Here is a 56,399-nt window from a genome sequence, read left to right as displayed (position 1 = left end):
CGATGAACGCGTAAGCCGGAAGGGTGCCGTTCTTCGCATCTTGATAGAAGTCCGACATGTGTGCGAAGTGCTCGGTGCGCCAGTGCGTCTCGAGCACCGGTGCGTGCATCACGCCCGTGAGCGAGACGAGTTGCATCTCGTCGAAGTAGATCTTCCAGCTGATGCCCGCGCGATCGAGGTGGTTGAAGATCGTGTCACGCGGCGCCGCGTCCAACCACTTCTCGTAGCCGCCCCCGCCGCGGTTCGTGACGAACCCGTGCGACGTGGATGCGTGAAAGAACGAACGGTTGCAGTACGTCTGGCTGGGCACGGCCGCGAACCAGTGGTCGAACACGGCGAACTCGCGCGCGAGTGTCGAGAGGACGGGCAGCATCTCGGGCGAGAAACCGCCCATGATCTGGTTCGCCTCGTCCGCCGTCGGCTTCTTGCCCTTGTGAAGCTCTTCGTAGTTGACGTGGTAGTCCTTCAAGAAGCCCTCCATGGTGGGCTTCGTGCCGTCTTTCGGCGCATTGAAGGGAAAACTCATCTGGTTCCGCCAGAGCTCGGCGTTGCTCGCGGGATCGACGGTACCGAACAGCTGCGTGTTGACGTGCGGGTAGGCCTCGCCCGGATCGGGGTTCGGCTGGCCCATGATCACGTCCGTCGGGCCGGAGTAGATGTGCGCCGCGACGCGATTCCCCTCGGGATCGGGGTTCGAGTAGTTTCCGAACGCCAGACCCTCGAAGGTCTCGCCCGGCGGCAGATTGTCGGGCGTGTACAGCCACCCCAGAAGATTGTCGAACGAGCGGTTCTCGCCCATCAAGACGACCACATGGTCGAAGCCCGGGACCTCGCGCGGCGCCAATGCGCCGAACTCGTCCTGGTTCGCCATCGCACCGCCGATCGCGGCGCCGGCGGCGCCTCCGACCGCGCCGCCCGCGAGGAAGCCGGCAGCGGCGATGCCGCCGGCACGCAGAAACTCGCGGCGGCTGCGGCCGCGCCCCGCCGACGCATCACGAGCGGGTGCGGGCTCGTCGGCGCCCACGCGTGGGTCAACAGAATCGTTCACGGAATCCTCCGCGTTCAGGCTAGCCGCGGTCGCGGTATTCCAGCCTCAGACGCGGGTCGTCGTGGGGAAACCGTCGCGTGAGGCGCCGTCGTCGCCCGTCGCGAGGCGGATGCCCCTGCCGTCGGGGGTGCCATCGCGGTCGAGCTGGAATCGGAACGGGTAACCGTTCGCGATGCGTTCGCCCGGTCGCGGGAGCGCGCCGTCGCTTGCCACGCGCACGACCTCGGCGATGAGGGCGCCATGCGCGACCGCGATGATGGATGCCCCGGACATCGCGCGTTCGACATCCGTTGCGATCTCATCCAGGGCCCGCAGCGCGCGCGCCCGCAGATCGGCCGAGGATTCCGCGCCCGGAATCAGATCGCGCTCGGCAGAGCCGAAGAGTGTCGGGACCTCGGCGACAAGAGCACCCTCGGCCTCACCGTAGCCCCGCTCACGCAGGCCCGGATACTTCCGCGGACCGGGCACCCCGAGGGCGTCGGCGATGATCTGGGCCGTCTCGACCGCCCGGGACAGGTCGCTCGAGACCATCACCACCGGGCAGGCGTCCGCGAGTTCGATGCGGAGCAACTCTCCCGCGGCGCGTGCCTGCACGCGGCCGGTCTCGTTCAGGGGAATATCGCTCAGACCCTGGATACGGCGCTCGCGGTTCCAGTCCGTCTCACCATGGCGGAGGAGGATCAGATCGGTCACGACTCCGAGCCTACGGCCAGGAGTCAGCGGGTAGCCGCGAGTCCAGCCGCGAGTGCGCCGAGTACTTCGCTAGTCCCGGCGTCGATCTTGATGGTCGCGCGGTTGTCGGCGCGGGTGACTCCGCGGTTCACGATGATCACCGGGAGTCTCCGCCTGCGCGCTCGTTCCACGAGGCGGATGCCCGAGTTCACCACGAGCGATGAACCCGCGATCAGCAGGGCCTGGCTGGTCTTCAGCAGTTGTTCGGCCTCGCGGAACTTCTCTGCGGGGATGAACTCGCCGAAGAAGACCACGTCGGGTTTGAGGAGCCCGCCGCACACCGAGCAGTCCGGCACGACGAATCCATCGGTCGACGAGGGCAGGACGTCGCCGTCCGGGCCGAGCGGGATGTTCTCGGGCATCGCGACCCAGGGGTTGTCGATCTCGATGCGTTCGGAGATGTCCCGCCGGTCGAAGACCTGGCCGCAGTGGGTGCAGAACACGCGGCGCATCGTGCCGTGCAACTCGACCACCCGACCGCTGCCCGCGCGCACGTGCAGACCATCGACGTTCTGCGTCACCACGCCCGTGGCGAACTCGTCCGCCTCGAGCCGGGCGATCGCTTCGTGACCCGCGTTCGGCTGAGCGCTCGAGAATGCGTGCCAGCCGAGGTGACCGCCGAGCCAATACCGCCGCCGTGCGGACTCGTCGGCCATGAATTGCTGGGCCGTCATGGGTGAGCGGACGGGTGCGCCGTTGCCGCGATAGTCCGGGATTCCGGAGTCCGTTGAGACTCCGGCGCCGGTGAGTACGGCGACCCGGCGCCCGCTCAACGTGGCGACCGCGCGGTCTACCAGTGCGGTCGTCGCGGAATCCAACTCCGAGACAGACGTCATCGTGCCTCCTCGCCGTAAGTGTAAGCGTCGAGGTTTACCGGGATGTTACGCGAGCGGCCCCGGGCGAACGGGCGCTCGCCCTTCGGGGCGGTGGGAGGATGGGACGTGTGAGCGTAACTCCCGCAGATGTCACCCCCGTCGTCCTCCACGCATCCCCCGCCGCCGCCGGTGGCCCGGAACACGTCGAAGTTCCCGTCGCCTACGACGCGCTCCTGCTGGCGAGCTTCGGAGGACCCGAGGGTCAGGACGACGTCATCCCGTTCCTCCGGAATGTGACACGCGGTCGGGGCATCCCCGACGAGCGACTTGAAGAGGTCGCCCACCACTACCGGCACTTCGGCGGGATCAGCCCGATCAACGCGCAGAACCGCGAGTTGAAGGTGAAGCTCGAGGCCGAACTCGCCCGGCGCGGCATCGATCTGCCCGTCTACTGGGGCAACCGCAACTGGGCGCCGTACCTCGATGAGGCCGTCACGGCCGCGGATGCCGCGGGGCACCGCACGCTGCTCGCCCTCGCCACGAGCGCCTACAGCTCGTTCTCGAGCTGTCGTCAGTACCGCGAGGACTTCGCGCGCGTGCTCGACGAGACGGGCCTCGGGGGAACGGTGACGATCGACAAGATCCGCCAGTTCTTCGACCACCCCGGTTTTGTCGCCCCGTTCGTCGCCGGAGTGCGCGATGCCGTCGCCGAGTTCCTCGCGGATGGCATCGCGCCAGGCGAGATCCGGGTGCTCTTCTCCACGCACAGCGTGCCGATGGACGACGCGCGGCGATCCGGCCCGCGCGATCGGGAGTGGGGTGAGGGCGGCGCCTACGAGACCCAGCACCTCGCGGTCGCCGCGTACGTGATGGCGCGGATCGCGGAAGAGATCCCGGATGCTGCGGATGTTCCGTGGCAGCTGGTGTACCAGTCCCGTTCGGGCCCGCCGTCGCAGCCCTGGCTCGAGCCCGATGTGTGCGACGTGATCGAGGGACTGCCCGCAGAGGGCGCGCGCGCCGTCGCGATCGTCCCGCTCGGCTTCGTGAGCGACCACATGGAGGTGCTCTGGGATCTCGATACCGAGGCGATGGATGCCGCGGCGGAGGCGGGACTCGCCGCCGTCCGGACCCCGACTCCCGGCGTCGACCCGGCTTACGTCGCGGGCCTGGTCGACCTCATCGAGGAGCGCCTGAAGGGCACCCCGGCGGCCGAACGCCCGCACGTCACGAAACTCGGGCCCTGGTTCGACGTGTGTCGGCCCGGGTGCTGCGAGAACGTCCGCGCGGGATTCAAACCCGCAGCATCCGGAATCGCGCCCTGACCCATTGGCCACTCGGCCCGTCCCTAGGATTGAGCCCATGCGCATCCACATCGCCACTGATCACGCCGGGCTGGAGTTCTCCACCCGCCTGCAGCACCACCTGAGCGACCAAGGCCACGACGTCGTGGACCACGGCCCGCTCGAGTACGACGCTTTGGACGACTACCCGGCTTTCTGCATCCGGGCCGCGCAGGCGGTCGTTCGCGACCAGGCCGCCGGAGTCGAGACGCTCGGCATCGTCTTCGGCGGGTCCGGCAACGGCGAGCAGATCGCGGCGAACAAGGTGCAGGGCATCCGTGCAGCGCTGGTGTGGAACGCCGCCACAGCGGAGCTCGCCCGCGAGCACAACGACGCGAACGTCATCGCCATCGGCGCGCGTCAGCACACGTTCGAAGAGGCGGCCAGGTTCATCGACATCTTCATCGCCACGCCCTTCACGTTCGAGGAGCGGCATGTTCGTCGTATCGGCCAGATCGCCGCGTACGAGACGGACGGCTCGCTCCTTCCCGACCCGCGCGCGGGCTCGCTCGAGAACGGCCATGCGGGAGCGAACCGCGGGGGAGAAGACATCGACGCCTTCGATCCCGAGGCTGGCTGATGCCCGAAGGGCACTCCGTCCACCGCATCGCGCGTCAGTTCGAGCGGAACTTCGTCGGCCAGCGCGTCTTCGCGTCGAGCCCGCAGGGGCGTTTCGTCGAGGGAGCCGCACTGCTCGATGGCCGTACGGCGACGGATGTGCGTGCTGTCGGCAAACAGATGTTCCTCGAGTTCGAAGAAGACCTGTGGCTGCGCGTGCACCTCGGGATGTACGGCGCGTGGGACTTCGCGGGCGAGATCGTCGTCGACCCGACGATCGCCGCGGCGAACGGACGCATGGGCCAGACGAATCAGCGGGGTACGGAGCTCGACGCCGCGGTCTTCGATGCCCCCGTGTTCGACGCCGCGGGCGAGAACTCGTTGACCTCGATCGGCGCGCCGCGTCGGGCCCGGGTGCACGTTCGCATGTCCGAGCAGACCACGGGGCTCGCTGACGAGGGCTCGGAGTGGCCACCGCCGGTGGTGGGACAGGTGCGCCTTCGCCTCATGACCGAGGTGACGTGCGCGGATCTGCGCGGCCCGACCGCCTGCGCCCTGCAGTCGCCCGACGAGGTGGCGGCGACGATCGCCAAGCTCGGCCCCGACCCGCTCGTGGATGACCTCGCCGAGGGTGAAGAGCGCTTCGTCGCCGCGGTCCGCAAGAAGCCGACCCCGATCGGCCTGCTGCTGATGGATCAGTCGATTGTCAGCGGCATCGGCAATGTGTACCGCGCCGAGATGCTGTTCCGCGCGCGCCTGAATCCGCACACGCCGGGACGTGACGTGCCGGAAGAAGTCGTGCGGGAATTGTGGCGCGACTGGGCGCATCTGCTCGCGATCGGCGTCGAGACCGGCCAGATGATGACGATGGACGACCTCGATCCCGACTCGTACCGCCGCGCCATGGCGCATCGGGACGACCGGCACTGGGTGTACCACCGCGCCGGCCTGCCGTGTCGGATCTGCGGCACCGAGATCGTGCTCGAAGAGGTCGGCGGGCGCAAGCTCTACTGGTGCCCGAACGACCAGCGCTGACCGCGCACTCTCCGCGAACGGCATGGCGCGCCGGGAGGACGGGGCCGATCTAGGCTGGGCGGGTGCGCCAGAATCCTTCCTTCGCGATGACCGATGTCGGTGAGCTGCGCCGACTCGTCGAACGCAATCCCTGGGTCACTCTGGTCAGCCAGACCGACGAGGGGCTCGTCGCATCCCACTACGCCGTCATGCTCGATCCGACGCGTGACGATCTGACGATCGTCGGGCACGTCGGCAAGCCCGACGACCTCATCCACGGTCTGGGCGAGCGGGAGCTGCTGGTCATCGTGCAGGGACCGCACGGGTACATCTCGCCGTCCTGGTACGGCAGCGCTTCCTCAGGACCTGTCGCGAGCGTCCCGACGTGGAACTTCGTCTCGGCGCACCTCAGCGGCACCCCCGAACTGCTGACCACGGACGAGAACCTGCGCGTCCTCGAGGCCCTTGTCGATCGCTTCGAGTCACGGATGCCCGAGCCCCGCGGAATGTGGGCGGCCCCGAACGATCCGGCCTTCGTCGAGCGCCTGGAGAGGGGGACGGTCGGCTTCCGTCTGACCCCGACGCGGGTCGTGGCCAAGCGCAAGCTGAGCCAGAACCGCTCGGGCGAGGTGGTGGAGACGATCATCGCCGAGCTGTCGGCCGACGGCGCCCACCCGAATCCCACGCTCGCCGCCGAGATGCGTCGTGCACGCGACGCACAGGTCGCCGCCGCCGCGGAAGGGGCGCACCCGTGAACGTCGGCGAGAAGGTCGGAGTCGTCGCGAACGCTCGCATCGTGGGCGCCGCGATGCCGTTGCCGGTGGGCGACGAGCCCCACGACGTCGTCGTCCAGGGCGGACGCGTGGTCGACATCGCGCCCGCCGGAGCCCTCCGGTATCCCGCGTCGACCCCGGTGCTCGACGCCGACGGCGGATGGCTCATGCCCGGCCTGTGGGATCACCACGTGCACCTCACACAGTGGGCCCTGCGCGCCGCCCGCGAGCCGCTCGATCACGCGGGCTCGGCGGCGGAGGCGGCTCGGATCATGGCGGCGGCGTCGGTGCTCGCCGATGGGCGCCGCGTCGGCACGGGATACCGCGACGCGCTCTGGGCGGACGAGCCCGAACGACTCCTGCTCGATGCCGCGACAGGCGACGTCCCGACGTACCTCATCAACGCCGACGTTCACTCGGTGTGGCTCAACACGGCTGCGCTCCGTCGTGAGGGCCACGATCCCCTCGGTTCGGGGATTCTGCGGGAACTCCCCGCGTTCGAGATATCGCGGCGCCTCAACCTGGTCGATCCCGATCGTGGCGACGTCCTCGTAGCCGCCGCGGCACGCGGGGCCGCGGCGCGCGGCATCGTCGGCCTGGTCGACCTCGACATGGCGTGGAACGAGGATGCCTGGGCGCGGCGGCTGGCGGCCGGTTTCGATGCGCTCCGCATCCGGTTCGGCATCTACCCGGCTGACCTGCCGCGCGCTGTGGCCGAGGGACTGCGTACCGGCGATGCCGTTCGCGGTGCGGCATCCGATCTGGTGCGTGTCGGACCCTTCAAGGTCATCACCGACGGGTCTCTCGGCACGCGGACGGCGGCCTGCTCGCACCCGTATCCCGGCACGCGCGGCGACCACGGCGTGATGACCGTCCCGCCTGAGGAACTGCTGGAACTGATGACCGTCGCGACGGCCGGCGGACTGGAGTCCGCGGTGCATGCGATCGGCGATGTCGCCAACTCGCACGCCCTGGATGCCTTTGCCCGGACGGGCGCGGTCGGTACGATCGAGCACGCGCAGCTCGTGGCCCACGCCGACCTGCACCGCTTCGCACGACTCGGGGTCGCCGCGAGTGTGCAGCCCGCGCACGCGGTCGACGACCGCGACATCGCCGAACACGAATGGGGCGCGCAGACCGCGCTGGCGTACCCGCTGCGTGCGTTGGCGGACGCCGGCGCCGAATTGCGGTTCGGATCGGATGCTCCGGTCTCGGCGCTCGACCCCTGGACCGCGATCGCGGCGGCCGTCTACCGGACGAACGACGACCGGCCCGCGTGGCACCCCGAACAGTCCGTACCATTCGAGCTGGCGCGCGCGGCGTCGACCGAGCGCGGATCGGGACCGGATGCCGTGGGCATCGAACCCGGCGCGGTCGCCGACCTCGCTCTGTGCGAGACCGACCCCCGTATCGCGGACGCCGCGGGGCTCCGCGGAATGCGGGTCGCCGCGACGTTGATCGCGGGCCGGCTCACACACCGGGCCTGAGGCATCCGCTCGCCGGCCCGCGCGCCGCGCCTCTCTCGTCCGCTTCACCCACCGAGAGGACGCAACATGCCGTGCGTGAGCGCGGGGGCACGGCATGTTGCGTCTTCTCGGCGCCGGTCCTGAGGGTTCGATCCGCGCAGGGCGCACGAAGAAGGGCCCCCGGTTTTGCCGGGGGCCCTTGCATCTGCGCCTGGGGCGCGGGGTTTTACTCGCTGACGTGAGCGAACAGGAACCAGCGGTCCTTCTCGAGGCCGCGCTTGATCTCGATCGCGACGTCCTGGCTGGTCAGGTCGACCTCGTCGAGGCCTTCGATCGCCGCCTGCACGTCGAGCAGGATGGCGTCCATGTCGGCGATGATCGCGGGGATCACGACATCCGACTTGGCAAATCCGGCGGGAACGCCGGTTGCTCCGGCCTTCGTGGCGACGGCGGCGACGCGGGCATCGATCGGCAGGCCGAGCGCGACGATCCGCTCGGCGGCGAGGTCGGCCCATCCGCCGGCGTTGGACACGACGGTGTCGAGCAGTTCGTGGACACCGATGAAGTTGCTGCCACGCACGTGCCAGTGCGCCTGCTTGCCGTTGATCGTCAGGGCCTGGAGGCCGAGGACGACGGGGGAGAGGAACTGGGCGGCGGCAGCCGACACATCGGGGTCGCTGACGGTTGTGGAAACGGTCTGAATCTTCGTCATTTTGGTCCCTCCGGCCGCGATGTTCGCGGCGACTCTGGGGTAAACGCTACTCAGCCTCAGACATTCCGCAAGCAAGCTGAGGCTCGGCTTAGTGGCGGAATCACGCGGCAATGCGGGCATCCCGCAAACGAGCAGGTAGCGTCGTCTGGTGCCCTCCGCAGACCATGAACTCGGCCCGCAGAATCTGGGCGCTCCGTCGCAGATGCTCCGACGCGAACGGCGGGATCGTTCGCCGGAGCACGCAGAGCCCTCGCGCTTCATCCCCCACGTACAGGGGCTGCGTGCGATCGCCGTCCTGTTCGTGGTGCTCTACCACTTCTGGCCGGGCCGTCTCTCGGGCGGGTACGTCGGTGTCGACGTGTTCTTCGTCATCTCCGGGTTCCTGATCACCGGTCACCTCATGCGCGAGCTCGAGGCGACGGGCGGTGTGCGACTCGCGCAGTTCTGGGCGCGGCGTGCGCGGCGGCTCCTGCCGGCCTCACTGTTGGTCCTGTTGTTCTGCGCCATCGTCGTCGCATCGCCGTACCTGTTTCCCCTCTCGGCGCTCCCCAACGAGATTCGCGAGATCATCGCGTCGACGTTCTACGTCGAGAACTGGTATCTGGCCATCTCGTCCACCGACTACCTCGCGCTCTCGGGAGAGCCGACCACCGTCCAGCACTACTGGTCGCTGTCGCTCGAAGAGCAGTTCTACGTCCTGTGGCCGTTGATCATGCTGCTCGCGGCATGGATCGGCGTGAAGTTCTTCCGCGGCGCCCGACGCCGCGCGATCATCACGACTCTCGGAGTCGTGACCCTCGCATCCTTCATTTTCTGCGTGATCTTCACCATCACGAACCCGGCTCCCGCCTACTTCATCACCTTCACCCGCATGTGGCAGTTCGGCGTCGGAGCGCTCATCGCCCTGGTTCCGATGTTGCGGATCCGTAATGCGCTCGGCAGCTTCGTCCTCGGGTGGGCGGGCATCGTCGCGCTGCTGTACGCCGCATTCCAGTTCGACGGGCAGACGCCGTACCCCGGGTACATGGCCCTCGTGCCGACGCTCGGAGCCGCTGCCGTGATCGCCGCGTCGAACACGGCGCGGTGGTGGTACCCGACCCGCGTTCTGTCGATCCGCCCGGCGCAGTTCGTCGGCGACATCTCGTACAGCCTCTACCTGTGGCATTGGCCGCTGATCGTGATCGCGCCGTCCGTCCCGTTCTGGGGTTTGACGATCTACCACCGGGTGGCGCTGCTCGCCCTGTGCTTCGTTCTCGCCTGGCTCACCAAGAAGTTCGTGGAGGATCCGGCGCGCGCGTGGAAGGTGCTGACGAAGCGCCCGCCCCGTGTGACGCTGTGGGCGTCGCTCGTCGCGATGATCCTGGTGGGGGCGACCGCGGCCGGCGCCTGGGCGATCAACGCACCCGCGTATCGCGAGGGTGTCGCGGCGATCGAGCAACTCCGTTCCGACCCGCCCGAGTGCTTCGGGGCGGCGAGCGTGCTCGATCCGGCCTGCGCCGACGTCGACTTCGGCGACCAGGTCCTGCCCGCGCCCGGTTTCGCCGCAGCGGACATGCCCGCCGACGAACAGTGCTTCGTGCAGCTCAACGACTCGCGCGCCGTGACGTGCGAGTTCGGATCGGACGCGGCGGATGCACCCCGTGTCGCGCTCATCGGCGACAGCCACGCGTTCCAGCTGCTGTCGACGTTCGAGCGCATCGCCGACGAGAACGGATGGCACCTCACGACGCTCTTCAAGGGCGCTTGCCCCTGGAGCACAACGCCCCTGTCGACTCCGGGGGCGTTCGGCGAGGCCTGCGCGCAGTGGCGCGAGAATGCGGTCGAGGTGCTCGACGAAGGCGACTTCGATGTCATCTTCACCTCGGGGCTCTCGACGACGCCATACTCGTCCGCGGGCTACGACAGCGTGCACGACGCCGCGGTGGCCGGCTATCGCGAGGCTTGGAGCGGGATGCTCGATCGAGGCATCCCGGTCGTCACGGTCGTCGACAACCCGGTGTGGGAGAACGACCCGAACAAGTGTCTGCGTACGCGGGGCGTCGGCAATTGCGATGGCGCCCGTGACGACCTGCTGACCGACCAGGACCCGCTGAAGGATGCCGCGGAAGGCACCGCGGGAGTCACGCTGCTCGACTTCACCGACGTGTTCTGCGATGACACGACGTGCTTCCCGGTCGTCGGCGGCGCCAACGTCTACCGCGACGAGGATCACCTGACCGTGTCGTTCCTGGACTCGCTCGCGCCGCAGTACGCGGCAGCGCTGCGGGACGCGATCTCGATGGGTGTGCCGGCGGCGTAGGCGGGCGCGTGCTCGAGCGTGGGCTCGGGGGTCGTAGGGTCGGAATATGACTGTTTCGACCGAGGCATCCATCCTGTCCGTCGCCGGCCGCACCCCTTCGCTCGATGAGTCCGCGTTCGTCGCGGCCGGAGCGCGTGTCGTGGGCGCCGTGCGACTCGAGGAGGGCGCGAGCGTCTGGTACAACGCGATCCTGCGCGCGGATCGCGACACGATCACGATCGGCGTGGGCAGCAACATCCAGGACAATGTCTCGGTGCATGTCGACAGCGGCCATCCGGTGACGATCGGCCGCGACGTGTCGGTCGGTCACAACGCCGTCGTGCACGGGTGCACGATCGGCGACGGGTCGCTCATCGGCATGGGCAGCGTCGTGCTGTCGGGCGCCGTGATCGGGGCCGGATGCCTCGTGGCGGGCGGCGCGGTCGTGCTCGAGGGCACGGTGGTTCCGGATGGCTCGCTCGTCGCGGGCGTGCCTGCCAAGGTGCGGCGGGCGCTGACGGACGAGGAGCGTGCCGGTCTGCTGCGAAACGCCGAGGTGTACGTGATGCTGTCCGCCGAACACGCGGACGCTGCGCCGGCCTGAACTGGCTCATTCGCCGCCCGAGGTTCCCGTGCTCCCTTCGACAGGCTCAGGGAGCGTGCCTGCCACTGTCGCTGCTCGCGCGCAGGCGCGGCCGGAAAGTCACGGTCGCTGAGCCTGTCGAAGCGACCAGCTGGGCGATGCGAGGTTCGACGCGCAGCGGTGGGACACGCGCAGATGAGGTAAATGGAGGGGCTGACGAGAATCGAACTCGCATCATCTGTTTGGAAGACAGAGGCTTTACCACTAAGCTACAGCCCCGAAATTCAGCGGAATTATGCCGAAAAAGGTGGATTCAGTTGTTGGTCGATCTACACACGCCGAGGCGCGGCATCCGAAAGTCTACCGGAACGCGGAGGCGGTGCCGTCAGGGTCGTCGGGTTCGGCGGATCACTTCGACAGGCTCAGCGACCGGGGGGCTGCTCAGTGAACGCGCGCAAGCGGCGTAATCCTGGCCGCGACGGCGCGGTGAGGGACTCGGCTAGACTCTTGGGGGTCGTTTCGTACCCGCGTTGACGCGCGGGGCCACCCCGGGGCGTAGCTCAGCTTGGTAGAGCGCCCGCTTTGGGAGCGGGAGGCCGCAGGTTCAAATCCTGTCGCCCCGACGGACGATCCACACAGACCCTGACCCGCAGCGTATTCGCGCGTGCGATCAATCACGAGGAGAACAACCAGCATGGTGAATAGCACCGTCGAGCAGCTCAGCCCCACGCGCGTGAAGCTGCACATCACGGTCACGCCCGAGGAGCTGAAGCCCAGCATCTCGCACGCCTACGAGCACATCGCCGAGGACATCCAGGTGCCCGGCTTCCGCAAGGGCAAGGTGCCCGCCCCGATCATCGACCAGCGCGTCGGCCGCGGTGCGGTCATCGAGCATGCCGTCAACGAGGCGCTCGACCGCTTCTTCCGCGAGGCCGTGAACGAGAACAACGTCCGCGTCGTGGGTCGCCCCTCCGCTGACATCGTCGAATGGCCGAGCGACAAGGACTTCTCGGGCGACCTCAAGGTCGAGGTCGAGGTTGACGTCCGCCCCGAGGTCACGCTGCCCCGGCTCGAGGACATCACGCTGACGGTCGACGCCGTCGAGGTCGACGAGTCGGCTATCGACGAAGAGCTCGACCGCCTGCGCGGCCGCTTCGGCACGCTGATCACCGTCGACCGTCCCGCCAAGACCGGTGACTTCGTCGAGCTCGACATGGTCGCCACGATCGACGGTGCCGAGATCGACCGCGCCGGTGGCGTGTCGTACGAGGTCGGTTCGGGCGAACTGCTCGAGGGCATCGACGAGGCGATCGACTCGCTCACCGCCGGCGAAGAGACCACGTTCCGCTCCAAGCTCGTCGGCGGCGACCACGCCGGTGAAGAGGCCGAGGTCGTCGTGTCCGTCACCGCCGTCAAGGAGCGCGAGCTGCCAGAGGCCGATGACGACTTCGCGCAGATCGCCAGCGAGTTCGACACGATCGCCGAGCTGCGCGAAAGCCTGAGCGAGCGTGTCGGCCAGCAGTCGGCCTTCTCACAGGGCTCGGCTGCGCGCGACAAGCTGATCGAGACGCTCCTGGAGCAGCTCGACATCCCGGTTCCCGCACAGCTCGTCGAGGACGAGGTGCACACGCACCTCGAGGGCGAAGGCCGCCTTGAGGACGACGTGCACCGCGCCGAGGTCACCGAAGCGAGCGAGAAGCAGTTCCGCACCCAGGTCGTGCTCGACAAGCTCGCGGAGGATGCCGATGTGCAGGTCTCGCAGGAAGAGCTGAGCCAGTACATCATCCAGTCCGCCGCGCAGTACGGCATGGCGCCCCAGGAGTTCATGCAGGCGCTGCAGCAGGGCAACCAGCTGCCCGCGCTCGTCGGTGAGGTCGCCCGCAACAAGGCCCTCGCGGTTGCGCTCGGCAAGGTCACCGTCGTCGACACCAACGGCAAGCACGTCGACCTGTCCGGCTTCATCGCCGTGGACGACGACGAGCTCGACGAGGACGAGCTCGAGGCCGAAGAAGAGGTCGTCGAAGAAGCCGAAGAGATCGCGGATGCCGCTGCCGAGGCGGACGCCGTGATCGAGGCCGAAGAGGCCGAGAAGAAGCCCGCCAAGAAGGCACCCGCCAAGAAGGCGCCGGCCAAGAAGGCACCGGCCAAGAAGGCCGCGGCCGACAAGGAGTAATCGCCCAGGCGATGACGAAGAGGACGGATGCCGTGGTGCATCCGTCCTCTTCTGTTTCGGCCGGGTGTGCGCCCCTCTGTTGCCGAAACACCCAACCTGCGACGAAACACCCTGTGTCGTGGGGTGTCTCGCCGCACCCGGGGTGTTTCGGCGCCGGCTGGCGTCGGCCGGGCCCCCCGGTCGACCCAAACGGGCGACCGCGGGGGAGCGCGCCGCGACACCCTCTCTGCCCAGGGCGAACACGGGCGAAGCCGCTGATCCGCGCCGGTAGATTCGTCGCAGACGTACAACGAATGGGAGCAACGATGGCCGAACCATTGATGGCAACGAGTGTCTTCGACAGGCTGCTGAAGGACCGCATCATCTGGCTGGGATCCGAGGTGCGCGACGAGAACGCCAACGAGATCTGCGCCAAGATCCTGCTGCTCGCCGCGGAAGACCCCGAGAAGGACATCTTCCTCTACGTGAATTCGCCCGGTGGATCGATCACCGCCGGTATGGCGATCTACGACACGATGCAGTTCGTGCCGAACGACATCGTCACGGTCGGCATCGGCATGGCCGCCTCGATGGGCCAGCTCCTGCTCACGAGCGGATCCAAGGGCAAGCGCTACATCACGCCCAACGCGCGCGTGCTGCTGCACCAGCCCCACGGCGGCTTCGGTGGTACCTCGAGCGACATCCAGACGCAGGCTCAGCTCATCGTCTCGATGAAGAACCGCCTGGCCGAGATCACGGCGGCGCAGACCGGCAAGTCCGTGGAGCAGATCAACGAGGACGGGGACCGCGACCGCTGGTTCACCGCACAGGAAGCCCTCGAGTACGGCTTCGTCGACCACATCCGCGCGCACCTTTCCGACGTCACCGGCGGCGGCGGAACGGCCAACTGAAGGCTCGAAGGACAGACAAGGAAGCATGAATATGGACATCCCCACCTTCGGCTCGGCCGCGGCACAGGGTCTCGCGCACCGCGGACACCAGGCCCCCGGATCGCGCTACATCCTGCCCCAGTTCGAGGAGCGCACGGCCTACGGCTACAAGCGCCAGGACCCGTACAACAAGCTGTTCGAGGACCGCGTGATCTTCCTGGGCGTCCAGGTCGACGACGCCTCGGCGGATGACGTCATGGCCCAGCTTCTGGTTCTCGAGAGCCAGGATCCCGACCGCGACATCATCATGTACATCAACTCGCCCGGTGGCTCGTTCACCGCGATGACGGCGATCTACGACACCATGCAGTACGTGTCACCGCAGATCCAGACCGTCGTGCTCGGTCAGGCGGCCTCGGCCGCGGCCGTGCTGCTCGCGGCCGGTGCCCCCGGCAAGCGCCTCGCGCTGCCGAACGCCCGCATCCTGATCCACCAGCCCGCCATGGGCGAGGCCGGTCACGGGCAGGCGTCCGACATCGAGATCCAGGCTGCCGAGATCCTGCGCATGCGCACCTGGCTCGAGGACACGCTGGCCAAGCACAGCAACAAGTCGCGCGAAGAGGTCAACCGCGACATCGATCGCGACAAGATCCTGAGCGGTGTCGACGCTGTCGCGTACGGCCTCGTCGACCAGGTTCTGACGACACGCAAGCGCGTTCCCGCGGCACTCACCAAGTAGTCCGCGACCAGCTCGCCCCGGCATCGGGTCAATACGACCGATGTCGGGGCGAGTTGTTAGGCTCGCACTATTGTCCCGCCCGGTTGTCCGGGCACGCATGAGGAGGAGCCCGATGGCCCGCATCGGCGAAAGCGCAGACCTGTTCAAGTGCTCCTTCTGTGGCAAGAGCCAGAAGCAGGTCGTGCAGTTGATCGCCGGACCCGGCGTCTACATCTGCGACGAGTGCGTCGAGCTCTGCAACGAGATCATCGAAGAGCGGATGGCCGAGGCCGGTACCGGCGTCGTCTCGGACTTCGATCTGCCCAAGCCGCGCGAGATCTTCTCGTTCCTCGAGGAGTACGTCGTCGGGCAGCAGGATGCCAAGCGCGCCCTGTCCGTCGCCGTCTACAACCACTACAAGCGCGTGCGTGCCCACGGCACGATCCAGTCGGCCGAGCAGCGTGCCGAAGAGGTCGAGATCGCGAAGAGCAACATCCTGCTCCTCGGCCCGACGGGTTGTGGCAAGACGTACCTCGCACAGACGCTCGCGAAGCGCCTCAACGTTCCGTTCGCAGTTGCGGACGCGACGGCTCTGACGGAGGCCGGATACGTCGGCGAAGACGTCGAGAACATCCTGCTCAAGCTCCTCCAGGCCGCCGACTTCGACACCAAGCGTGCCGAGACGGGCATCATCTACATCGACGAGGTCGACAAGATCGCCCGCAAGGCCGAGAACCCCTCGATCACTCGGGATGTCTCGGGCGAGGGTGTGCAGCAGGCGCTGCTGAAGATCCTCGAGGGCACGGTCGCGTCGGTTCCGCCGCAGGGCGGCCGCAAGCACCCGCACCAGGAGTTCATCCAGATCGACACGACGAACGTGCTGTTCATCGTCGCCGGTGCGTTCGCGGGGCTCGAAGAGATCATCTCGTCGCGCGTCGGTCGTCACGGCGTCGGCTTCGGTGCCCGTCTGCACGAGAAGGATGACGACCAGAACCTCTTCAGCGAGGTCCTGCCCGAAGACCTGCACAAGTTCGGCCTCATCCCCGAGTTCATCGGGCGTCTGCCCGTCGTGGCATCCGTGTCCCAGCTCGACCGTGAGGCGCTCATCGAGATCCTCACGGGCCCGCGCAACGCGCTCGTCAAGCAGTATCAGCGCATGTTCGAGCTCGACGGCGTTGAGCTCGACTTCGAGCGCGACGCGCTCGACGCGATCGCCGAGCTCGCGGTCGGTCGGAAGACCGGTGCCCGCGGCCTCCGCGCGATCCTCGAGGATGTGCTCGGACCGATCATGTTCGACATCCCCTCCACCGAGAACGTCGCGAAGGTCATCGTCACCCGCGCCGCGGTCGATGACGGTGCCGCGCCGACGCTCGTGATGAACCGAGCGAAGAAGAGCGCCTGACCGCTTTCGCGTCATGATGACCCCTCCGGAGAGTCGTCGGCGGCGCAGGCGACGCGCGGCCGGTGCCGTCGGTATCGCCGGCCTCGTCGCGGGTCTCGCCGGCTGCTCGCTCGATGCCGTCATCTGGGGGGCAGACGGCGCCCGCGTCATCGACACCTCCGAGCGCCTCATCGACGCCGCGGGCGCCGCCGATGCGGACGGTCTCTTGTGCTCCGGTGCGGAGGTTGATCTCGGAGAGGCGGCGGACTGGCGCGAGCTGTCGGCTGGCGAGCCCGAGCGATTCTCTGACGGATATTGGCCGCAGCAGGCCGGTCTCGACCCGGCCTGGAACATCAATCTCGAGAATCTCGTGCCAGGGGGTCCAGGCCTCGGCGCCACGTACCCGGGGGATGTGTTCTACCGCGAGACCGACGACGGACTCTGCGTCATCGATATCGCGTGGTCGACCGTCGTCGGATAGCGAAGCGCTAGGCGTCGAGTCCCCGGCGCGACAGCAGCGGCTGGATGTCGGCGTCGCGGCCGCGGAAGTCGCGGTAGGCCTCGAGCGGATCCTTCGATCCGCCCACGCCGAGCAGGCGCTGGCGGAAGCGGTCGCCGTTGTCGCGGCGCAGCCCGCCGTGCGTGCGGAACCACTGCACCGTGTCGGCGTCGAGCACCTCGCTCCAGATGTAGGAGTAGTAGCCGGCGCTGTAGCCGCCCGAGAAGACGTGGGCGAAGTATGTGGACGCGTAGCGCGGGGGCACGGCGGGCAGGTCGAGCCCGATGTTGGCCAGCGCCTCGCGCTCGAAGTCGGCCACGGAGGTCACGGATTCCGCCGCGCTCTCGGACAGCGAGTGCCAGGCCTGATCGAGCCAGGTCGCGGCGAGGTATTCGCTCGTCGCGAAGCCTTGGTTGAACGTCTCGGTCGAGCGGAGCCGGTCGACGATGTCTTCCGGAAGCGGTTCGCCCGTTTCGACGTGCCGGGCGTAGTTCCGAAGTACTTCGGGCCACAGGATCCACATCTCGTTGACCTGGCTCGGGAACTCCACGAAGTCGCGGTGCACGTTGGTGCCCGCGAAGTGGGGGTACGTCACGGTCGCGAACAATCCGTGCAGCGCGTGCCCGAACTCGTGGAAGAGCGTCGTGACCTCGTCGAGTGTGAGGAGCGTTGGGAGGTCCGCACCGGGCTTCGATACGTTGAGGTTGTTGACGACGACCGCTCGCGTGCCGCGCAGGGCGGACTGCGACACGATCGAGTTCATCCAGGCCCCGCCGCGCTTGGAATCGCGCGTGTACAGGTCGAGGACGAACAGCCCGACGGGGGAGCCGTCCTCGTTGAGGACCTCGAATACCCGGACTTCGGGGTGGTACGCGCGCAGGTCGGGTCGCTCGATAAACCGCACGCCGTAGAGCTGTTCAGCGGCGTAGAAGACACCGTCCTGCAGGACGCGCTCAGCCTCGAACCAGGGCCGGAGCGCCGCGGTGTCGATGTCGAAGTTCGCCGTGCGGACCTTCTCGGTGTAGAACGCCCAGTCGTGGGCTTCGATCGCGAAAGGTTTCGCTTCGGCATCCGCGAGAACCTGCAGCGCGGCTCGCTCGCGTTCGGTGTTGCGCGCGGCGGGCACCGCGAGGCGGCGGAGCAGCTCGTGCACGGCCTCGGGCGATCCGGCGGTCTCGTCGGCGGTGATGTAGGCGGCGTGGGATTCATAACCGAGCAGCGCGGCGCGCTCGGCGCGCAGACGCACGATCTCGGTCAGGACGGCGCCGTTGTCGTTCGCGTTCCCGCGGTTGCCACGCGCTCGCGATGCCTCCATGATCCGGCGGCGGCTCTCGCGGTTCGTCAGAACCGAGAGGTACGGATGCCCCGTGAACAACGTGAGAGTGATGGCGTACGAGCCCTCCCGCCCGCGGTCGGCTGCCGCCTGTGCCGCGGCCGAGATCTCGCCCTCGGTGAGGCCGTCGAGCTCGGCCGGATCGTCGAAGATCACGGCGAGGTCGTTCGTGTCGGCGAGCAGATTCTTCTCGAACGTGGTGGTGAGCACCGAGAGCCGCTGGTTGAGCTCCGTGAGCCGGGCCTTCGCCGCGGCGTCCAGCCCTGCCCCAGCGTGGTTCATCTCGCGATGGTGGCGCTCGACGAGGAAGCGCTGCTCGGGGTTCAGGTCGAGGTCATCGATCTGCTCGAGCACCGTCGAGATGCGATCGAAGAGTGCGCCGTCGAGCTGGATCGCATCCTGGTGCGCCGCCATGAGGGGCGCGAGGGCCTCTTCGATCTCTTGGATCTCGGGCGTGGCGTCGGCGGAGGACACCGTGTAGAAGGTGTGTGCGACGCGGCCGAGGAGGTCACCGCTCTGCTCCAGCGCGATGAGCGTGTTCTCGAACGTCGGGTGCTCGTCATCCGCCGTGATCGCGTCGATCTCGGCCCGCTGGGCGGCGAAACCCTGCTCGAACGCGGGCAGGTAATGCTCGGGACGGATGGCCGCGTAGTCGGGCAGTTCGTAGGGGAGAGCGCTGCGCGTGAGGAGGGGATTCGAGACGTCGGAGACCATTCAGCCAGCGTATCCCGGGCTCGGGCTGCTCCCTTCGACGGGCTCAGGGAGCGTGGCGGTTCCGCCGGTCGCTGAGCCTGTCGAAGTAAGCCGTCATGCCGGTGCGGACTCAGCCGAATTCGTCGTCCGGGTCGTGGCGGACGACGGCCTCACCGTCGGCGTTCAGCTCGACGATGATCCCCGCGTCCAGTTCGGCGACGGGCCGTCCCTCGAGCCAGGTGAGCGTCCAGCGCGACTTCGGCGCACCGGCCTGGGCCGGGCCGGTGGCCTCCTCGACGCTGGTGATCGCCGCGCGAAGAGCGGCGGGCACGGCTGCGGGGGGCTCCTCGCCCGCCGTCCATCGGGTTCCCAGTTGCATGTCAGACCTCCGGTGCCAGTTCGATAGCCGAGACCCGGGTGGTCTCACCCGGAATGAATTCGATGTTCATGATGCGGCCCACGGCGCGCAGGTCGTCCTCGGCCAGACGCAGCGCGGCGATCGTCGCATCCGTGCCCTCGATCGTCGCGTGATCGACCGGGGTCTTCTGCGAAGCCTTCGCCTCGGTCTTGGCGCGACGGATGCCTGTCAGCGCCTCGCTCGCCGCGACCAATACCGCGGGGTCACCGGGGCGATCCGCGACGACCGGCCAGGCGCTGGTGTGCACCGAGTCGTCGTGGAACCACGACCAGGCCTCCTCGGCCGCGAACACGAGCACGGGCGCGAGCAGGGCGAGCAGCGTCTCGAGCGCGATGCGCAGGGCGAGTGCTGCGGATGCCTGGCCCTCGTTCGTGCGGTCGTACGCGCGCTCCTTGACGAGTTCGAGGTAGTCGTCGCAGAACGTCCAGAAGAAGGACTCGGTCAGCTCCAGCGCTCGGGCGTGGTCGTAGGACTCGAGCGCCTTCGTGGCGTCCCGCACGACGCCGTCGAGCGTCGCGAGCATCGAGGCATCCAGCGCGTGTGTCACCTCGGCGTCCTCGGGAACCGGGAACGACAGCACGAACTTCGCGGCGTTCAGCACCTTGATCGCAAGGCGTCGGCCGATCTTGATCTGCGTCGGGTTCTGCGGATCGAACGCGGCGTCCGTGCCAAGGCGGCTCGAGGCCGCCCAGTACCGCACGGCATCGGAACCGTGCTGCTCGAGGATGTCGGCGGGCGTGACGACGTTGCCCTTCGACTTCGACATCTTCTTGCGGTCGGGATCGACGATGAAGCCCGAGATCGCGGCATCCGTCCACGGGGTACGGCCGTCCTGCAGAGCACTGCGGAGGAGGGTCGAGAAGAGCCAGGTGCGGATGATGTCCTGACCCTGGGGCCGCAGGTCGAACGGTGCGACGAGGTCCCAGAGCTGCGGATCGCGCTCCCAGCCGCCCGCGAGCTGCGGGGTCAGCGACGAGGTGGCCCAGGTGTCGAAGATGTCGAGCTCGGGGGTGAAGCCACCGGGCACGTCGCGCTGGTCGGCCGTGTACCCGGGCGGCACATCGGTCGACGGATCGACCGGAAGCTGCGAGGCATCCGGCGTCAGCACGCGGTCGTGGTCGCGCTCACCGTTCTCGTCGAGCGGGTACCAGACGGGGATCGGCACGCCGAAGAAGCGCTGGCGTGAGACGAGCCAGTCGCCCGTGAGGCCGTTCACCCAGTTCTCGTATCGCACACGCATGAAGTCGGGGTGCCACGCGATCTCGTTGCCGAGCGCGAGCAGGCGGTCGCGCAGCTCGGCGTCACGGGCCCCGTTGCGCAGGTACCACTGACGGGTCGAGACGATCTCGAGGGGTCGGTCGCCCTTCTCGAAGAACTTCACGGCGTGTGTGAAGGGCTTCGGGTCGCCCTCCATCTCGCCCGACTCGGCGAGCAGCTCGACGATGCGCTTCTTGGCGCTGAACACGGTCTTTCCGGCGAGCTCCGCATACGCGGTCTTCGCGGCATCCGTCTGGAGTGCTTCGGGCGCCTCGGCGATGATGCGTCCGTCGCGGCCGATGATCGTGCGGTTGGGCAGATCGAGCTCCCGCCACCAGATGATGTCGGTCACGTCGCCGAACGTACAGATCATGGCGATGCCCGAGCCCTTGTCCTGCTGGGCGAGCGGATGCGCGAGCACCGGCACCTCGACGCCGAACAGCGGGCTCGTGACGGTCGTGCCGAACAGCGGCTGGTAGCGCTCGTCATCCGGGTGCGCCACGAGTGCGACGCACGCGGCGAGCAGCTCGGGGCGCGTGGTCTCGATGAAGACGTCGTCGCCGTCGGGCTTGTGGAACGCGAGGCGATGGTACGCGGCGGGCTGGTCGCGGTCTTCGAGCTCGGCCTGTGCGATCGCCGAGCGGAAGTCGACGTCCCACAGCGTCGGGGCGAGCGCGCGGTAGGCCTCGCCGCGCTCGAGGTTCTTCAGGAACGCGAGCTGGCTCGTGCGGATCGTGTCGTCCGAGATGGTGCGGTAGGTCTGGGTCCAGTCGACGCTCAGGCCGAGGCTGCGCCAGAGGTCCTCGAATGCCTTCTCGTCCTCGACCGTGAGGCGCTCGCACAGCTCGATGAAGTTGCGGCGGCTGACGGGGATCTGGTCCGCGGCCTTGCTCGACTTGTTGTCGCCGCCCTCGAACGGGGGTGCGAAGTCGGCGTCGTAGGGCAGGGTGGGGTCGCAGCGCACGCCGTAGTAGTTCTGCACGCGTCGCTCGGTCGGCAGCCCGTTGTCGTCCCAGCCCATGGGGTAGAACACGGTCTTGCCGCGCATCCGCTCGAACCGCACCTTGGTGTCGGTGTGCGTGTAGCTGAACACGTGTCCGATGTGGAGGCTCCCGCTCGCTGTCGGCGGGGGAGTGTCGACGCTGTAGACCCCCTGGCGACCGGATGCCTCGGCTGCTGCGCGATCGAAGAGGTACGTGCCCCGTTCGCTCCATGCGGCATCCCACTTGTTTTCGAGGCCCTCGAGAGCCGGCTTGTCGGGTACTTCGGCCATGGGTGTCTCCTCGATATGTGCGGCACGGTGTGTGCGTGCCTGAGTGTGGGGATGTCCGTCGAGTTTATCGCGCGGGGTGGCGGCCGCGCTGCGCGTTCGTTCCGGAGGGCGTGGTCATTCCGGAGGGAGAAACGCCGTGAATCCATCCTCCGGAGTGACCAGACCCTCCCGAATGAACAGCGGGCGGGATGGAGGAGCTCTCCACAAGGGGAGGGGGAGCCGCGGCGTCCACCATTCTCGTCAGGATGTCTCAGCCCAGACGCCATGCCGTGTCGAATGGGACGGTGGATGTGGTCTCGTTCGTCAGGGCACGCGGTGGCGTCGTCCGCTCTGCCGTGCTTCGGGATGCGGGCGCCACCAACCGAGAGCTGACAACTGCCGTCGTCGAGGGATTTCTTTCGCGGCCGCGGCGTGGGTGGCTTGTCGTACCGGGGACCGACCCCGACATGGTGGCCGCCGCACGGCACGGTGTCGTCCTGACGTGCATAACGCAGGCCCGGCGCCTCGGGCTGTGGGTGCTCGAACACGATCGGCCACACGTCGGAGCTCCGCCGCACGCAGGCAATGTCGCGGTCCCCGCGGCGAGGGTGCACTGGCACAAGCCTGTGGTGCCGAGGCATCCGGATGCGCTCGTCGACCCGATCGAGAACGTGCTCGTGCTCGTCGCGGTGTGTCAGCCCTTCGAGGCGGCGATCGCGGTCTGGGAATCGGCGCTTCGGCAGCGGCTCGTCGACATCGAAGTATTGAGACGGATGCGCCTACCCGCCGCCGCACGCGAGATGTTGGACCGGGCGAGCCCCTGGTCAGATTCGGGGCTCGAGACGTTCGTCGTGCCACGCCTGCGGTGGCTGCGGCTTCCGCTGCGGCGGCAGATCTGGATCGCCGGGCACCGCGTCGACCTGCTGATCGGGGACCGGCTGGTGCTGCAGATCGACGGCGGGCACCACGTCGGGGCTCAGCGAGAGGAGGACATCGCACACGACGCGGCGCTGCGCCTGCTCGGATACCACGTGATCCGGGTGGGTTATGCGCAGGTCATCGACCGGTGGCACGAGGTGCAGGACCTCATCATGCGGGCGGTGGCGCAGCGGCTGCACCTGGCGTGAGCGGCTGCACCTGGCGTGAGCGGCTGCACCTGGTGTGAGCAACCGGAACGCCACGCATTCGTGGTGCTAACCCCGGCGGCGCGGCTCGTCCGCCATCCACGTCGCCCGTGACACAGCGAAGGCGAGGTGCGGCATGTCGATGTCGCGGTACCGCGTGATGAAGCGGCGGCGCACCATCATGCCTAGGCGGATCGCCACGTTCATGGACGCGAGGTTCGTGTCCCGCACCTTCGCGTAGACGTCGTCGACATTGAGCGTCCCGAATGCCCACCCGACGCACGCCCGCGCGGCCTCGACGGCGTAGCCGCGATGCCAGTGGTCGCGAGCGAGGTGGTAACCGACCTCGATCACCGAGTTGTCCTCGATCTTCTGCGTCGTGATGCCACAGTCGCCGATCAGCTCACCGGTTTCGCGCAGCACGACACCCCACAGGCCGAACCCGTCCGTTGCGTATCGCTCGATCTGACGGCCGACCCAGGACCGCGTCTCATCGAGTTCGAAGCCGTGCTCGTACGCCGCCATCGCGACGGGATCGCCGAGCGCGCGGTGGAGTGCCGGCACGTCCGCGTCGGTGAGGTCCCGCAGCGTCAGGCGCGGTGTTTCGAGCAGCATCTCAGTCCCTGACCTGGATACCGAGGGCCGCGGCGAGCGCGGGCGCCAGCCGCTCAATCTGTACGGCGCTCAGGGTCGTGGCGCGGAGCGCCGCGGCATCCGTCAGCGAAAGCATCTCGAGTCCGCTCAGGTCCACATCCTCGGCGCGGAGGCCCCGGGCATCGACCTCGTCGGCGCGGGTGTCGTCGAACCGCACACGCTTCGCGGTTGTCTGGGGGAGATCGAGACTGCCGATGACGCAACCGGCGACCAGCAGGTCTTCGATGCGCGCTCCGCCGAGCGTCAGGTAGTCGATCCGGATGCCCCGCAGCTCGACCTCGTCGATGTCCGCCATACCGAGGTCGAGCGTCCCGATGCGTCCACCCGTGAAACGCACACGGCGAAGTCGAGATCCGCGGGCCGACACCGTCGTTGCGCGCAGCTGATCGATCTCGACGTCGACCAGGCTCGCGCCGGTGAGCGTAAGGGAGTCGACGGATGCCCCGGTCAGGCGGGACTCCGAGATCTCGGCGTGCGAGGCATCCGTCGTCGCGTCCAGCTCGGCGAGGTGTTGTTGGAAGTACTCACCGTCACGATCCCAGCCGCGCCCTTCCACGAGGTCGCTCGGCAGATCGGGGGCCGAGACCCTCGGGGCGAACGGATGCTCTTCGCGTCGGGCCATCCGTTGACGCTACCGCGGAGGCAGGGTCGCACGCCGGGTAACACGGACATCCGAGAGGTGCGACTGCCTCGGATTCTGACTCAGTTGCCTCATCCGGTCACATCCGTCCCACGGATCCTCTCGGATGTTCGCCCTGCCCCCGGAACCACGGACAACCGGGGCCGGTTAGACTGAACACACGAGCATCGATCCGGCCATCACCGGGGAGCTCTCGGAAGAACGGGGCCCCGCCGTCACGATGGGGTCCTCAGTAGAACCGAGCGGGGCAGGCCCGTCACAGCCGCTGTGAAAGTGGCTGCGCATAGCGGCAAGCAGGGTGGTACCGCGGCTCGACTGGATCGCACTCCCGCACGGGAGAGGGTGCAGCGCGTCGTCCCGGCAGGAAGCACACGACAGCACCTGCGAGAAGCCATGACCTACCCCCAGCCCTCAGCGTTCGGACCCGCCGCCGATGCGGTTCCGCCGAGCCCCCGCTTTCCCGAGATCGAGCGCGAGGTGCTCGACTTCTGGCGCGACGACGACACGTTCCGAGCGAGCATCGCCCAGCGCGACGGCTCCGAGGAGTGGGTGTTCTACGACGGCCCGCCCTTCGCCAACGGCCTGCCGCACTACGGCCACCTGCTCACCGGATACGCGAAGGACCTCTTCCCGCGCTTCCAGACCATGCGCGGCAAGAAGGTCGACCGCGTCTTCGGATGGGACACGCATGGCCTGCCCGCCGAGCTCGAGGCCATGAAGCAGCTCGGCATCACCGAGAAGGCGCAGATCGAGGCCATGGGCATCGACACCTTCAACGCCAAGGCGCGCGAGTCGGTGCTGGCATACACGCACGAGTGGCAGGACTACGTCACCCGCCAGGCGCGCTGGGTCGACTTCGACAACGGCTACAAGACCCTCGACACCTCCTACATGGAGAGCGTGCTGTGGGCCTTCAAGACCCTGTACGACAAGGGCCTGGCCTACGAGGGCTACCGCGTGCTGCCGTACTGCTGGCGCGACGAGACGCCGCTCTCGACCCACGAGCTGCGCATGGACGACGACGTGTACCGGATGCGTCAGGACCCGTCGGTGACCGTCACGTTCCCCCTCGTCGGGCTGAAGGCCGAGGCGCTCGGGGTGACCGGCGTCCGCGCGCTCGCCTGGACCACCACGCCCTGGACGCTGCCGACCAACATGGCGCTCGCCGTGGGCCCCGACATCCGCTACGTCGTCCTTCCCGCCGGCCCCGCGGGTGCGGCCGATGTGCACCACGCCCCTTCGACAGGCTCAGGGGCCGTGGGTGTGGCGGACGACCCGATCGAGGCATCAGCGCACCGCTACCTGCTCGCGGCGGACCTGCTCGGGAACTACGCGAAGGACCTCGGTTACGAGAACGCCGCTGCTGCCTCCGTGGCCGTCGAGCGCGAGATCATGGGCGCCGAGCTGGCGGATGTCTCGTACGACCGCCTGTTCGACTACTACGCCGACGCCGAGGTGTGGGGCACGCAGAACGCGTGGCGCATCCTCGTCGACGACTACGTCACGACCACCGACGGAACCGGCATCGTCCACCAGGCCCCGGCCTACGGTGAGGACGACCAGCGGATCAGCGAGGCCGCGGGCATCCCGACGATCCTGAGCCTCGACGACGGCGGGCGATTCCTTCCCACGGTGACGGATGTCGCGGGCGACCTGTGGATGGACGCCAACACGCCGCTCATCCGCCTCCTCCGCCAGGCCGGCCGGCTCGTGCGCGAGGCGAGCTACGAGCACTCGTACCCGCACTGCTGGCGATGCCGGAACCCCTTGATCTACAAGGCCGTGTCGAGCTGGTTCGTGCGGGTGACGGACTTCCGCGACCGCCTCGTCGAGCTGAACGAAGACATCACCTGGGTGCCCGAGAACGTCAAGCACGGCCAGTTCGGCAAGTGGGTCGAGGGCGCGCGCGACTGGTCGATCAGCCGCAACCGCTACTGGGGTTCGCCGATCCCGATCTGGAAGAGCGACGACCCCGAGTACCCGCGCGTCGACGCATACGGCTCGCTCGAAGACATCGAGCGCGACTTCGGACGGCTGCCGCGCAATGACTCCGGCGAGGTCGACCTGCACCGCCCGTACATCGACGAGCTGACGCGACCGAACCCCGACGATCCGACCGGCCAGAGCACGATGCGCCGCATCGAGGACGTGCTCGACGTCTGGTTTGACTCGGGCTCGATGCCGTTCGCCCAGGTGCACTACCCGTTCGAGAACCGCGACTGGTTCGACTCGCATTCGCCCGCCGACTTCATCGTCGAGTACATCGGGCAGACGCGCGGCTGGTTCTACGTCATGCACGTGCTCTCGGGCGCGCTGTTCGACCGTCCGGCCTTCAAGGCCGTGTCGGCGCACGGCATCGTGCTGGGCAGCGACGGTCAGAAGATGTCGAAGTCGCTGCGCAACTATCCGGATGTCTCGGAGGTGCTCGACCGCGACGGCTCCGACGCCATGCGCTGGTTCCTGATGTCGAGTTCGGTGCTGCGGGGCGGCAACCTCGTCGTCACGGAGGAAGGCATCCGCTCGGGCGTCCGCGAGTTCCTGCTGCCGCTGTGGAGCTCGTGGTATTTCTTCTCGACGTACGCGAATGCCGCATTCGCTGGTGGTGCGAACGCCGCTTTCGCCGGTGTCCCTTCGACAGGCTCAGGGACCGAGGTCACCGGCTCAGGGACCGATGCAGCAGGCTCAGGGACCGATGCTCGGGATGCCGCGGGCTACACGGCCTCGTGGCGTACCGACTCGACCGACGTGCTCGACCGCTACATCCTGGCGCTGCTCGGCGAGCTCGTCAGGGACGTCGCGACTGATCTCGAGGGTCTCGACTCGACGACGGCGGCCGCACGCCTGCGCGACTTCGCCGAGGTGCTGACCAACTGGTACATCCGGCGCTCGCGCGACCGGTTCTGGGTGGGCGTCGACCCGTCCGACCCGACGACGACCGAGGCGTTCGACACGCTCTACACCGTGCTCGAGACGCTCACTCGTGTTTCCGCGCCGCTCATCCCGCTCGTCAGCGAGCGCGTGTGGCAGGGCCTGACGGGTGGGCGGAGCGTCCACCTGCAGGACTGGCCGGAAGCCGACGCGCTTCCGGCGGCCCCCGACATCCGTTCCGCGATGGACGCGGTGCGCGAGGTCTCGAGCGTTGCGAACGCCCTGCGCAAGCGGGAGGGCAAGCGCGTGCGTCTGCCCCTCGCGCGTTTGTCGGTTGTCGTGACGGATGCCGCGGCCCTGGCGCAGTTCGACGAGATCCTGCGCGACGAGCTCAACGTCAAGTCCGTCGAGCTGATCGAGCTCCAGGCCGACACGGCGGCGAACTACGGCATCACGCACCGCCTGACGGTCAACGCTCGGGCGGCCGGGCCGCGCATCGGCAAGGACGTGCAGCGTGCCATCCAGGCCGCGCGTTCGGGCGATTGGTCGGAGACGGATGGCGCCGTCATCGCGGGTGGCATCGCGCTCGAGCCGGGGGAGTACGAGCTGGCGCTCGAGACCGCGGGCCGGCCAGAGGGTGAGGCGCTCGCGCTGCTGCCCGGCGGCGGGTTCGTGCTGCTCGACACCACGACGACGCCCGAGCTGGAGGCCGAAGGGCTGGCGCGCGACGTCATCCGTGCGGTGCAGGACACGCGCAAAGCCGCAGGCTTCGACGTCAGCGACCGGATCCACCTCGTCGTCACCTTCGACGAGGAGGCTGACGCGCAGGCCGTCTCGGAGGGGTTCGAGACCGCGGATGTCGCGGGCGAGACCCTCGCGGTCGAGTACCTGCTTGGGACGAAGGGCGACACCCTCCGCGGCTCGTCGCGCAGCTTCGCGGGCGAGAAGGCGAAAGCGGAGCACAAGGCATCCTTCGCCGCGGGCGCCTTCGCGAACGCCGGGGCATTCACCGTCGCGGTGACGCGGGCGGAGACCCGAACGGAAGGACGCGCATGAGCGAGAACCCGACGGACGACATCATGCCCGAGAGCACGCCCGAAGACAGTGCGCGAGCGGATGCCGTGTACTCGGCGCTGCTCGCGCGGGCGGGGGAGCGGTGGGTACAGCCGCGCAAGGAGCGCACAGCGCGCCTACTCGACTACCTCGGCGACCCGCAGCGCACCTACCGTGTCGTGCACGTGACCGGCACGAACGGCAAGACGAGCACGAGCCGCATCATCGAGAGCCTGCTGCGCGCCCACGGGCTGCGCACGGGACTGTTCACGAGCCCGCACCTCGAGCGCTTCACGGAACGCATCATGATCGACGGGTTCCCGGTGCTCGATGCGGCCGTCGCCGACGCGTGGGACGAGATGACCCCGTTCGTCGCCCTGGTCGACGCTGAGCTCGTCGAGGCGGGGGAGGAGCCCCTGACGTTCTTCGAGCTGCTCACCGCGCTGGCGTTCGTCGCTTTCGCCGACGCCCCGATCGACGTGCTAGTGCTCGAGGTCGGTATGGGCGGGTCGTGGGACTCCACGAACACGGCGGACGGGGATGTGGCGGTGTTCGCCCCGATCGACCTCGACCACGCCGATCGGCTGGGCGACACGATCGCGAAGATCGCCGATGTCAAGGCCGGAATCATCAAGGACGGTGCAGCGGTCGTGTCGGCACGACAGCCCGCTGAAGCCGTTGAGGTCCTCCGCGCGGCTGCAGAGGCCCGCGGCGCGACCATCGCCTTCGAGGGTGAGGGCTTCGCCCTCACTTCAGATCGTCTGGCCGTCGGCGGGCAGCTCATTTCGGTACGGGGCCTCGTCGGCACGTACGACGACGAGTACCTGCCCCTGTACGGCGTCCACCAGGGCGCGAACGCGGCCCTCGCGATAGCGGCCGTCGAGTCCCTGATCGGGGGCGCGACGCAGGCGATCGCCGGCGACATCCTGGCGGACGGCCTCGGCGCTGTGACCTCGCCCGGGCGCCTGCAACTCGTGGGCACCAACCCGACCGTGCTCATCGACGCGGCGCACAACCCGCACGGTGCACGCGCCCTGGCCGACGCACTGCGCGCCTCGTTCGACTTCGACGAGTGGGGCGTGGTCCTCGGAGTCCTCGGCGACAAGGATGCCGTCGGCATCGTCGCGGCCCTCGCGCCGATCGCGACCGAGGTCTTCGTGACGGCACCCGATTCCGACCGGGCCGACAGTCCCGACGCACTGGCCGACATCGTCGAGGCGGCGGGGCTGCACGCGAGCGTGCACCCGAATCTCGACGACGCGGCGGAGTCCGCGCGCGCCTGGGCCGGGGAATCCGCTCGTCGCGCGGTGATCATCGCCGGATCGGTCGTACTCGCCGGTGAGGCCGTGTCGCTCGCCGCGAGCGAGGGCTGGAAGAGCGGGGGAGCGTCGTGAGCGCCGCGCGACAACCTCGGCAGCGTCGCCCGCGGCCGAAGCGCAGTCTGACGGCACAGCTGGCGTCGGTCGTCCTGGGGTTCGAGGCGATCATCGTCTTTCTCGGCGGGCTCGTGATCTTCGGCCTCAAGGTGCTCCCGGCCGGCATCCCCGACTGGTTCGGCATCGTGGCGGGTGCCGCCGTCGCCGTCGTGATGATCGCGACGACTGGGTTCGTCGACAAGCCGGCCGGAATAGCCACAGGCTGGGTGCTCCAGGTGATCGTCGCGCTGTCGGCGTTCCTCGTGCCCGCAATGCTGCTGATCGCCCTGATCTTCGGCGGCATGTGGGCATACGCGACCATTCAAGGACCGAGAATCGAAGCACCAACGCGCGCTGCGGCGCCGGAAGGAGAAACACAATGATCACGGAAGAGACGCTCGTCCTCGTCAAGCCGGACGGTGTCGCCCGCGGCCTGACCGGAGACATCCTGGCCCGCATCGAGCGGAAGGGCTACGCGCTCGTCGACATCAAGCTCGTTGAGCCCGACCGCGACGTGCTCGAGCGTCATTACGCCGAGCACGAGGGCAAGCCGTTCTATGAGCCGCTGCTGGAGTTCATGATGTCGGGCCCGGCCGTGGCGATCCGCCTCGCTGGCAACCGCGTGATCGAGGGCTTCCGCTCGCTCGCCGGCACGACCGACCCGACGGGCGCCGCACCCGGAACGATCCGCGGCGACTTCGGCCGCGACTGGGGCCTGGCCGTGCAGCAGAACCTCGTGCACGGCTCGGACAGCCCCGAGTCGGCCGCGCGCGAGCTCGGCATCTGGTTCGCCTGAGCCGACCGCGCGGGCCGCATCCCGCGCCGAACGGACGCAACACGCCGTGCGAGGTCATGGCTCGCGGCGTGTTGCGTCCGTTCGCGCGCTATGCGGGCGAGCGCTCGAGCGAGTCGGAGCGCGGATGCGGCGTCAGAACAGGTTGTTCAGCACGTCGAGGCGTAGCTGCGCCAGGATCGCGACGACCGCGTAGCTGACGACCGCCATCAGCGGCACCCAGCCCATCAACGTGTCGGCAGTCTTACGCACCCCGGACGGCACAGGCACGATCCCCGACCGGAACACGTGCAGCGTCACTGCGTAGAACGTCGGGATCGTCACGAGCCAGGTCACCATGCACCACGGGCACAGCGTCCCCAGAACGTAGATGCTCTGGCTGATCAGCCAGATGACGAAGCCGATCGCGAAGATCATGCCGGCCTCGAACAGCCACCAGAACCAGCGTGCGAAGCGCGCTCGAGCGAGGATGGCGACGCCGACGACGATCGGGGCGACCCACGCGCCGAGTCCGATCAGGGGGTTCGGGAACCCGAACACCATGCCCTGCCATGACTCGAGGTTGGCGCGGCACTGCACCAGAATGCTGAAGTCGCACGACAGTGACGCGTTCGGGTCGGCGAGAAGATGGATCCGCTCGAGCGTGAGCTGGAACGCCGCCCACCAGCCGATCACGCCGGCGATGATGAGCCAAACCGCGAGGGCCACGGGTCGGGTGTGCGTCTGGGAGGGCGTTGCCATGCCTCGGATTATGACACCGGAATCTGCGGGAACGACGCGGGCGCAGCCGTCGATAACGCCGCGGGAATCGTGACACGAGGGCATCGTGCCCGGCGCGGGGCGGACATTCGCGCCCGGATGATGCGATAATGAGATCTAGACGCCTCTCCGGCCGCGCCGGACGGGTATCGACGAAGACTTCGGGCGATGATCGCCCTTCGCAGCACGAGCCACGGGCCTGCTGCAGACCGAGTGAGTTCGCGGCACCGCAGGTGCGGTGCTGCACGAGATTTCGCCGGGTGACGCGCGGATGTCGCCCGCCAGGGAGTGCGCCAGCGATGGCTGATGACAACAATGACAATGACCGCAACGACCTTCAGGAAGCGTCACCGGCCGAACCGCCGTTGACGCACGTGGAGGACGCCCGGCAGAGCGAGGATGCCCCGTCTGTCGACGAGGGTGTCTCTTCTGAGCCCGAGGGTGCTCCGTCTGTCGACGAGGGTGTCTCTTCTGAGCCCGAGGGTGCTCCGTCGCTTGACGAAGCGGCGCCCGCGGCGGAGGAAGCCGCGCCGGAGGCCGAGGAGCCTTCTGCCGAGCCAGAAGCGTCCGCGGCTGAGCCCACGGAGACCGAAGCACCCGCCGCGGAAGCATCCGAGCCTCAAGCGCAACCTGAAACCGAGCCCGAGCCCGAGCCCGAGCCCGAGCCCGAGCCAGACCCCGAGCCGACTGTTCCCACCGCGGTGGCGTTGGGGCTGCTGCCCGAGGTCTTCGTGTCGCAGGTCTCGACCCAGCTCATGTTCTACGCGCCCGAGATCGTGCCGCTTCCCGCGGCCCCGTCCGGTCGCGACGAGCGTCCCGAGCGGGACGAGCCCGAAGAACGCACCCCCCGTGAGTCCCAGGGCTCGTCGCGTCGCCGCAACCGCCGCCGTGCGGGCGAAGAGACCAACGAGCCGCAGGATGCTTCCACGGTGGTCCGAGTGCGTCAGCCCCGCGCTGTCGAGGTCATCACCGAGCCCCAGCGGATCAAGGGCTCGACGCGGCTCGAGGCCAAGAAGCAGCGTCGTCGTGACGGTCGCGAGGCCGGCCGTCGCCGGGCCGTCGTCACCGAAGCGGAATTCCTCGCGCGCCGTGAGGCGGTCGACCGCGACATGATCGTTCGTTCCAAGAACGGCCGCATCCAGATCGCGGTGCTCGAGGACAACGTCCTCGTCGAGCACTATGTCGCCCGTAACCAGGACGCCTCGCTCATCGGCAACGTCTACCTCGGTCGCGTGCAGAACGTCCTGCCGAGCATGGAGGCGGCGTTCGTCGACATCGGCCGTGGACGTAACGCCGTGCTGTACTCCGGCGAGGTCGACTGGGATGCCGTCGAGACCGGCAACCAGCCGCGTCGCATCGAGCTCGCGCTCAAGTCCGGCGACCGTGTTCTCGTCCAGGTCACGAAGGACCCGGTCGGACACAAGGGCGCCCGCCTCACCAGCCAGATCTCGCTGCCCGGCCGCTACCTCGTGTACGTGCCCGCCGGATCGATGAACGGCATCTCCCGCAAGCTCCCCGACACCGAACGGGCGCGCCTGAAGCGCATCCTGAAGGAAGTTCTGCCCGAGTCGTCCGGCGTCATCGTCCGCACCGCGGCCGAAGGCGCGACGGAAGACCAGCTGACGCGCGACGTGCAGCGACTCACGAGCCAGTGGGAGCACATCTCTTCGCAGCTCGAGACCGTGCAGGCGCCTGCTCTGCTGCACTCGGAGCCGGACCTTTTGGTCAAGATCGTGCGGGATGTCTTCAACGAAGACTTCACGAAGATGCTCATCCAGGGCGAAGAGGCGCAGCGGACGATCGAGGCGTACCTCGAGTCCGTCGCCCCCGACCTGCTCGAGCGCGTTCAGCCGTACGAGGGCGAGCGGGATCCGTTCGACGAGTTCCGCGTGACGGAGCAGATCGAGAAGGCTCTCGATCGCAAGGTCTGGTTGCCCTCGGGCGGTTCGCTCGTGATCGACCGCACCGAGGCGATGACGGTCGTCGACGTCAACACCGGCAAGTTCGTCGGGTCGGGCGGAAACCTCGAAGAGACCGTCACGAAGAACAACCTCGAGGCGGCCGAAGAGATCGTCCGTCAGCTGCGTCTGCGCGACATCGGCGGGATCATCGTCGTCGACTTCATCGACATGGTGCTCGAATCCAACCGGGACCTGGTGCTGCGTCGCCTCGTCGAGTGCCTGAGCCGCGACCGCACGAAGCATCAGGTCGCGGAGGTCACGTCCCTCGGCCTCGTGCAGATGACCCGCAAGAAACTGGGGCTCGGCCTGCTCGAGACGTTCAGTGAGAACTGCGAGGTCTGCGCGGGACGCGGCGTGATCGTGCACCACGATCCGGTCGTGAAGCACCGCTCGTCGTCGTCCGCTCCCTCGAGCGGCGGCGGGTCGAACCGTCGCCCGCGCGGCGGTGGCGCCGGATCGAACGGCGGAGGCAACGGGACGGGCGGCAACGGCGGAACCCACGTGATCACCGAGGGTGTCAAGTCGGCCCTCGCCCAGATCGCCGCATCGACGCTGGGCTCTGGGGCCGAAACCGAGTCGACGGATGCTACCGCTACCGCTGTCGCGACCGTCGAGGAAGTGCGCGAGACCATCGAGACCCTCGAGTCGCTCGAGATCGTTCTGCCCGAGGGTCCCCTGGCTCCGGTCGGGGACGGGGACGGGGAGCGGACGAAGAAGCGTCGCAAGCGCCCCGAGCAGCGGGGCGAGCGCGGTGAGAACCGCGGCGAGCGCGGCGAACAACGCCCTGTCGCGCCGAAATCCGAGAAGGACCAGCTTCTCGACTCCGTGCTGCAGGCTCTGCCCGAGCCCAAGGCGCCGGGTCAGGGACGCCAGCGTCGTCGTGTGTCGACCGGCATCGTGACGGGTACGCCGGTCACCATGCCGAGCGCGGACGAGTAGGAACGCGCAGACTGCCCGAAGAGCGTCGCGGGTGCCCAGGCATCCGCGACGCTTCTCATTTCGTCGGGAGTCCGCGCCGCTCTCGCGCCGTGACGCGCAGCCCCGAGTCGCGGAGCGCGTAGACCAGTTCGCGCGCGGTCACGTGTCGTGCCCCCGCGGCGATGAGGCGGTAGGCGGCGTCTTCGGGCACGTCGTAGTGGTCGAGATCGAAGCCGCGTCGGGGGATGTCGTGGGCGGCGGCGAACGCGTGCAACTCGGCCAGGTTGTCGTCGCTGATGAGATGCGCCCAGAGTCTTCCGTGGGCCGGCCACCGCGCCGTGTCGATCAAGATGGCCATTGGCAGATCCTATGCCAGACCAATCCGTCGTCGGCGTTGCTCCCGAGCGCACGGCCTGCATTCGAACGCGCGGGTTCGGTACGGTGTGCAGGCCGTGCACCCGGCACCAAGCCGTGCACTCGGCGGCGTGGAGCGGGGGAGGAGTGGAACCCCCGACGCGCGGGGCGGATGCTTTTGCCGCATCCGCTTCCGTCGGGTAGACTCGACCCTTGGTGCGTCACGTGCTGCCGCTTTGCGTGCGGCGCGACGAGAGCGAAGCTTCCGCACCGCACCACGGGTAGTTCGGAATCTCACGGGATGCCGCGCCCCGTGGAGCAGAGTCTTTCCGTGACATCGGAACCACAAGGTTCCCCAGAGAAACAGGTGTGAAGTGGTTTACGCAGTAGTGCGCGCCGGTGGCCGCCAAGAGAAGGTCGAGGTCGGTACGATCGTCGTTCTCGATCGTCAGAAGGCCAAGCTCGGCGACAAGATCGAGCTGCCCGCGGTGCTCCTGGTCGACGGAGACAACGTCACCACCGACGCCGACAAGCTTTCGAAGGTGACCGTCACCGCCGAGGTTCTCGGCGAGCTGCGCGGCCCGAAGATCATCATCCAGAAGTTCAAGAACAAGACCGGTTACAAGAAGCGCCAGGGGCACCGTCAGGACCTCACGCGCGTCAAGGTAACCGGCATCAAGTAAGCGCGGGAGATTCGAGATGGCACACAAAAAGGGCGCAAGCTCCACCCGTAACGGTCGCGACTCCAACTCCCAGCGGCTCGGCGTCAAGCGTTTTGGCGGCCAGGTCGTCAGCGCCGGCGAGATCATCGTCCGCCAGCGTGGAACGCACTTTCACCCGGGCGCCGGCGTGGGTCGCGGTGGCGACGACACGCTGTTCGCGCTGCAGGCCGGTTCGGTCGAGTTCGGCAAGAAGGGCGGCCGCAAGGTCGTCAACATCGTCGTCGCCGCGGAGTAATCACGCGAGCGCCGCGGTTCATTTTTCGGTCAGGGGGCGGGCTTCGGCTCGCCCCCTGACCATTTTCGAAAGGAGTGCACGATGGTCTCATTCGTCGACCGGGTGACGCTCCACCTGCGCGCGGGCAAGGGCGGCAACGGCTGCGTCTCGGTTCGCCGCGAGAAATTCAAGCCGCTGGCGGGACCGGATGGCGCGAGCGGCGGCAATGGTGGCGACATCGTGCTCGTCGCAGACCCGCAGGTCACGACGCTGCTGTCGTACCACCACTCGCCGCACCGCACGTCGAACAACGGTGCGTTCGGTGCCGGCGATCTCCGCCAGGGTGCCGCGGGCGAAGATGTCGAGCTGCCGGTTCCGGTCGGAACGGTCGTCAAGGATGCCTCGGGCGAGCTTCTCATCGACATGGTCGAGCCCGGGACGCGATTCGTCGTGGCGCCGGGAGGCGTCGGAGGGCTCGGTAACGCGGCCCTCGCCTCGCCCAAGCGCAAGGCGCCCGGCTTCGCGCTGCTCGGCACGCCCGGGTGGGAGGGCGATGTCCTCCTCGAACTCAAGGTTGTCGCCGACGTGGCGCTCGTGGGCTTCCCGTCGGCCGGCAAGTCCAGCCTGATCGCCGCGATCTCGGCCGCACGGCCCAAGATCGCCGACTACCCGTTCACGACGCTGCACCCGAACCTCGGCGTCGTGCAGGCCGGCGAGGTGCGCTTCACCGTCGCCGACGTGCCCGGCTTGATCGAAGGCGCCAGTGAAGGCCGCGGTCTCGGTCTCGAATTCCTCCGTCACGTCGAGCGCTGCACCGCGCTCGTGCACGTGCTGGACTGCGCGACGCTCGAGCCCGGTCGCGACCCGCTGACCGACCTCGACGTGATTCTCGCCGAATTGGGCGCCTATCCCGTACCCGAAGACCAGTTGCCCCTGCTCGAGCGCCCGCAGCTGATCGCGCTCAACAAGATCGACGTCCCGGAGGGTCGCGAGTTGGCCGCATTCGTGCGGCCCGAGCTCGAGTCGCGCGGCTACCGCGTGTTCGAGATCTCCACCGTCGCGCACGAGGGCCTGCGCGAGCTGACCTTCGCCCTCGGCGAGGTCGTCGCCGAACACCGTGCCGAACTGGCCGCGAAGCCCGCGCCCGAGCGCATCGTGCTGCGCCCGCGGGGCGAGAAGCAGAAGGACTACACGATCCGTGTCGAGGGCGGCACGTACGGCAACCTCTACCGTGTGCTGGGGGACAAGCCCGTGCGTTGGGTTCAGCAGACGGACTTCCAGAACGAAGAGGCCGTGGGCTACCTGGCCGATCGCCTGGCCAAGCTGGGTGTCGAAGACGGACTTGTCCGTGCCGGCGCCGAGCCGGGTTCGACCGTCGTCATCGGCGAGGGTGACGGCGTCGTCTTCGACTGGCAGCCGACGCTCAGCTCCGCGGCCGAGCTCATGACCGCGCCCCGCGGCATGGACCCGCGCCTCGACATGAACACGCGACGCACCACGTCGCAGCGCCGCGAGCGCTATCACGAGCGGATGGATGCCAAAGCGGACGCCCGTGCCGAGTTCGAGGTGCAGCGGCTCGCCGCCGTGGAACGTGGCGAGGTCGAGGGGGACGCGTGAGCACCCTGCACCGCTCCGCTATCGCCGCCGCGAAGCGGATCGTCGTCAAGGTCGGTTCGTCGTCGATCAGCGGCGATCAGGCGGCGACGATCGATGCCATTGTCACCGCCCTCGCCGAAGTCCATGCCCGGGGCACCGAGGTCGTCCTCGTGTCATCCGGTGCGATCGCGACTGCCCTGCCTCTCCTGGAACTCGAGGGGCGACCCACGGACCTCGCCACCCAGCAGGCCGCGGCCGCTGTTGGACAGAACGTCCTCATGTGGCGCTACCAGACGAGCCTCGATCGCTTCGGCGTGCTCGCCGGGCAGGTTCTGCTCACTGCCGGCGACCTCGAGAACTCCACGCCGCGCTCGAACGCGCGCCGGGCGATGGAGCGACTCCTGGGCCTGCGCATCCTGCCGATCGTGAACGAGAACGACACCGTCGCGACGCACGAGATCCGCTTCGGCGACAATGATCGGCTCGCGGCACTCGTCGCCGAACTGATCGGCGCGGACGCGCTCGTCCTGCTCAGCGACATCGAGAACCTGTACACGCGGCCGCCGGGTCAGCCCGGCGCGCGTCCGATCGAGCGCGTGACGTTCGGCGACGATCTGAGTGGGTACGAGTTCGGATCCGTCGTGGTCAACAGCGTCGGCACCGGGGGAGCGGCCACCAAGGTTTCGGCGGCCCGCCTCGCGACCGCCGCCGGGGTCGGGGTGCTGGTAACGAGCGCCGCCCGCGTCGCGGATGCGCTGAGCGGAGCCCCGATCGGTACCTGGTTCGAACCGGATCCCCGGGTGACGCCGACGACGACGACCGGCCCTGTTCGCACCGCGGCGACGAGCGCAGACCTTCCCGCCGCCCCTGCCGACGCTCCCGCAGGCAGGGCCGAGCCCGTCGATACACTGGGCTGATGACCAGCACCGCCCCCAGCGCGACGTCGAGCATCCCTGGCGATGAGTCCTCCTCGGATACCTGGGGTGAAACGACGGCACGCGATCGCATGCGGCTGGCGAAGTCGGCCTCCCGCAGCATCGGGCTCCTCGGCGACGGCGACAAGGCCAGCATGCTTCGGGCCATCGCACACGCCATCGACGAGGCATCCGATCGGATCATCGCCGCGAACGACGAGGATCTGGCGCGCGGTCGGGCGACGGGGCTGTCGGAGTCGCTGCAGGATCGTCTGCGATTGGATGCTCCGCGCGTAGCCGCCCTCGCCGAGGCCGTGCGCGCTGTGGCCGAGCTTCCGGATCCCGTCGGTCGGCTGCTGGACGAGCGGGTACTGCCGAATGGCGTTGTGCTGCAGAAGGTCAGTGTCCCGTTCGGCGTCGTGGGCTCGATCTACGAGGCCCGCCCCAATGTGACGGTCGACATCGCGGCCCTGGCGCTTCGCTCCGGCAACGCCGTCGTGCTGCGCGGCGGGTCGGCTGCCGAGAAGTCCAACGCCGCGCTCGTCGACGTCATGCGCACCGCGCTGGCCGACCGGGGCATCGACGCGGAAGCCATCCAGACCGTCGACGACTTCGGCCGCGAGGGCGCCCGTGAGCTCATGCAGGCGCGCGGGCTGGTGGACGTCCTCGTTCCCCGGGGCAGCGCGCAGCTGATCGAGACCGTGGTGACCGAGTCATCCGTTCCCGTCATCGAGACCGGTGCCGGCGTGGTGCACATCGTGCTCGACGAGTCGGCGCCGCTCGAGTGGGCCCGCGACATCGTCGTGAATGCGAAGGTGCAGCGCCCGAGCGTCTGCAACGCCGTCGAGACCGTGCTGGTCGTGGGGTCAGCCGCCGAGCGCGTGCTGCCGACCGTGGCTGCGGCGCTCCAGGAGCAGGGTGTGACGCTGCACGGCGACGCGCGGACCGCCTCTCTGATCTCGGATGTCGTCCCGGCGACCGACGAGGACTGGTCGACCGAGTACGGCACCCTCGATGTCTCGATCCGTGTCGTCGACCACCTCGACGACGCCCTCGCGCATATCCGTGACTATTCGACCGGGCACACCGAGTCGATCATCACGGACGACGATGCCAACGCCGAGCGATTCCTGGCAGAGGTCGACGCCGCGGTCGTGATGGCCAACGCATCCACGCGATTCACCGACGGTGGGGAATTCGGCTTCGGCGCCGAGGTGGGTATCTCGACGCAGAAGCTGCACGCGCGCGGACCCATGGGGCTTCCCGAACTGACGAGCACGAAGTGGCTCGCGCGCGGTGCCGGGCAGACCCGCCGATAGTTCTCTAGACTGGCAAGACACGCCCACACCCGAACGGAGCATGAGAATGACGCTTGTCACGACGATCCTGGCCGCGGCCGAAGAGGGTCACCACGGCAACGTCGCACTGGAGACGGTGGTTTTCTTCGTCATCGCGCTGGTCGTGTTCGCGGCTCTCGGTCTCGTGGTCTTCTCCTACCGCGACGTGGCCAACCGTCACGCAGGCAAGGCTCAGGCATTCGCCCAGAGCCACGGCACGCCGACGAATAACGCGGCAGTCGAGCACGGGACGGCGAGCGGCCACTAGGTCGGGTATGACGACGGACGCAGGGGAGCGGCCCCGGATCGGGGTGATGGGCGGCACGTTCGATCCCATCCACCACGGCCACCTGGTCGCCGCCAGCGAGGTCGCCAGCCACCTGGGCCTCGACGAGGTGATCTTCGTCCCGACGGGAACGCCCTGGCAGAAGCAGAAGGTCAGCGACAGCGAACATCGTTACCTGATGACCGTGATCGCGACGGCTTCCAACCCGGGATTCACGGTCAGCCGCGTCGACATCGATCGGGGTGGTCCGACCTACACGATCGACACGTTGCGGGATCTTCGGGCGCTGCGTCCCGATGCCGATCTGTTTTTCATCTCCGGCGCGGACGCGGTAGCGCAGATTCTCAGTTGGAGGGACCATGATGAGCTGTGGAACCTCGCGCACTTCGTCGCCGTGAGTCGCCCCGGACACGTCCTGGACACCGGGGGGCTTCCGAGTGAGGTCGTGAGTCAACTCGAGATTCCGGCGCTCGCGATTTCGTCGACGGACTGTCGCGAGCGGGTCCACCGAGGCGACCCGGTGTGGTATCTCGTTCCTGACGGGGTCGTCCAATACATCAGCAAGCATCATCTCTATCGGAGCAACGCATGAGCACACCCGAGCAGCCGCTGACGCGGAAGAAGCTCCGCGAACTGCACGCGACCGGGTCACTTCCCGTTCAGAACGAGGCGTCGAACGCGGACGAAGAGATCGAAGAAGACACGTACGTTGCGGCGACTCCGCCGCCTGCCGCCCCCCTCGCGCGCGCGGCCACCCCCGCCTTCACCCCGCCGGCGCCCATGCCCGACGCCCACGTCGATCTGGGCGTCTCGCCCCTGACCCGGCGCCAGGCGCGCGAGCAGGAGCGCATCCGCACCGCGTCCGTCCCCGTCATCACGCCCGATGTCATCGCCGCCCAGATGCCCGTGTCGGCTCTCGGTGAGCCCGCGCCGGCGCGGTACACACCGTTCTCGGCGCCCGCTGCTTCCGGAGCTGTCATTGCCGAGCCCGCGGTCGGCGGCGGAAAGGCCGACGAGAAGAAGTCCGACGACAAGAAGTCGGGTGGCAAGAAATCTGAGGCCAAGAAAGCGGATGCGGCGAAGGTCCAGGATGCCGAGGCATCCGATTCTTCTCGCAACGACAGCGCCCGCGACGACGACGCCCGCGACGACGACCACGCTCGCGGTGTCGACCTGGCCCCCGTCGCGACGGTCAACGCGCAGTTCGGTGCCCACCTGCTGAAGGACGAAGAGATCTCGACGAAGCTTCCGGCTTCGTTCGATGAACTCATCGTGCGCAACTCGTCGTCTACGGGTGCGATCGGTGCTTCGAGCGCACTCATCCTGTCGCAGACGCCCAGCATGCCCCCGCTATCCGGCCCCGTGAATGCGACGGGCGAGGTGCTCATCACGGGCACCTTCCACCTGCCCGACGGTCTCGGATCCGCCGGCGGCGACCCGCGCTCCACAGACGGTAAAGACGTCGATTCGGTTCTCATCGACGGTGAGTTGCCCGCTTCGTCCTCGCCGACGCCGATCGCCGCGAGCGCCGCCATCAGTACTGTGCGCGGCACGGGCGAAATCATCCGTCCGCCGGCGCCCGAAAAGGGTGGCCGACTCCTCTTCTCCCTGGCGATCACGGCGGGCGTTCTGGCGCTCGCACTCGTGGGCGTCCTCATCCTCGCTTTCGTGAATGGTGCTCTTTAATGCCCGCAACTGAACGAGCACGTGAACTCGTGCAGATCGCGTCGGCCGTCGCCGATACCAAGGGTGGCGAGGATCTGGTCGCACTGGATGTCTCGGGCCCGCTTCCTCTCGTCGACGCCTTCCTGCTGGTCACGGGGCGCAACGAGCGCAACGTCGGCGCGATCGCCGACGCGATCGAGGACCGCCTGCACGAGGCCGGCGTCAAGCGTCTGCGCCGTGAGGGACGTCAGGAGGGACGCTGGGTTCTGCTCGACTTCGGTGACCTCGTCGTGCACGTCTTCCACGAGCAGGAGCGCGTGTACTACGGGCTCGAGCGTCTGTGGAAGGACTGCCCGGTCATTCCGATCGAGCTTCCGGCCCCCGCCGCCGCGGCCGCCGACTAGTCGCCGAGATCTCCGCTTGGCGGCGACATCCGTCTCGATTCGAGCGGACGCTTCGGATGTAGTAATCTAGCGGGGTTGCCCTGGCTCGTCCGGGGCGAAGTTTGGGCCTGTGGCGCAGCTGGTAGCGCACCTGCATGGCATGCAGGGGGTCAGGGGTTCGAGTCCCCTCAGGTCCACCAAAACTACGGTAACGCACCAAATCTTCACTCCCTGATCAGGGAGCTTGAATGTTTGGTAGTCGTTTACTGGACACTTCGCCGGGTCGCCGCAGTGCGCTCTCGGACCTTCTCGAAGTATCTGGAAGGTACGCGGCAAGGCCCGCGCACCTTCGCTATATGGACGGTGTTGGCACGTCAGAGTCGGGACACGGGAACTACGTGTCGTTGGCTGAGCTTGCCGCGCAGCTCAAAGTTTCCGTGCAGACGATCTACGACCTGCGGAGCAAGGGTCGTGGCCCCCGTGGGTTCCGTGTCGGCACGCAGCTGAGGTTCCGTGAAAGTGAGATCGACGCGTGGGTCCAGCGCATGGAGTTGGCCGACGAGCGGCGTCACGCCGGCGGTGCGTCGTGAACGGCGGGCGGCCACGCACCCTGATCGGCTCGTACGGAACCATCAGCGTGACCAGGCGAGGCGCGTCGTACGTGGCGTTGGCGCGCATTCGCGACGCCGACGGACGTCTGCGCAGAGTGACGGGCGCGGCCCGCACGGATTCGGCAGCTCGAGCGAGGTTGAAGCAGCGTCTGCTCGAAAGGCCCGGTTTCGGGACCGGGGGATTGCTTGACCTCACTAGCTCCTTCCGGGATCTCGCCGACCTGTGGCTCGAAGACCTCGATCTGCAGAAGCTTTCCGATGGGACAAAGGAGAACTACCGCGACGATCTGCGCCTCCACGTGCTGCCTCAGTTCGAGCACTTCGCGCTGGGCGAGATTACGACGGGGCGCGTCGAGTGGTTCCTCCGCTCCGAGCGCGCGGTGTCATACTCGCGGGCGAAGCACTCGCGGACCATGCTCAATCTCCTTTTCGGTTTCGCGCTCCGGCACGACGCGGTCCCGCGCAACCCGGTGCAGGGAACGAGTCCACTGCGTCGGCCGAAGGGCGAGCCGCAGGCGCTGACCGTCGACCAGATCAGAGCGATCCGCGACGCCGCGACTCGCTGGCGGACGGGACCGGATGTGAAGGGTCCCAAGCCCGATGGTCAGGTCCGCGAGATCATCGAAGTTCTCCTCGGAACCCCGTTGCGCATCGGTGAGTGCCTCGCTCTCCGGGCGTGCGATGTCGAGGACGGTCCCAGCGGGATGACGATCTCGGTGACGGGGACGGTCGTGTTGCGCACTGGCAGCGGTGCCGTCCGTCAAGACCACCCGAAGACCGAGCATTCCATCCGCCGAATCGCGGTCCCCGACTTCGCTGCGGACGTCGTTCGAGCACGGCTCCCCGCCGTCCCGACCACCGACCCGCAACGGACCATCTTCGCTAATCGTGCGGGCAAGCCACTGAGCCCGTTCAATGTGCGACGCACGTTCCGAGCGTTCCTCGAGTTGGCAGATCTTGCGGGGGAGGGGATCACGTTGCGCTGGTACCGGCGGACCGGCGCAACGGTCATCGCCCGCGGGGCGAGCGCCGACGCTGCCGCCACCTTCCTTGGCCACGGATCGACGGCTATCACGGAAGGGCACTACATCGAGCCCGACCGCAGCGTGGATCGGGGTCCGGCAGGAATCCTCGAACGGACGCTACGCCGCGTGAACCCCGATATCTCGCTGCTCTCAACCGACGACGGAGCGGGCGATGATCCGGCGCTCGACTTCCTCGACGAAGAAGACATCGAAGCAGCGTAGTGCCTATTCGATCGGTTGATCTCGATCATTCGTGCCCCAACCCGCGATCGGTCCGCCGTTCGGGCCGTGGTTCCGCAGGAACTCGTCGTGGACCCGTTCGCAGGCGACACGGAGGGTTGTTGACCAGCCGATGACGTTGCCGCGGAAGCTGGCACGGTAGCGAACTTCGGTCGCGTTCACCCGGCGGATCTCGATGGTGCCGTACACGCGGTCGAACGCATCAACCAAGGTCCACGTGCCCGTCGGACCTTCCTGAGCTACGAGGAGCGGGTGCCATCGGCGCAGTTCGGCCATTGGGCTTCCTCCTCCGGCCGAACAGCATCAGAGTAGACCGACCAGCCGACATCGCTGCGCGAATACTTGGGTGCGGGATGCGCACCTTCTCACCATGAGCGACCGTGAGCGCGCTGACGCTGTCCTGGAGCATCTGGCTGTGCTCGCGTTCCTGTACTACCCCGGTATCGAGGCGGATGATCCGAGCTACAGCCTCGCCGACGACATCGACTGGTGTCTCGCGCGGCTGGGCGATGTGTCCGACCTTGAGCGGGAACGGATGCGTGCGCTCTTCGCAGGAGCGATCGCTGACCCCACCGCGACGCGCGAGGAGTTGTTCACAGCTCTCGTAAAGCTAGACGGCGTTCTTGACGTGGATCGCCATGAGTGACGCGTTGCCGAGCGACGACGAGCGGGCAGCGCGCCTGGCCGCACAGCGGAAGGCATGGAACGACGCTCACCCGACGTACTACACCGATTATCGCGAGCGGAACCTCGACGACATTCGCCGCAAGAATCGCGAGCGTGAACGTGAGCGCACGAGGCGTGAGCGGGAGGAGAAAGAGCGGCGCAGGAAGGCGATCGATCGCGCGAAGGCCTGGGCAAACGAGCACCCGGAGGCGCGTCAGCAAGCGCGCGAGCGCTACAAGCAGAAGCATCCGGAGACGTACAAGCAGGCTCAGCGCGACTACTACCATCGGAACCGCGACGCGATCGCCGAACGCCGACGGGCACGCCAGGCTGCCGACCCGGAGAAGGCGAACGAGGAGCGGCGGCGCGCGGTCGACCGTGCCCGGGCTGCCGGCCGCGACGCGACATGGTCGCCCACTCCTGTCCAACGCGCGACGTATCGTGAGCGGGAGAACGAAGCAAGACGCCTGGCGCGTCGCCGGGCGCGCGCCGGGTTGCCCGAGCGTCAGCTTCACCGGGTTCACGCGCCGGAGCGACGTCACAACGATGCCGCGGCCGACGCCTTCTTCGCGAAGAAGCGGACCGGTGGCGATATCGCCCGAATCAGAGACCAGGACGAGCCGACTCCTCCGGATCTGGTGCACGCGTGGGACGAGCGTTCGGAGAACCGACGCGTCGCGCGCGAGATCCTTGCGATTGCCGAGGAGTACTTCGCGGAGCATGAGGTCGAGTTGCGGGCGAGGATCGCCGAGGTGTCGCGCGCGCGTTTCCGGGGCGGGATGCTCCCCCTCGACGTGTACACGGAGCCACGCCGTCACGCTCTCGAGTTCGCAAGCCGGGGCTATCTCCGCGCCAGCGCCGCCTCCCCGACATCATCGCTGTCGATCTTTCGCTGGCTCACGACCGGTTCCGCCCAACGACGACCCGACATCACGCTTTGACGTACTTTGGGTGATCAACTCTGAGGAAGTTCGCCGAGCGCCGTCATCCATTCATGCCGCAGAGCATGCCACCGGAGGCGCCTGCGCGCACGAGTCGGATCGCCTCCGCGATCGGAGCCTCACCCGCGAGAAGGCTCAACCCCTGCCCGGACATCACACCCGGCGCGCAGCTCGTAGCCGGCCATTCACACCCTCGACGCGACGGAGGGAGTGCTCCGCTTCAGGGCGGAGGCACTCCCTCTGTCCGTATTGGTGAGACGGGTCAGTACACGACGGTTAGCGTGTTCGAGACTGAGATGATTGTCACGACGGCGGCGTTGATGAACCCTCCGATGTATGGGTTGCCCGTCGCTCGGTAGATCTTCCGCGAGATCACGGCTGAGACCGCAAGGATGAGGATGACCGGGAACAGCCAGATGCTGAAGATGCCCCCGAAGCCCGGGATCGTGTCACCGCTGATGAAGAACGTCGCGTACTGGGCGACTACGAGCACGATCGGCGCTATCGCGTTCGCCACCGCCAGCACCAACGTGTTGAGCCATTCCTGTCCGCGCAGCGTGAACCGGTTGAAGCTGTTGATCGCCACCGAGTTCGCGAAGAAGTACACGAGGAAGAACGGCAGATAGAGCAGGGCGATCCAGAGCTTGTCCGCTTCGAACGCCTTGACGGCTACGACCCAGTACCGGAAGTCGGTCTTGAAGAAGTAGTCGAGCACGAACACGATGCCAAACGCCGCCGCGACGACGATCGCTCCGAGACCGATGCCGTGGAAGAACTTCCTCCAGCCGGGGAGGACCCCTGCTGCCCGCAGATCCAGGCTGTTCTTCTTACCGAACGCGAAGTAGGAGACCGTCATGATGATCAGCCCCGCGACACCGTTGATCGCCGACCAGGTCGCGATGAAGAACACAGCACCCTGGGTGAAGATCGTCGGCACGGCGTTGAATGCGATGCCCTGCATCACGGGCTGCTGGCTCAGCCAGACGTAGCTCCAGCCCGAGAACAGCGCCGAGACGACCAGTCCGCCCCAGAACCATGCCAGGCCCTTGCGACTCGTGGCCGCGAGCGCAGCGGGCCCCGTAAATCGCAGGCCGGCGAAGGCGCGGGTGCCGAGAAGCGCACGCGTGAAGGCAACCAGGAAGATGCCGAAGCCGATGAGACCGAACGCCGTCGCCGTCTCCTTGACCTGCCAGATCTGGGCGCTCGGCTCGATCGCGTTCGGCGCGGGGAAGACCCGCTCCCAGAACTCGACCTGGCTCCCGACCGTCGTCTTCGAAATCGTGCCCCACGGGTGCGTCTCCGCCGGGGTGTAGACGATGCGATCGGCGTCGCCCTCGGTGTAGAACTCACCGGCCGAGCGCGATTCTTCCTCAGCCGGGTCCACGCCGAAGTTCAGGAAGGACTGCGCGTTGGGGGTCGAGATGTACTCACGCGGCGGCGTCAGCGCGACACCCTCCGGGCTGTAGCTGCGGAAGAAGAACTCGTCATACTGGGCGGCGACCAGACCGACATCTCGCGTGCCGTAGATGTTCGTGTACGCGCCGTCGGCATCGGTGTAGACAGGGTCATTGTCGACGAGGAAGACCGCGTCGATGAGCTGCTCGTCCGCCTCATTGTCAAGGGCGACCGAGAAGCTCGCGGCCCGCGCGCCGTTCGAGTGTCCGGACACGCCGATCATCTCCGGGTCGACGTACGGCAGATCGGCGACGAGCTTCACAACGTCGTACATGCCGGTGCCGCCGAGCTCGACCTGGCTGTTCACGAGCGGCGACGAGTTGCCGTGCCCATACATGTCGATCGATACGACGATGTAACCGCGTCGCGCAAGCTCGACATAGTTGGCATCCTGCATCTCGCGGTTGTTCCACCACCCGTGAGACACGATGATGGCGGGGGCCTGAGAATCAGCGGTCGCGGCATCCGGCTTGAACAGCAGGGCGCTGATCATCTGGCCCGACGGCGTCTCCCATCTCATGTCCTTCACTGCTACGGTTCCGGCGTTCGTCTGCACCGCGGATGCGACGATCGCGGACATCAGCATTAGCACCAGTGACAGCGCGAGCCAGAATGGGTTCCTTTTCAGGAAGGTTGCTTTCATGAGATCCCTACTCCTTCGTGTGGGTATCGGTGGGGTTGTGACTGTATTCAGATCGAGGGCGGGGCTGGTCAGGTGTCCACGTCGCCGTCCACCCAGCCCATGGTCTTGGTGACAGCCTTCTTCCAGTTGCGGAAGAGCTGTTCGCGCTCGAGCAGCGGCATCGTCGGGCTCCAGCGCTGCGCCTCGCCCCAGTTCTCGGTTACGGAGTCCTGGCCGTCCCAGAACCCGACGGCGATGCCGGCAGCGTAGGCCGCGCCTAGGGCGGTGGTCTCGAGGATCTTGGGGCCAAGCACATCGACACCGAGCTGATCCGCTTGGAACTGCATGAGCAGCTCGTTGGCGACCATCCCGCCGTCGACGCGTAGCTCGGCCAAACCGATGCCGGCATCCGCGTTCATCGCCTCCACCACTTCTCGCGTCTGATAGGCGGTGGCCTCCAGTGCGGCACGGGCGATGTGCTGCTTGGTGACGTAGCGGGTGAGCCCGAGCAGCGCGCCGCGGGCGTCCGGGCGCCAGTACGGGGCGAAGAGACCGGAGAACGCCGGCACGAAGTACGCGCCGCCGTTGTCCTCGACCTCACGGGCCAGCGGCTCGATCTCCGACGCGTCTGAGAACATGCCGAGGTTGTCCCGCAGCCATTGCACGAGGGAGCCTGTTACGGCGATCGATCCCTCGAGCGCGTAGACGGCCGGGGCGTCGCCGATCTTGTAGCAGACGGTCGTGAGCAGTCCGTTCTCGGAGTGCACGCGCGTGCGTCCCGTGTTCAGCAGCAGGAAGTTGCCCGTTCCGTAGGTGTTCTTCGCCATGCCCTCGCTGAAGCACGCCTGACCGAACATCGCCGCCTGCTGGTCCCCCAGAACCCCGGCGATCGGGACGCCGGGCAGCATCCCGTGCTCTCGTCCCACGCCGTAGACCTCGGAAGAGGAACGGATCTGCGGGAGCATCGACATGGGGATGCCCATGTCCGCCGCGATCTGCTCGTCCCAGTTCAGTGTGTCGAGGTCCATCAGCATGGTGCGGGAGGCGTTGGTGACGTCGGTGACGTGGATGCCGCCGTTCACGCCACCGGTGAGGTTCCAGAGGATCCAGGTATCGACCGTGCCGAAGAGCAGGTCGCCGTCGTCGGCGGCCTCACGTGCCCCGCTGATGTTGTCGAGGATCCACTTCACCTTGGGACCGGCGAAGTAGGTCGCGAGCGGCAGGCCGACGTTCGCCTTGTACCGATCGACGCCGTGATCGCGGGACAGATCCTCGACGATCCGCTGCGTCCTCGTGTCCTGCCAGACGATGGCCCGGCAGACGGGGACTCCGGTGTGGCGGTTCCAGACGATCGTGGTCTCGCGCTGATTGGTGAGTCCGACCGCGGCGATGTCGCCGTGGGTCAGGTTCGCGCGGGTGAGGGCGAGCCCCACGGCCTCACGAACGTTGTCCCAGATCTCGACGGCGTCGTGCTCTACCCATCCCGCCCGCGGGAAGTGCTGGCGATGCTCGAGCTGTCCGCTGGCCACGATCGACGCCGAGTGGTCGAACACGATCGCGCGCGTGCTCGTCGTGCCCTGGTCGATCGACAGTACAAAACGTGTCACGGGGTGCTCTCCATCGAGGCGTGTGAGTGGCGGGGTGGGGTGGACGGATCGGTGATCAGGGATGCGGCGACATGGCGGCGACACCGGGGGCGGCCGCCCTGGCGCGCGCGGCCGCGGTGTCATCGCTCGCGCGCGCCGCGGCGGCGACGGCGTCGGCCACGGCGGTGTACGCCGCGACCTCCTCGTCGCGCCTCGCGTCTGACCAGCCCAGTTCGCCGGCGACGATCCGGGCTACCTCGGGAAGGGCCGCCAGGGCTTCGTCGGCGTACTCGTAGACCATGCGGGTGCGACGGTGCATCACATCCTCCAGGTGCAGCGCACCCTCGTGGCTGACGGCGTACGCGATCTCCGCGCGCAGGTAGGCGGGTGCGTGCTCCAGCGGGCGGGACATGCTCTCGTCGCGGTCGCAGATCTCGGCGATGTCGCGGATGTCGGAGCCGTACCGGTGCAGCAGATGATCGACCATCGCCGCGTCCCAGCCGAACTGTCGCGCGGAAGCGCCCGCGGCGCCGTCGGTCGCAGGCCGCCCGCCCACGAGCGGGATGGTCTGTGTGACCGACGGTCGCGCGGCGGCCGCCTCGGCGCCCAGGGCGAAGTCGACGGCATCCCGCGCCATGATCCGGTAGGTGGTGAACTTGCCGCCGGCGATGACCGTCAGTCCGGGGACGGGCGAGGCGACCGCGTGCTCGCGCGACACCTTCTCGGAGGCGGTGCCGTCCTTGGTGCCCGGCTGCAGCAGCGGGCGGAGCCCGGCCCACGTGCCGATGAGGTCATCGTGTGTGAGCGCCTTCGCCAGCACCCCATTCGCCTCATCGAGCACGTAGTCGATGTCGCGGGCATGTGCCGTGGGGTTGACGAGTTCTTCGGTCCAGGGGGTGTCGGTCGTGCCGATGACCCAGTACCGCGACCACGGGATGACGAAGAGAACGCTCTTCTTCGTCTGCAGGATAAGACCCGCGTCGCCCTCAATCCGATCGCGGGGGACGACGATGTGGATGCCCTTCGAGGCCAGCACCCGCAGTCCGCCGGCGCCGGCGAGAGCCTGCGACTGCTCGGTCCAGACACCGGTCGAGCTGATGACATGGCGCGCCTTGGCCGCGATCACGCGATCCGTCTCGAGGTCGCGCAGCAGCGCGCCGTCTACGACACCGGCGCCATTCTTGGTCAGCTCCACCACCTGTGTGCGCGCGGCCGCCTGAGCCCCGTGCCCCACCGCAGTGCGAACGAGCGTCGCGACGTATCTCGCGTCGTCGACCGTCGCGTCCCAGTACTCGATTGCCCCGATTGCCGCCCGCGCGCTGAGGTCCGGGAACACCCGGTCGAGGTCGGCGCGGCTGAGGTGATGATGCCAGGGGAGGGCGCGTTTTCCCCGGCGCAGGGTCGCGAGCACGTCGTAGAGGGCGATGCCCGCCCCCACGAAGGCCCGCTCCCACACCCGATGACGCAGGGGATAAAGGAAGGGCACGGGGCGCACGAGGTGGGGAGCGACCGCCGTCAGGAGAAGGTCGCGCTCGGCCAACGCCTCGAACACCAGCTTGAAATCGAGCATCTGAAGGTAGCGGAGCCCTCCGTGCACGAGCTTGCTCGAGCGAGACGACGTTCCCGCGCCCCAGTCCTGCGCTTCGACGACCACCGTCTCCAGACCTCTGCTGGCCGCATCAAGGGCGATGCCGGCACCGGTGATACCGCCCCCGATGACGAGCACGTCGAGTTCTCGTCCCGGCAGTGCGCTCTCGGACAGGCGCGCAAGAGCGCGGTCGCGCGATTCCGTGGTGAGCCGAGTGTCGAGCATGATGTTCCATTCATGAGGACCGGCGGAATGTCCCCCGGCAGCCTGAAGCGTATTAGAATTTGGAAGCACGATGGCAATACGCGCATGTAACCTGCACGAATGTGCAACGTTTCGGTGAACAGGGACGAAACGATCCTGGCGGCGGCCTCGATGTACTACCTCCAAGACATCAAAATGGAGACGATCGCTCAGCGGCTGCACATGTCGAGGTCGAGTGTGTCCCGCCTTCTCAAGGAAGCCCGGTCCTCTGGGCTCGTGAACATAGCGCTGCGCCCGACCCCTTCCCACGCGCCGGAGTTCACCCACCTCATCGCTCAACAGTTCGGCGTCGAGGTGCACGTCGTGCCAGTCAGCGACTCGGCGACGACGCAGGAGCGACTGGATCAGGTGGCCACCGCCACGGCCAAGATGGTGACCGACTGGTTCGACTCCGACATGATCCTCGCGATCGCGTGGGGCACAACCCTCGGAGCGGTATCCCAGCACCTCACGAGAAAGCCGACGCGTGGGAGCGTCATCGTTCAGCTCAATGGGGGGGCGAACAACCGCACCTCGGGTGCCGACTACGTGGGCAACCTCATCTCTCGATTCGGCGAGGCGTTCGATGCGCGTGTGCAGCCATTTCCCGTTCCTGCCTTCTTCGACTTCGCCAGCACCAGACGCGCGATGTGGCGTGAGCGCTCCATCGCACGGGTGCTCGAGATGCAGCGTCAGGCGGACATCGCGCTGTTCTCGATCGGTGCGGTCACAGGCCAGGTGCCGAGCCATGTCTACTCGGCCGGATACCTCGAAGCCGACGACATCCGTGTGCTGGAGTCGGCCGGGGTGGTCGGCGACGTCTGTACGGTGTTCCTTCGAGCGGATGGGACTTATGAAGACCTCGCTTTGAACGAACGTGCGACCGGGCCCACGCCGGCGGAGCTTAAGCACATACCCCGCCGCGTGTGCGCGGTGGCCGGGGACAACAAGGTCATCCCTATCCTGGCGGCCCTTCGCGCGGGGACAATCACGCACCTCATCCTTGATGAGCAGACCGCCCACGGACTGCGCCTCCGTATGACGTCGGTCCATCGAGAGTCAGTGCACGCCGACATCGTGTAGAACTCCCAGATCGCTGACCCTAGCGATCGTCGAAAACCAGCGGCCCCTCGGCCGAGGCATGTCCGGCGAGAAGAGACCGACGTGTCAGTCGGACGAATCTCGCTTCGCCCGCGCGCGGGACGTCGTGAAGAATGCCGTCCTGCTGAATCCCCGGAATGGCTGCCGCCGTTTCAGGAGTTCGCACGACGCGTCGGCCGCCACCGCAGGGCGCTCACTGTCGATGCGATCCGCGATGTCCTGCTAAACCGCTACGGCATGACCGACGCGGTTGGGATGATGGTCGGCGCGTGGACGAACAGGTTCCAGGCAAATCCCACCCGCCACGTTACTGCCACGAATCGAACGCCGGGCGGGTCGAACACGAACTCGTGGCAGCCATCTTGATGCGAAACTCGAGACCGAACGCAGAGGATGGGGATCCGAATTCGCCCGGCTCAGGTCGTAGGGGTCGGCGGTCCTGGATCGCACTTCCCGTTCAGGGAGTAGCGGGTTTGCACCCGTTGCCTCGGCATGGAGGTTGAGGTCTCTATGTCGTTCTTGTGCACCGCAGACCAAGGCTCGATGTGGTGGTACTCAACGAGCGGCGCGCCGCAGAAAACGCATCCAAATCCAGCCGACGATGCTCGTGCCGATCGATGGCTGAAGGGATAGATCGCGAGCACTCAGTTTCGTGCTCAGTCATCGCGGCATGATACCCACCCCGTGCCCATCCGCGTCGTTGCGAGAAGCGCCCACCACAACATTGGATGTTCCGCCCAACGGATAACGGGCGTGTCCTTTGTACGCTCAGGCCGGTCGGACAGCAGGCGAGCCCGACGATTGAGTTGCACCAGGCGTGGGATGTTCACAAAGGCCCCGAAGAGCGATTCCGACTTCGAGCGCATGACCCGCACGCCGACATGCTCGGTGATCCTTGGTCGAACGGGCGGCACTCGCAAACCTCACCCGAGCGGGTTCATGGGTGATGACTCGAGTCCTCGGCTTCCGCCATGAACGAGTCCTCGACCGCCCGCCGGCGGGCGACGTCTTCGACGACGAACCTGCGGAAGTCGGCTGCCCGATCGTTGATCGTGACGTCTTCGACTGACGGCGCCGGCTCCTCCCCAGGCCACGCCGTCTGACGTGTAGCTCAGTCGCGGTCGAGTCGCGAGCCGCATGCGGCGACCCAGTCGTGCAGGCGCTCTCGGGCCTCGGCGAAGTCCTGGTGCCAGCCGAGGGGAGCGGAGGCATGCTGCTCCTCGTCGTATGCGCAGAGCCAGTGCAGGTGGAGAGCGGAGAGTTCCCAGACGAGTTCGGAGTGGCGATGCCACAGCGGCGGGATGATCGACGGTCCGAGACCGTAGGTGCGTCGTAGCCAGTTCACCCACCTGTCGAGTTCAACCCACTCGAATGCGGCTCGATCCGAGGTGAGTACGTTCCAGTTCACCGGGCGGGGCACGCTCGGCAGGCCATCGGCCTCACCTTCGGGGCCGTCCGGCGTCGGTGGCTCGAACTCGTACCCGGGAAAGTGCAGGGGCTCGTCGGTGGTCATCGGGCGCTCAGATGGCCACGGGACGGACCGCTGGCTTTGCCGTCGACGGGGCGGATGCAGCCACAGACGGAAGCGCGTTGCGGCGGCGTTGCAGGATGTAGTTTGTACGCGCGGAGTCGTGGCCGAGGCGCTTCGCGACGAACTCCTCGGTCTCGACCGTTTCGCCGTCGCGTTCCCGCGTCGAGGTGTGCGTGTATCCCTCTGCGATGAACACGTCGCCCTTGTTGAACATCGCGTAGGCCCGCTCCGCGTTGCGGCGGAACATCACGAGGTCGTGGTAAGTGGTCTCAGTCTGGGTGAAGGTGCCGTCTTCATTGCGTTCGAAGTGCTCCTGCCCGATGCGCACCCAGAAGCGGGCTTCGCCTTTCGCGTTGAATGCGAGTTGAGGCTGCGACGCGATGAACCCGGAGAGAGACTGCTGGGTGTGGATAGTCATCGGATGCTCCTACCAAGGGGCCGCAGGTCGGCCATCACCTGGTAGGTGCGTCGCCTATCCCCGCCGCAGTTGTTCCTCGACGCGAGCCCGATCGGCACGGAGGTCCGCGGCGTCGGGGCGGGCAGTCCATTCGCGCATGCGCGTGACGATTGGTGGCGCCGATCTCAGCAGTAGGAGCGCCGTGCCGTACGGCAGCGTGCGAATGACGTCGGGCGGCATGATCGGAACCCGGCGTGTTGATCGCTGGTTGGAGCGCATGCCGCGTTCACCGATGGTGATCGAGTCGGTGGCCTCGTCGCGGTCGCCGATCAGGGTGGCGATGTCCTGGAGGTCTCGAGACCCTGAGGCGCCGCCGAGCACGATCTTGGCGATGCTCGCGTCCCAGATCGCCGTGGCTGCGTTGTCGCCCCACCGCTGACGGGCCTGCGCGAGCGACTGAAGCACCGGCATCGTGGTGACACCGGTGCCTCCACCTTCGGCCATCAGGACAGGCAGCGACGGCAGAGGGGCGAGGTTGCCGATCTCGTCAAGCGCGAGAAGCAGCGGCGGGTCGAGGCGGGCGCCTGGGGATCTTGCGGCAACACGCCGCGCGGTTTCGACGAGGTCTTCGACCAGCGCGGCGACGAGGGAGGAGGATGCGCCGGCGCCGGCGCCCGTCGCAAGAAGGTACAGGGTGCCGTTGCGTCGGAGAAAGGTCTCCGGATCGAACTGCTCGTCCTCGCTCGGGCTGACTGCATCGAGGACACGCGGGTCAGCCAAGGCCGCCAACGCCAGGGAGACGCCCTGCCAGATCGAGTCGCGCGTGCGGGGGTCGGCGTCGATCATCGCCTCAAGCGACTCGGCCCATCCCGTCGCGGCGGCAGGGTTGGATGTGAGGATCGCGACGGCATCCTTCGCCGCGGCCGGGTCGAGCGTCCAGCGAAAGAGCTCACCAGGTGAGCGGCCGTCGAGTCCTGCGGCGTGCAGCAGCGACTGAAGGGCGGTACGGGTTTTGCCCTCCCAGAAACCGCCGTTCTCCACCCCAACGCTCGACAGGCCTGTACCGGCTGCGAGTCCCGCGGCGCGAATCATCGCGGTGAGTGGGAGCTCGCAGCCGCGTACCGGCGACCACCGCAAGCCCGCCGGTACTCCCGGAGCAAGATGTTGTGGATCGAACACGGCGACGGGCCCTCGACTCATCCGCGAGCGAATGGTGGTCGTGAGGTTGTCCGGCCTGGTGGAGGTCGTGACGACGGCGCCAGGTGCGTCGAGGATTGCGTTGATGACGACGTGGGCGCCCTTGCCCGACCGGGGAGGGCCGATCACGAGGATCGAATCCTCGACCGACGTCCACACCTTCGTTCCTCGCGCCACTCCCACGAGGTAGCCGACGTCCTCGCATCGCGGCTTGTCGACGGACGCGCGAAGGTGGGCAGCGCGCTTCAGCAACGCGTGATCGGAGGCAGCGCGGCGCACGTCGGCCGCGGTCGCGATTCCGGCGATCCTGTTCGGGTCGGATCTGGCATGACGAGTGTGGTTTCGGATGACGCGCCAGACCCACCACCCCGAAACGCTGAGCAGCGCGACGAACGCCACGACGACAGCCCAGTACGCCACCGCATTTTGACAAGCGCCCCCTCGTGGGGCGTTTGTTTTTTGTTGGTCACACGTTTCGCTGGCGGGTCAAGACCTGTTCTATTTTCGCGCTGCTCTGGGACGATGGGTCGACGGCGATCGGAGCGAGGGGCGAACATGGCGGGGGAGCTATCGACGGGTGACCGCGTGAGTTGGGGCACGCCTCAGGGACGCACCCGGGGCACCGTAGTGGAACGGAAGACGAGCGACTTCGAGTTAGCCGGTCAGCATTTCACCGCGACGCCCGATGAACCGGCGTTTGTCGTCGAATCCGAGAAAAGTGGGAAACAGGCCGCGCACAAGCGCTCGGCGCTGAGGAAGCTGAAGAGTTGACGCGTTCTGACGTCGGGTCCCGGCGGGTTTGCTCGGGTAACGGGCGCCCGCGATAACGTCGCTCGTGTGACCTTGCTCTCGAACGACGCCGTGACGCAGTTCGCCGTGCTCGATGCGCTCTTGGCGGGCGCCTATGAAACCGGGATGCCCGTCGCGGACGCACTGCGGGCCGGTGATTTCGGGATCGGATGCTGCGACCGCCTCGGCGGAGAGGTGGTGATCGTCGACGGGCGCGCGTACGAGTGCACCGTCGATGGTCCGCCGACGCAGATGGCCGGAACGGACATCCTTCCGTTCGTCGACGTCGCGCCATTCCCGGACGTGACCTCGACGCGGGTCGAGGCGCTTGATCTCGCGGGATTGACGGCGCACGTCGAGGAACTCCTGGTGAGTCGGAACCTGTTCCACACGGTGCGGATCGACGGGGTCATGACCGCGGTGCGCGTGCGGGTGACGCCGCGGCAGCACCATCCGCTTCCGCCGCTGACCGAGGTCACCCGTGAGCAGGTCGAGACGGTGCTGACCGAGCGGGCCGGAACACTGGTCGGGTTCTGGGCGCCGACGATCTACCAGGGCATCGCGGTGGCGGGACTGCACCTGCACTTCTTGGCCGAGGACCGGATCGACGGCGGACACGTGCTGGACGTCACGATCGGCGCGGGGGAGCTGCGTATCGCGGCGTTCGCGCGGCTCGACCTGCATCTGCCTGTCGACGACCTGTTCTTGCGGACCGAGCTGACCCACGACGCCGACCACCACATCGTGGCGATCGAGGGCGGCGCCGCGGGCTGAGGCGTCGCGCGGGGCTCACGAACGGTCGCGACATGCCGTTTCATACGGATGTGGAACGGCATGTC

At 67.7% G+C, this 56,399-nt stretch carries 51 protein-coding genes, 3 tRNA genes and 1 pseudogene (1 of these 55 running past the window's edge); 36 read left to right on the top strand and 19 right to left on the bottom strand.

Annotation, left to right across the window (positions count from 1 at the left end; genetic code table 11):
- The 3 genes in view from ACIQ0W_RS03565 to ACIQ0W_RS03555 are tightly spaced (at most 45 nt apart) and all read right to left on the bottom strand, a layout consistent with a single transcriptional unit that may run on beyond the window.
- Positions 1–1,048, bottom strand: the 5' portion of a protein-coding gene (locus ACIQ0W_RS03565; protein ID WP_396641465.1) for an alkaline phosphatase family protein. The gene continues 749 nt to the left of window position 1, outside the view; the window shows 1,048 of its 1,797 coding nt (coding positions 1–1,048); the start codon lies at positions 1,046–1,048; its stop codon lies off the left edge, out of view.
- 45 nt (positions 1,049–1,093) lie between these two features.
- Positions 1,094–1,741, bottom strand: a complete 648-nt coding sequence (locus ACIQ0W_RS03560) for a histidine phosphatase family protein (RefSeq protein ID WP_396641464.1) — start codon at positions 1,739–1,741, stop codon at positions 1,094–1,096.
- A gap of 23 nt (positions 1,742–1,764) precedes the next feature.
- On the bottom strand, positions 1,765–2,616 hold the full coding sequence (locus tag ACIQ0W_RS03555; protein ID WP_396641463.1) for a Sir2 family NAD-dependent protein deacetylase: 852 nt from the start codon (positions 2,614–2,616) through the stop codon (positions 1,765–1,767).
- A 98-nt stretch (positions 2,617–2,714) separates the two neighbouring features.
- On the opposite strand from ACIQ0W_RS03555, the gene ACIQ0W_RS03550 reads away from it, so the two are divergent.
- The 5 genes from ACIQ0W_RS03550 (at position 2,715) to ACIQ0W_RS03530 (ending at position 7,767) form a co-directional block, all read left to right on the top strand.
- The gene (locus ACIQ0W_RS03550; protein ID WP_396641462.1) at positions 2,715–3,917 is read left to right on the top strand and encodes a ferrochelatase; all 1,203 of its coding nucleotides are present in this window, start codon (positions 2,715–2,717) and stop codon (positions 3,915–3,917) included.
- A 37-nt stretch (positions 3,918–3,954) separates the two neighbouring features.
- Positions 3,955–4,515, top strand: a complete 561-nt coding sequence (locus ACIQ0W_RS03545; protein ID WP_396641461.1) for a ribose-5-phosphate isomerase — start codon at positions 3,955–3,957, stop codon at positions 4,513–4,515.
- Positions 4,515–5,528: an Fpg/Nei family DNA glycosylase gene (locus ACIQ0W_RS03540; RefSeq protein WP_396641460.1), complete on the top strand. Its 1,014-nt coding sequence runs from the start codon at positions 4,515–4,517 to the stop codon at positions 5,526–5,528. Before ACIQ0W_RS03545 ends, ACIQ0W_RS03540 begins: the two co-directional genes overlap by 1 nt.
- A 62-nt stretch (positions 5,529–5,590) precedes the next feature.
- The gene (locus ACIQ0W_RS03535; RefSeq protein WP_396641459.1) at positions 5,591–6,262 is read left to right on the top strand and encodes an FMN-binding negative transcriptional regulator; all 672 of its coding nucleotides are present in this window, start codon (positions 5,591–5,593) and stop codon (positions 6,260–6,262) included.
- A gap of 53 nt (positions 6,263–6,315) precedes the next feature.
- Positions 6,316–7,767 carry an amidohydrolase gene (locus ACIQ0W_RS03530; protein WP_396641655.1) on the top strand — a complete coding sequence of 484 codons (1,452 nt, stop codon included), beginning with the start codon at positions 6,316–6,318 and terminating at the stop codon, positions 7,765–7,767.
- Between the two features lie 205 nt (positions 7,768–7,972).
- Here the strand turns inward: ACIQ0W_RS03530 and ACIQ0W_RS03525 are convergent, their stop codons facing one another.
- Positions 7,973–8,458, bottom strand: a complete 486-nt coding sequence (locus tag ACIQ0W_RS03525; protein WP_396641458.1) for a Dps family protein — start codon at positions 8,456–8,458, stop codon at positions 7,973–7,975.
- A 148-nt stretch (positions 8,459–8,606) separates the two neighbouring features.
- Here ACIQ0W_RS03525 and ACIQ0W_RS03520 point away from each other — a divergent pair, with 148 nt between their 5' ends.
- Both ACIQ0W_RS03520 and ACIQ0W_RS03515 read left to right on the top strand, forming a co-directional pair.
- Entirely contained in the window at positions 8,607–10,757 is a 2,151-nt protein-coding gene (locus ACIQ0W_RS03520; RefSeq protein WP_396641457.1) for an acyltransferase family protein, read from the top strand.
- A gap of 46 nt (positions 10,758–10,803) precedes the next feature.
- Positions 10,804–11,340, top strand: a complete 537-nt coding sequence (locus tag ACIQ0W_RS03515) for a gamma carbonic anhydrase family protein (protein ID WP_396641456.1) — start codon at positions 10,804–10,806, stop codon at positions 11,338–11,340.
- 184 nt (positions 11,341–11,524) lie between these two features.
- Here ACIQ0W_RS03515 and ACIQ0W_RS03510 read toward each other — a convergent pair.
- Positions 11,525–11,598 (bottom strand) — tRNA-Gly (locus ACIQ0W_RS03510).
- Positions 11,599–11,868: 270 nt separating this feature from the next.
- Here ACIQ0W_RS03510 and ACIQ0W_RS03505 point away from each other — a divergent pair.
- The 6 genes from ACIQ0W_RS03505 (at position 11,869) to ACIQ0W_RS03480 (ending at position 16,941) form a co-directional block, all read left to right on the top strand.
- A tRNA-Pro gene (locus tag ACIQ0W_RS03505) sits at positions 11,869–11,942 on the top strand.
- Between the two features lie 71 nt (positions 11,943–12,013).
- Positions 12,014–13,492 (top strand): trigger factor, encoded by a 1,479-nt coding sequence (tig, locus tag ACIQ0W_RS03500; protein ID WP_396641455.1) that lies wholly within the window; start codon positions 12,014–12,016, stop codon positions 13,490–13,492.
- A 305-nt stretch (positions 13,493–13,797) separates the two neighbouring features.
- Entirely contained in the window at positions 13,798–14,382 is a 585-nt protein-coding gene (locus tag ACIQ0W_RS03495; RefSeq protein ID WP_396641454.1) for an ATP-dependent Clp protease proteolytic subunit, read from the top strand.
- Between the two features lie 31 nt (positions 14,383–14,413).
- A complete protein-coding gene (locus ACIQ0W_RS03490) occupies positions 14,414–15,100 on the top strand; it encodes an ATP-dependent Clp protease proteolytic subunit (protein WP_396641654.1) in 687 nt (228 codons plus the stop codon).
- A gap of 112 nt (positions 15,101–15,212) precedes the next feature.
- Positions 15,213–16,481, top strand: a complete 1,269-nt coding sequence (gene clpX / locus ACIQ0W_RS03485) for an ATP-dependent Clp protease ATP-binding subunit ClpX (protein WP_396641453.1) — start codon at positions 15,213–15,215, stop codon at positions 16,479–16,481.
- 13 nt (positions 16,482–16,494) lie between these two features.
- Entirely contained in the window at positions 16,495–16,941 is a 447-nt protein-coding gene (locus tag ACIQ0W_RS03480; RefSeq protein ID WP_396641452.1) for a hypothetical protein, read from the top strand.
- A gap of 7 nt (positions 16,942–16,948) precedes the next feature.
- Here ACIQ0W_RS03480 and ACIQ0W_RS03475 read toward each other — a convergent pair whose 3' ends face one another.
- The 3 genes from ACIQ0W_RS03475 to valS form a co-directional block, all read right to left on the bottom strand.
- Positions 16,949–19,006 (bottom strand): M3 family metallopeptidase, encoded by a 2,058-nt coding sequence (locus tag ACIQ0W_RS03475; protein ID WP_396641451.1) that lies wholly within the window; start codon positions 19,004–19,006, stop codon positions 16,949–16,951.
- Positions 19,007–19,115: 109 nt separating this feature from the next.
- On the bottom strand, positions 19,116–19,364 hold the full coding sequence (locus ACIQ0W_RS03470; protein WP_396641450.1) for a hypothetical protein: 249 nt from the start codon (positions 19,362–19,364) through the stop codon (positions 19,116–19,118).
- 1 nt (position 19,365) lies between these two features.
- Positions 19,366–21,933, bottom strand: a complete 2,568-nt coding sequence (valS, locus tag ACIQ0W_RS03465; protein ID WP_396641449.1) for a valine--tRNA ligase — start codon at positions 21,931–21,933, stop codon at positions 19,366–19,368.
- A 245-nt stretch (positions 21,934–22,178) separates the two neighbouring features.
- Between valS and ACIQ0W_RS03460 the strand changes: the two genes are divergently transcribed.
- Positions 22,179–23,039 carry an endonuclease domain-containing protein gene (locus ACIQ0W_RS03460; RefSeq protein WP_396641448.1) on the top strand — a complete coding sequence of 287 codons (861 nt, stop codon included), beginning with the start codon at positions 22,179–22,181 and terminating at the stop codon, positions 23,037–23,039.
- A gap of 66 nt (positions 23,040–23,105) precedes the next feature.
- Here ACIQ0W_RS03460 and ACIQ0W_RS03455 read toward each other — a convergent pair whose 3' ends face one another.
- Both ACIQ0W_RS03455 and ACIQ0W_RS03450 read right to left on the bottom strand, forming a co-directional pair.
- Positions 23,106–23,651, bottom strand: a complete 546-nt coding sequence (locus ACIQ0W_RS03455; RefSeq protein ID WP_396641447.1) for a GNAT family N-acetyltransferase — start codon at positions 23,649–23,651, stop codon at positions 23,106–23,108.
- A gap of 1 nt (position 23,652) precedes the next feature.
- Positions 23,653–24,312, bottom strand: coding sequence for a pentapeptide repeat-containing protein (locus ACIQ0W_RS03450; RefSeq protein WP_396641446.1), 660 nt, complete (start codon positions 24,310–24,312; stop codon positions 23,653–23,655).
- Between the two features lie 411 nt (positions 24,313–24,723).
- Between ACIQ0W_RS03450 and ileS the strand changes: the two genes are divergently transcribed.
- From ileS to ndk, 4 genes are read left to right on the top strand one after another with little or no spacing between them, the layout of a single operon-like run.
- Positions 24,724–28,254: an isoleucine--tRNA ligase gene (ileS, locus tag ACIQ0W_RS03445; RefSeq protein ID WP_396641445.1), complete on the top strand. Its 3,531-nt coding sequence runs from the start codon at positions 24,724–24,726 to the stop codon at positions 28,252–28,254.
- Complete coding sequence (locus ACIQ0W_RS03440) at positions 28,251–29,645, top strand: folylpolyglutamate synthase/dihydrofolate synthase family protein (protein ID WP_304688891.1); 1,395 nt, start codon at positions 28,251–28,253, stop codon at positions 29,643–29,645. The genes ileS and ACIQ0W_RS03440 overlap by 4 nt, the downstream gene beginning before the upstream one ends.
- A complete protein-coding gene (locus tag ACIQ0W_RS03435; RefSeq protein ID WP_396641444.1) occupies positions 29,642–30,049 on the top strand; it encodes a DUF4233 domain-containing protein in 408 nt (135 codons plus the stop codon). The genes ACIQ0W_RS03440 and ACIQ0W_RS03435 overlap by 4 nt, the downstream gene beginning before the upstream one ends.
- Positions 30,046–30,462 (top strand): nucleoside-diphosphate kinase, encoded by a 417-nt coding sequence (ndk, locus tag ACIQ0W_RS03430; protein WP_396641443.1) that lies wholly within the window; start codon positions 30,046–30,048, stop codon positions 30,460–30,462. The genes ACIQ0W_RS03435 and ndk overlap by 4 nt, the downstream gene beginning before the upstream one ends.
- 132 nt (positions 30,463–30,594) lie before the next feature.
- Here the strand turns inward: ndk and ACIQ0W_RS03425 are convergent, their stop codons facing one another.
- Positions 30,595–31,200, bottom strand: coding sequence for a vitamin K epoxide reductase family protein (locus tag ACIQ0W_RS03425; RefSeq protein WP_304688885.1), 606 nt, complete (start codon positions 31,198–31,200; stop codon positions 30,595–30,597).
- 317 nt (positions 31,201–31,517) lie between these two features.
- On the opposite strand from ACIQ0W_RS03425, the gene ACIQ0W_RS03420 reads away from it, so the two are divergent.
- Positions 31,518–34,118, top strand: coding sequence for an Rne/Rng family ribonuclease (locus ACIQ0W_RS03420; protein ID WP_396641442.1), 2,601 nt, complete (start codon positions 31,518–31,520; stop codon positions 34,116–34,118).
- Between the two features lie 55 nt (positions 34,119–34,173).
- On the opposite strand, the gene ACIQ0W_RS03415 is transcribed toward ACIQ0W_RS03420, so the two are convergent.
- Complete coding sequence (locus ACIQ0W_RS03415; RefSeq protein WP_396641441.1) at positions 34,174–34,455, bottom strand: DUF4031 domain-containing protein; 282 nt, start codon at positions 34,453–34,455, stop codon at positions 34,174–34,176.
- Positions 34,456–34,825: 370 nt separating this feature from the next.
- On the opposite strand from ACIQ0W_RS03415, the gene rplU reads away from it, so the two are divergent.
- The 12 genes from rplU to xerC all read left to right on the top strand — a co-directional run bounded on the left by rplU (position 34,826) and on the right by xerC (position 43,426).
- Positions 34,826–35,134: a 50S ribosomal protein L21 gene (rplU, locus tag ACIQ0W_RS03410; RefSeq protein WP_396641440.1), complete on the top strand. Its 309-nt coding sequence runs from the start codon at positions 34,826–34,828 to the stop codon at positions 35,132–35,134.
- Positions 35,135–35,150: 16 nt separating this feature from the next.
- A complete protein-coding gene (rpmA, locus tag ACIQ0W_RS03405; RefSeq protein WP_304689720.1) occupies positions 35,151–35,408 on the top strand; it encodes a 50S ribosomal protein L27 in 258 nt (85 codons plus the stop codon).
- An 81-nt stretch (positions 35,409–35,489) separates the two neighbouring features.
- Complete coding sequence (gene obgE, locus ACIQ0W_RS03400; protein WP_304689718.1) at positions 35,490–37,004, top strand: GTPase ObgE; 1,515 nt, start codon at positions 35,490–35,492, stop codon at positions 37,002–37,004.
- Positions 37,001–37,900 carry a glutamate 5-kinase gene (gene proB / locus ACIQ0W_RS03395; RefSeq protein WP_304689716.1) on the top strand — a complete coding sequence of 300 codons (900 nt, stop codon included), beginning with the start codon at positions 37,001–37,003 and terminating at the stop codon, positions 37,898–37,900. Before obgE ends, proB begins: the two co-directional genes overlap by 4 nt.
- Before the next feature lie 89 nt (positions 37,901–37,989).
- A complete protein-coding gene (locus ACIQ0W_RS03390) occupies positions 37,990–39,216 on the top strand; it encodes a glutamate-5-semialdehyde dehydrogenase (protein ID WP_396641653.1) in 1,227 nt (408 codons plus the stop codon).
- 46 nt (positions 39,217–39,262) lie between these two features.
- Entirely contained in the window at positions 39,263–39,502 is a 240-nt protein-coding gene (locus ACIQ0W_RS03385) for a hypothetical protein (RefSeq protein WP_304689715.1), read from the top strand.
- Between the two features lie 7 nt (positions 39,503–39,509).
- Complete coding sequence (nadD, locus tag ACIQ0W_RS03380) at positions 39,510–40,112, top strand: nicotinate-nucleotide adenylyltransferase (protein WP_036295509.1); 603 nt, start codon at positions 39,510–39,512, stop codon at positions 40,110–40,112.
- A complete protein-coding gene (locus tag ACIQ0W_RS03375) occupies positions 40,109–41,206 on the top strand; it encodes a hypothetical protein (RefSeq protein ID WP_304689714.1) in 1,098 nt (365 codons plus the stop codon). The genes nadD and ACIQ0W_RS03375 overlap by 4 nt, the downstream gene beginning before the upstream one ends.
- Positions 41,206–41,589 (top strand): ribosome silencing factor, encoded by a 384-nt coding sequence (gene rsfS, locus ACIQ0W_RS03370; protein WP_304689713.1) that lies wholly within the window; start codon positions 41,206–41,208, stop codon positions 41,587–41,589. Before ACIQ0W_RS03375 ends, rsfS begins: the two co-directional genes overlap by 1 nt.
- A 103-nt stretch (positions 41,590–41,692) precedes the next feature.
- Positions 41,693–41,768 (top strand) — tRNA-Ala (locus tag ACIQ0W_RS03365).
- 198 nt (positions 41,769–41,966) lie between these two features.
- On the top strand, positions 41,967–42,158 hold the full coding sequence (locus ACIQ0W_RS03360) for an AlpA family transcriptional regulator (protein WP_200919445.1): 192 nt from the start codon (positions 41,967–41,969) through the stop codon (positions 42,156–42,158).
- A gap of 47 nt (positions 42,159–42,205) precedes the next feature.
- Positions 42,206–43,426: a tyrosine recombinase XerC gene (gene xerC, locus ACIQ0W_RS03355; RefSeq protein ID WP_304689711.1), complete on the top strand. Its 1,221-nt coding sequence runs from the start codon at positions 42,206–42,208 to the stop codon at positions 43,424–43,426.
- Between the two features lie 3 nt (positions 43,427–43,429).
- On the opposite strand, the gene ACIQ0W_RS03350 is transcribed toward xerC, so the two are convergent.
- Positions 43,430–43,720, bottom strand: coding sequence for a hypothetical protein (locus ACIQ0W_RS03350; RefSeq protein WP_304689710.1), 291 nt, complete (start codon positions 43,718–43,720; stop codon positions 43,430–43,432).
- Positions 43,721–43,814: 94 nt separating this feature from the next.
- Between ACIQ0W_RS03350 and ACIQ0W_RS03345 the strand changes: the two genes are divergently transcribed.
- Together ACIQ0W_RS03345 and ACIQ0W_RS03340 are read left to right on the top strand one after the other, a co-directional pair.
- Entirely contained in the window at positions 43,815–44,090 is a 276-nt protein-coding gene (locus ACIQ0W_RS03345; RefSeq protein WP_304689709.1) for a hypothetical protein, read from the top strand.
- Entirely contained in the window at positions 44,083–45,051 is a 969-nt protein-coding gene (locus ACIQ0W_RS03340) for a hypothetical protein (RefSeq protein WP_304689708.1), read from the top strand. Before ACIQ0W_RS03345 ends, ACIQ0W_RS03340 begins: the two co-directional genes overlap by 8 nt.
- A gap of 262 nt (positions 45,052–45,313) precedes the next feature.
- On the opposite strand, the gene ACIQ0W_RS03335 is transcribed toward ACIQ0W_RS03340, so the two are convergent.
- From ACIQ0W_RS03335 to ACIQ0W_RS03325, 3 genes are all read right to left on the bottom strand, one after another.
- Positions 45,314–47,086 (bottom strand): alpha/beta hydrolase family protein, encoded by a 1,773-nt coding sequence (locus ACIQ0W_RS03335; protein WP_396641439.1) that lies wholly within the window; start codon positions 47,084–47,086, stop codon positions 45,314–45,316.
- 131 nt (positions 47,087–47,217) lie between these two features.
- Complete coding sequence (glpK, locus tag ACIQ0W_RS03330) at positions 47,218–48,735, bottom strand: glycerol kinase GlpK (RefSeq protein WP_304689706.1); 1,518 nt, start codon at positions 48,733–48,735, stop codon at positions 47,218–47,220.
- 55 nt (positions 48,736–48,790) lie between these two features.
- Positions 48,791–50,527 (bottom strand): glycerol-3-phosphate dehydrogenase/oxidase, encoded by a 1,737-nt coding sequence (locus ACIQ0W_RS03325; RefSeq protein WP_304689704.1) that lies wholly within the window; start codon positions 50,525–50,527, stop codon positions 48,791–48,793.
- A gap of 99 nt (positions 50,528–50,626) precedes the next feature.
- Between ACIQ0W_RS03325 and ACIQ0W_RS03320 the strand changes: the two genes are divergently transcribed.
- Positions 50,627–51,628 (top strand): sugar-binding transcriptional regulator, encoded by a 1,002-nt coding sequence (locus tag ACIQ0W_RS03320; RefSeq protein WP_304689703.1) that lies wholly within the window; start codon positions 50,627–50,629, stop codon positions 51,626–51,628.
- Positions 51,629–52,583: 955 nt separating this feature from the next.
- Here the strand turns inward: ACIQ0W_RS03320 and ACIQ0W_RS03315 are convergent.
- The 3 genes and pseudogenes from ACIQ0W_RS03315 to ACIQ0W_RS03305 form a co-directional block, all read right to left on the bottom strand.
- A pseudogene (locus ACIQ0W_RS03315) lies at positions 52,584–53,159 on the bottom strand (hypothetical protein).
- Between the two features lie 7 nt (positions 53,160–53,166).
- The gene (locus ACIQ0W_RS03310) at positions 53,167–53,595 is read right to left on the bottom strand and encodes a single-stranded DNA-binding protein (RefSeq protein WP_304689702.1); all 429 of its coding nucleotides are present in this window, start codon (positions 53,593–53,595) and stop codon (positions 53,167–53,169) included.
- A gap of 54 nt (positions 53,596–53,649) precedes the next feature.
- On the bottom strand, positions 53,650–55,191 hold the full coding sequence (locus ACIQ0W_RS03305; protein ID WP_396641438.1) for a type IV secretory system conjugative DNA transfer family protein: 1,542 nt from the start codon (positions 55,189–55,191) through the stop codon (positions 53,650–53,652).
- Positions 55,192–55,326: 135 nt separating this feature from the next.
- Here ACIQ0W_RS03305 and ACIQ0W_RS03300 point away from each other — a divergent pair, with 135 nt between their 5' ends.
- On the top strand, positions 55,327–55,542 hold the full coding sequence (locus ACIQ0W_RS03300) for a DUF2945 domain-containing protein (protein WP_304689700.1): 216 nt from the start codon (positions 55,327–55,329) through the stop codon (positions 55,540–55,542).
- 66 nt (positions 55,543–55,608) lie between these two features.
- Positions 55,609–56,334, top strand: a complete 726-nt coding sequence (gene budA / locus ACIQ0W_RS03295; protein WP_304689699.1) for an acetolactate decarboxylase — start codon at positions 55,609–55,611, stop codon at positions 56,332–56,334.
- Positions 56,335–56,399 lie beyond the last annotated feature (65 nt).

This window comes from Microbacterium sp. (assembly GCF_044340635.1).
Lineage (GTDB): Bacteria > Actinomycetota > Actinomycetes > Actinomycetales > Microbacteriaceae > Microbacterium.
This window is presented reverse-complemented; position numbering and strand designations above follow the sequence as displayed.

Coding starts and splice junctions, on each gene's coding strand:
- ACIQ0W_RS03555 (WP_396641463.1), bottom strand. CDS start 2,616: ATGACGTCTGTCTCGGAGTTGGATTCCGCGACGACCGCACTGGTAGAC.
- ACIQ0W_RS03550 (WP_396641462.1), top strand. CDS start 2,715: ATGGGACGTGTGAGCGTAACTCCCGCAGATGTCACCCCCGTCGTCCTC.
- ACIQ0W_RS03545 (WP_396641461.1), top strand. CDS start 3,955: ATGCGCATCCACATCGCCACTGATCACGCCGGGCTGGAGTTCTCCACC.
- ACIQ0W_RS03540 (WP_396641460.1), top strand. CDS start 4,515: ATGCCCGAAGGGCACTCCGTCCACCGCATCGCGCGTCAGTTCGAGCGG.
- ACIQ0W_RS03530 (WP_396641655.1), top strand. CDS start 6,316: ATGCCGTTGCCGGTGGGCGACGAGCCCCACGACGTCGTCGTCCAGGGC.
- ACIQ0W_RS03525 (WP_396641458.1), bottom strand. CDS start 8,458: ATGACGAAGATTCAGACCGTTTCCACAACCGTCAGCGACCCCGATGTG.
- ACIQ0W_RS03515 (WP_396641456.1), top strand. CDS start 10,804: ATGACTGTTTCGACCGAGGCATCCATCCTGTCCGTCGCCGGCCGCACC.
- tig (WP_396641455.1), top strand. CDS start 12,014: ATGGTGAATAGCACCGTCGAGCAGCTCAGCCCCACGCGCGTGAAGCTG.
- ACIQ0W_RS03495 (WP_396641454.1), top strand. CDS start 13,798: ATGGCCGAACCATTGATGGCAACGAGTGTCTTCGACAGGCTGCTGAAG.
- ACIQ0W_RS03490 (WP_396641654.1), top strand. CDS start 14,414: ATGGACATCCCCACCTTCGGCTCGGCCGCGGCACAGGGTCTCGCGCAC.
- clpX (WP_396641453.1), top strand. CDS start 15,213: ATGGCCCGCATCGGCGAAAGCGCAGACCTGTTCAAGTGCTCCTTCTGT.
- ACIQ0W_RS03480 (WP_396641452.1), top strand. CDS start 16,495: ATGATGACCCCTCCGGAGAGTCGTCGGCGGCGCAGGCGACGCGCGGCC.
- ACIQ0W_RS03475 (WP_396641451.1), bottom strand. CDS start 19,006: ATGGTCTCCGACGTCTCGAATCCCCTCCTCACGCGCAGCGCTCTCCCC.
- ACIQ0W_RS03470 (WP_396641450.1), bottom strand. CDS start 19,364: ATGCAACTGGGAACCCGATGGACGGCGGGCGAGGAGCCCCCCGCAGCC.
- valS (WP_396641449.1), bottom strand. CDS start 21,933: ATGGCCGAAGTACCCGACAAGCCGGCTCTCGAGGGCCTCGAAAACAAG.
- ACIQ0W_RS03460 (WP_396641448.1), top strand. CDS start 22,179: ATGTCTCAGCCCAGACGCCATGCCGTGTCGAATGGGACGGTGGATGTG.
- ACIQ0W_RS03455 (WP_396641447.1), bottom strand. CDS start 23,651: ATGCTGCTCGAAACACCGCGCCTGACGCTGCGGGACCTCACCGACGCG.
- ACIQ0W_RS03450 (WP_396641446.1), bottom strand. CDS start 24,312: ATGGCCCGACGCGAAGAGCATCCGTTCGCCCCGAGGGTCTCGGCCCCC.
- ileS (WP_396641445.1), top strand. CDS start 24,724: ATGACCTACCCCCAGCCCTCAGCGTTCGGACCCGCCGCCGATGCGGTT.
- ACIQ0W_RS03440 (WP_304688891.1), top strand. CDS start 28,251: ATGAGCGAGAACCCGACGGACGACATCATGCCCGAGAGCACGCCCGAA.
- ndk (WP_396641443.1), top strand. CDS start 30,046: ATGATCACGGAAGAGACGCTCGTCCTCGTCAAGCCGGACGGTGTCGCC.
- ACIQ0W_RS03425 (WP_304688885.1), bottom strand. CDS start 31,200: ATGGCAACGCCCTCCCAGACGCACACCCGACCCGTGGCCCTCGCGGTT.
- ACIQ0W_RS03420 (WP_396641442.1), top strand. CDS start 31,518: ATGGCTGATGACAACAATGACAATGACCGCAACGACCTTCAGGAAGCG.
- ACIQ0W_RS03415 (WP_396641441.1), bottom strand. CDS start 34,455: ATGGCCATCTTGATCGACACGGCGCGGTGGCCGGCCCACGGAAGACTC.
- rpmA (WP_304689720.1), top strand. CDS start 35,151: ATGGCACACAAAAAGGGCGCAAGCTCCACCCGTAACGGTCGCGACTCC.
- obgE (WP_304689718.1), top strand. CDS start 35,490: ATGGTCTCATTCGTCGACCGGGTGACGCTCCACCTGCGCGCGGGCAAG.
- ACIQ0W_RS03390 (WP_396641653.1), top strand. CDS start 37,990: ATGCGGCTGGCGAAGTCGGCCTCCCGCAGCATCGGGCTCCTCGGCGAC.
- ACIQ0W_RS03385 (WP_304689715.1), top strand. CDS start 39,263: ATGACGCTTGTCACGACGATCCTGGCCGCGGCCGAAGAGGGTCACCAC.
- nadD (WP_036295509.1), top strand. CDS start 39,510: ATGACGACGGACGCAGGGGAGCGGCCCCGGATCGGGGTGATGGGCGGC.
- ACIQ0W_RS03375 (WP_304689714.1), top strand. CDS start 40,109: ATGAGCACACCCGAGCAGCCGCTGACGCGGAAGAAGCTCCGCGAACTG.
- rsfS (WP_304689713.1), top strand. CDS start 41,206: ATGCCCGCAACTGAACGAGCACGTGAACTCGTGCAGATCGCGTCGGCC.
- ACIQ0W_RS03350 (WP_304689710.1), bottom strand. CDS start 43,720: ATGGCCGAACTGCGCCGATGGCACCCGCTCCTCGTAGCTCAGGAAGGT.
- ACIQ0W_RS03345 (WP_304689709.1), top strand. CDS start 43,815: ATGAGCGACCGTGAGCGCGCTGACGCTGTCCTGGAGCATCTGGCTGTG.
- ACIQ0W_RS03340 (WP_304689708.1), top strand. CDS start 44,083: ATGAGTGACGCGTTGCCGAGCGACGACGAGCGGGCAGCGCGCCTGGCC.
- ACIQ0W_RS03335 (WP_396641439.1), bottom strand. CDS start 47,086: ATGTCCGCGATCGTCGCATCCGCGGTGCAGACGAACGCCGGAACCGTA.
- ACIQ0W_RS03325 (WP_304689704.1), bottom strand. CDS start 50,527: ATGCTCGACACTCGGCTCACCACGGAATCGCGCGACCGCGCTCTTGCG.
- ACIQ0W_RS03320 (WP_304689703.1), top strand. CDS start 50,627: ATGTGCAACGTTTCGGTGAACAGGGACGAAACGATCCTGGCGGCGGCC.
- ACIQ0W_RS03310 (WP_304689702.1), bottom strand. CDS start 53,595: ATGACTATCCACACCCAGCAGTCTCTCTCCGGGTTCATCGCGTCGCAG.
- ACIQ0W_RS03300 (WP_304689700.1), top strand. CDS start 55,327: ATGGCGGGGGAGCTATCGACGGGTGACCGCGTGAGTTGGGGCACGCCT.